Source organism: Desulfobacterales bacterium, assembly GCA_029211065.1.
Lineage (GTDB): Bacteria > Desulfobacterota > Desulfobacteria > Desulfobacterales > JARGFK01 > JARGFK01.
The window spans coordinates 1-57671 of the sequence record JARGFK010000011.1; the positions used below are offsets into that span (position 1 = coordinate 1).

Sequence of the window (57671 nt, forward strand, 5' to 3'; positions counted from 1 at the left end):
TCGCTGGGAGCAGTTCTGGTCGTTTTTTGTTAACCGTCATTTTCCCGAGTTTGGAACGTAATATCAGGCGTACACCCTTTTGACCCATGCTAGAAAAAAACATTTTATTACCATAATATCTCTTTGTTAAATTTCCAAAGGAACCATGAGAAACAATTCTGATAAAAGTGACCGGCGGGAACCCGCGGCCGGCACCCTGGGCACATTCGGCGGGGTATTTACCCCCAGCATCCTGACCATCCTGGGTATTATCCTTTTTTCGAGACTCGGCTATGTTGTGGGCAGCGGCGGCCTTGGCCGGACATTGGGCATCCTGCTGATTGCAAACGCCATATCGGTCCTTACCTCCCTTTCGCTCTCGGCTATTTCAACCAACATCCGCGTCAAGGTCGGCGGCGTCTACTACCTCATATCCAGAACCCTCGGCCTGGAATTCGGCGGCGCCATCGGCATTGTCATGTTTCTGGCCCAGTCGGTATCCATTGCGTTTTATTGCATCGGCTTCGGCGAGGTGCTGGCGGTAATCGTTGCCGCCGGAAACGTAAAGATTTTTTCCCAGATTGTGGCCTTATTGTCCCTGGCCGTCCTGTTTGCCCTTGCCTGGATGGGGGCGGACTTGGCCACCCGGTTTCAGTATGTGGTCATGGCTTTTCTCGGTGCGGCCCTGGTTTCCTTCTTTGTCGGTGGATTTGCCAACTGGAATGTTGAACTACTCGTTAAAAACTGGTCGACTCCTGAAAACGGCCTTCCGTTCTGGGCGCTTTTCAGCATCTACTTTCCGGCGGTAACCGGATTTACCCAGGGCTCCAGCATGTCCGGGGACCTGAAAGACCCCGGCAAAAGCCTTCCGCTGGGCACCTTGCTGGCCGTGGGCATATCCATTCTGGTCTATTTTTTGGTGCGGCGGTGCTCCTGGCCGGGTCCCTCCCGGGAAGTATCCTGGTCAGTGATTACGGGGCAATGAAACGGGTGTCCCTGGCGCGGTTTCTGATAGACGCCGGCGTCATTGCCGCAACCCTGTCGTCCGCCATGGCTTCATTTCTGGGAGCACCCCGCATTTTACAGTCCCTGGCCGCCGACCGTATTTTTCCCTTTCTTCTTCCTTTTGCCAAAGGGTCCGGTCCGGCCAATAATCCGCGCAGGGCGGTCCTGCTCTCTCTCGGCATCGCCCTGGCGACCACCGGGCTTGGCCGGCTCAACATCATCGCTCCGGTGGTGTCCATGTTTTTCCTGGTGTCCTACGGCCTTTTAAATTACGCCACCTATTATGAAGCCAAGGCCGCCAGCCCCTCATTCCGGCCCCGTTTCCGATGGTTCCACGCCCGCCTGAGCCTGCTCGGCGCCCTGGCCTGTCTATGCACGATGATGACCATCGATTTTACAGCAGGCATTGTCGCTGTGGCGGTGTTGTTTGCTATTTATCATTACTTAAAGCAGACTTCCGGGCCGGCCCGCTGGGCCGACAGCCAGCGATCCTATCATCTTCAGCAGGTTCGGGAGAATCTGTTGTTCGCGGCGGCGGAACCGGAACATCCCCGCAACTGGCGCCCCCAGGTGTTGCTATTCTCCGAAGATGCCAACCGCCGCAAACCGCTTCTCGATTTCGCTTCCTGGGTCCAGGGCCGCAGCGGTTTCACAACCGTGGTCCGCATCCTGGAGGGTGAGGGCATTCAGATGCTTCGACAAAAAGCAGAGGCCGAAACCGAACTGCAAAAAAGTATCCGGGAGCACGGCATATCGGCTTTTTCACTTGTGATGGCAGCCCCTGATTTGACTGTCGGAATCCATACGCTGGTTCAGGCCTTTGGCATCGGACCGCTGCGGGCCAATACCATTTTATTAAACTGGAAGGAACCGGTTCCGCTTGCCGGCCCTGACGCCAGCAAGGAGCCCTATGGCCGAAACCTGCGAACCGTTTTCCGGCTCGGTCGCAACATAGTGATTCTAGACGCGAAACCAAAAATATGGGAAGCGCTCGACTCCGTTCCCTCTGAAAAACGCCGGATCGATGTCTGGTGGTGTGAAGATGCCACCAGCGAACTGATGCTCCTGCTTGCCTATTTGATGACCCGCTGTGATGAATGGGCGGACGCATCCATTCGGGTTCTTGCCGCCTGCCCTGAACCGGAAGCGGAACAAGCGGTAGAGAATATACGCCAGCTGCTTGATGGCGCCCGTATTGAGGCGCAGCCCGAGGCGGTCACGGCGCCGAATACAGACATTGTTGCCGCCCGCTCAAAGGACGCCGCGCTGGTATTTCTTCCTTTTCGCCTGAAGGGGAGCCGACTCCTGGATCCATTCGGCGGTTCCCTGGAAGAACTCCTGCCCCGGCTGCCTTCGACGGTGCTGCTGCTGGCAGCTGAAGATATTGATCTGGATGCCGAACCGGAGGAAGGAAAGATCGCTGAGATCGCTGCGGTCATGGATGTGCTGGAAGCTGCCCGCAAAAAAGCCCGCAAAAAGGAAAAGGCAGCCGAGAAAGCACAGACAGAGGCGGAGCAGAAGGTCCAGGAAGTTCAGGCGGCGGCACAGTCTGAAACAGATTCAGAAAATCTTGCACGACTTAAACTTGAAGCCGAAGCAGCACAGAAAACAGCAGCACAGGCTTCCCAAAAAGCCGCCAAGGCAGCTGCAAAGGCCGATGACGCCGCCCAGGATGCAGAGGCGGCCGGTGTGCAGGTCCCGGAAGCCGACAAGTGATGAGGGGAAAGGGGGCCAGATGAGGCTATAAAGCTGGGAGGCTGGGAGGATTGAAAACCGAGACTCGATAAGTTTAAAGGGAAAGTACCAAACATCATTGCTTACAAGCATCCTGGCATTCAGGCAAAACGCAGAGCGTTTTTCAGCCTTGAACCCCTGAACCCTGTCCCGCCTTGGCGGGATTGAATCTTATAGTATCACCAGCGTTTTTTAATACGATTCTATATTTTCTCCAACAAGTACGACCGGCTCCCGATCCCGAGAGTCTCGGCGTAATCCAGCTGATGGGCCCAGTCCACCTGGGGATAGATCCCTTTGAACTTATCCTCACCGGCCGCCCGGTTTGTGTTAAGGCTTGATTCCGGCAGGGCCGCTTCCTGGTTCACCAGATCGACACTGGCCTGGTCGATGGCCACCGGGTCTTTGGATGCCAGAATGCCGATATCCCTGACCACCGACGCATCATTGTGGGCATAGCAGTCGCAGGCCGGGGATACATCCGTAATAAAATTTATAAACAGGGTTTTGTTTTCTTTTCCCTTCAGGACCCCCTCGGTATATTCCATCATATTTTCCAAAAAAACCGGAATGGCCTGGTTCCACTGAATCTGAATGGCGCTGCTGGGGCAGACCAGGATGCATTCGCCGCAGCCGATGCACTTTTCCACATCGATCAGGGCCTTTTCTTCAAACAGCGACAGTGCTTCCTGGGAGCAATGCTGGACACATTCGCCGCAGCCGATGCACTTTTTCTTTACGACTTTGGGGTTGAGGGTGGAATGCTGGGCCAGCTTCCCCCGGCGGGACGCGCACCCCATTCCCAGGTTTTTCAGGGTCCCGCCGAAACCGGAAAGTTCGTGCCCCTTGAAGTGGGCCACGGAAACCAGGCTATCCGCCTGAACGATCTCGGAAGCGATGTAAACCGTTTGAAACCGTTTCCGGTTGATGGATACGGCTGTTTCGCTTCTCCCCCTCAGCCCGTCGGCAATGATCAGCGGCGCATTCACCACTGCATAGGCAAATCCGTTGATGGTCGCGGTGGTTAAATGCGAAGGGGCATCGCTGCGGGTGCCGGCATAGAGCGTATTGGCGTCGGTTAAAAACGGGACGGCGCCCAAGGCCTTGATGCTTTCAACAATTTTTCGTAAAAAAACCGGCCGGATAAACGCAGTATTGCCCAGCTCGCCAAAGTGTAATTTGACTGCCGTAATATCCCGGCCGGCCACAGCTTGAGACAAACCGGCCGTTTCAATCAGCCGGCCTATCTTGGCAAGGAGGTTTTCCTTGAAGGTTGCTTTTAAATCGATCATATAAACGATGGGTTTCATCAAAACTCCTTAAAATATTTATCGGCCGTTTGGTTTATAGGAGCAGTTCTCAGGGGTCGGGGATCAGGGGTAATCATTATTTAGGGTCCTGGCCCCCCGACACCTGATCCCTGAAGGCTTGACGTTACTGTCTGCCCTCTCTAATGTCAAGTTGTTTGCCTTTTGGCGTTTATGAAAAATTGATCATTTGTCTTGACAGGCCAGCGACAATTGAAGTTACATATAAATTAAGGATCAGAGGCCGACTTTGGTCTAAGCCCGGAGGGTATGATTTCAACAAGTGCCATTGGGGAAATTCGTGCTTCGTATTTAAATTTTATAAGGCAGCGCCACTGAGCTCTGACCAAGCCTATAAAAAACAGGTTTTCTATGAAGGAATTAATTTGGAACTTGATATAAAGCTGAAACTGCTGGAACGGATGTATCAATTATACGACGATAGTCTCGCATCCTATGACCTGGCCTGCCGGAAATTTTGTTTGGACTGCTGTACCCGTAATGTCACAATCACTACCCTGGAGGGGTATCAGATTATCAGGCATTTATTATTTCATGACCAGCTGAAATTTTTAGAGAGACTGAAGGCAGATGTGTCGCTTCCGCGCTTTCAGCCCCGCACCACCACGAACCGGATTGCCCGGCTGTGCGCGGCGGGAGATGATATTCCGGCTGAAGAAACCGATTCCGACAGGGGCGCCTGTCCCTTGCTGGAAGACAGCCTGTGCCGCATTTATGCGGTCCGGCCGTTCGGGTGCCGCTGCCTGGTTTCTATAAAAAAATGCGCTGACACCGGCTGTGCCGAAGTGGATGACTTTCTGCTGAGCGTAAACACCGTGTTCCTGCAATATATTGAACATATCGATATGAAAGGCCGGTCCGGGAATCTTATCGATGTGCTGCTCTGGATGGAATCGGAAAAAAACCGTCAGATTTATGAAGGGGGCGCCCTGCCGGAAAGCGAAATGATCGGCAACCAGCCGATCCCATTTCTGTTTGTCCCGCCGAAACACCGGGACAGAATGAAACCGATCATAAACGCGCTGCAGTCGCTTTAAAAGATGATCCTAAATTTTGATGGTCTCGTAAAAAGTCGAAAATGCTTCTCAATCGTCATTCCCGCGAAAGCGGGAATCCAGTGATTTCAATATGCAAAATTTCCGGCAACTGGAATTTTACTGCTTGCCCTTGACGGTTAAAGACGATTTTCATATACTCTCATTGGTTTTTATTAGTTTTTGTAGATATCTAAACGGCCCACCTGCTGTGGCATTGTAAACCCAGACAGAACCTGGCCAAGAGGGATGTAATTACTGCTGAAGAACGCTGGGTTGGCGTCGATGATGTGGCCACCCACCTTGGGGTTGCCAAACACTCTGTGTATAGATGGATCGAACAGCGGGCGCTTCCATCTCACCGGGTGGGGCGGCTCTTTCGTTTCAAGTTATCCGAAATAGACGAGTGGGTGAATTCCGGCGGAGCCGGCTACAAAAAACCTGATTCCAGGGAAAATCACTAATGGCGAAACCACTCGCCGATAGAATCATAAAGAGAATCATCCAGTCAGCCAAGCTGTAGCACCGTCTTGTCATGCCGACGGCTCACGGCGACCCCGGCGGAAATGAGAAAGCGGTTCAATGACGAATAAACCAAAAAGTCCGGATACGAGTTTGGATGTCCATTACGATTCGGTCCTTGGGGACATCTCCAATGTCATTGATGCGGCCAGAAGGTCTGCAGCCCGTTCGATAAATTACATCATGACTGCGGCTTATTGGCTGGCCGGAAGGCGTATCGTGGAGTCCGAACAGGAAGGCGAGAAACGCGCCACGTACGGAGAGGAATTGCTCAAACGGTTGTCGGTCGATCTTGGCAAACGTTATGGACGTGGGTTCGGAGTTGATAATCTCCAGCGATTTCGCGCCTTCTACCTCGTTTACCCCCCAGAACGAATTTACGCGACACTGTCGCGTAAATTGCCTGATGAAGACCAGATCGGGAAATACGCAACGCCGTTGCGTATTTCTCAAACGAAATCAATGGACAAACCTGACGGTTCAATTCTCCAGACACCGTCTGCAGAATTGGCCCTTGTCGAGATTGCGCGCTGTTTCCATCTACCCTGGTCTGCCTATGTCCGCTTGCTTTCGGTGAAAAATGAAAATGCCAGGGGCTTCTACGAAACCGAAGCTTTGCGCGGCGGCTGGTCGGTGCGGCAACTCGACCGGCAGATTAATTCCCAGTTCTACGAACGGACAGCCCTTTCCCGCAACAAAACCGCCATGTTGAGCAAGGGGCAAAAGGCGCTGCCTGAAGATACTGTTCTTCCTGAAGAAGAAATCAAAGACCCTTTTATGCTGGAATTTCTTGGCCTCAAGGACGAATATTCCGAAACCGACCTGGAAGAGGCGCTTATCCGACATCTGGAGACCTTTCTCTTGGAGTTGGGCGGCGATTTCTGCTTTATCGGCAGACAGAAGCGCCTTCGCATCGGTGACGAATGGTATCGGGTGGACCTGCTCTTTTTCCATCGTCGCCTGCGATGCCTGGTGATCATCGACCTGAAGCTCGGCAAATTCACCCACTCCGATGCCGGTCAGATGCACCTTTATCTCAACTATGCGCGGGAACACTGGGTTCACAAGGATGAAAATCCACCCGTGGGGCTGATCCTTTGCGCCCGAAAAGATGAGGCCGTCGCCCGGTACGCCCTTGAAGGGCTCCCTAACAAGGTGATGGCCTCGGAGTATCGGACGGCACTGCCGGATGAAAAGGAACTGGCGGCCGAGATTGAACGGACACAGGCTTTGCTGCAGGATCGAAAAAGAACCGCTTTGACTTTGCGCCCGGCAATTAGGACAAAAAAAGGTAAAAAAACCACGCGGAGCTCAGCAGGCAGAAAAGGGGCTGCAAAGGGGCCAAAGGGATCATAAATAGCGCAACCGGCACAAGTCGTTCAGAAATCGGATGCAATCCGGGAGCAGGAAACGGATTTCAGGAATTCCTCCCTGGAGAGGAGAGCGGTTGTCATAAAAACATTCCGTTATCCCAACATTTTTTTCTACAACCGCTTATACCGCAATTCATTGTTTCGGAACTTTATTATGGAAAGCGGTATAACACTCCATACGTAAACCAATGCCGAAAAAGAAAACAAAACTGGATCGATTTGCCGATTTGACCTGGAATGATCTCGAGGAATGGGCCGGAAGCAAGATCGTCTCCCGGGGGAAGAATTATCAGCGTCAGGGCCATGTCAGTGATTTGGCCGTAACCGAAGACGACGGCCTGATCGCCTGGGTGGACGGTACGGAAAGGTATGCTACCAAGGTGGCCATGGATGACGACGGTCTGCCGGATTCGGTCTGCACCTGCCCTTATGAAGTGGATTGCAAGCACGGGGTGGCGGTGGTGGTCGATTATCTCAAGCGGATGGAAGACAATAAGCCCTTTCCCAAGGCAGGCCGGGACGATGCCCGCTTGAAGCTACTGAAAGATGAAGACTGGGATGATGAACCGATTGATGAGGAAATGGCGGTATCCGAGGACGTGCAAAAGGAGATCGACCCGTTTCTAAAAGGAAAAACAAAAACTCAACTCATTGAGCTATTTCACGAAATCGCGCGACAGCACCCTGAAATGGCGCAGGCGCTTGAAGACCACCGGCAATTGACATCAGGCCATACCAAAACACTGGTGACACGCCTTCGCCGTGAAATTCAAGAGATCGGCAATGAACCCGGCTGGCAGGATTACTGGCGGGGCGGCGGGTATACGCCGGACTATTCCGGAATTCGCAAGAAGCTTGAAACACTACTTGAAACCGGGCATGCCGACGAGGTGCTGAAGCTGGGGCGGGAACTGATGTCCACCGGTATCCGCCAGGTGGAGGAGAGCCATGACGAGGGTGAGACGGCGATGGAGGTTGCCGACTGTATGCCGGTGATCGTCAAAGCATTGGATCGGTCTTCACTTGATTCTGCCGATAAGCTGAACTGGGCTTTAGATGCCGAGCTAAAGGACCAGTACGAGGTGTGTGAGGCCTTTGTCGAATATCTCCACCGCCAGCACCCCAAATCCGCCTGGCAGGCCCTTGCGGACCGGCTGTTGTTGCGTTTGAAGGAGGTGAAACATTCTAAAGGCGCTGACGATTTCAGCCGCCGCTACGAACGTGACCGGCTCAGTGACTGGGCGATCTACGCCTTGGATCAGGCCGGCCGGAAGGACGAGATTATCCCCCTATGTGAGGCTGAGGCCAACAAGACGGGCAGCTATGACCGCTTGGTCAAGCTCCTGGTTTCGGCACGTCGCTATGAGGAGGCCGAATGCTGGATTCGGGAGGGAGTCCAAGCGACAAAAGACAAATGGCCTGGGATCGCCGCCGGACTGCGTAATGCACTTCGGGAAATTCGAACGCAACAGAAGAACTGGCCTGTGGTGGCGGCGATACAGGTCGAGGAATTCGTACGCCGTCCCTCGCGACAGGCTTTTACAAGCTGCCAAAAGGCCGCTGCCAAGGTCATGGCTTGGCCTGAGGTGCGCGAATTCCTATTGCAATACCTCGAAAAAGGCGAGCCGCCCTGGAAGCGGGAGGGCTGGTCCCTTCCGGATTCCGGCCTGGATGTGCCGGAAACTGAACGAAAAGACCGATTTCCAATGGTGAGCGATCTTATTGAAATGGCCATATTGGAAAAGAAACCCGAACGAGTATTATTTTGGTACGACCGGCTTCCAAAGAAACAATACGGGTGGTACGGCATTGACGACGATGAGGTTGCCACGGCCGTTCAAACCCATGCCCCGGATCGAGCGGTGGCCATCTGGAAGCGCAAGGCGGAAAAATTGATCGCCCAGGTCAAGCCAAAGGCATACCAGGAGGCGGGCCGATACTTGCGCAAGGCCGCCAAAATCATGGCCGAAGAAAGAAAACAAGCGGAGTGGAACCGATATCTGCAAAGCCTGAGGGAACACCATGCCCGCAAGATCCGACTGACTGCGGTCCTGGATAGCCTAGACGAAAAACCGATCATAAAAAAGAAGACACCGTCGAAATAACGATCTTTAACAGCAGGATCACACTGTTCACGTCGGATGACGAAAAGGTGCGACGCATCCACCAAATCCTCTGTAAATTTAACCAACCATGGGACGGTTGGTGGCGAAGATAAAGACGAATATGGAAAAGGCTGTTGTTGAAAAAGCCACAAGTCCGATTAAGACTTAAATTTTTAACAGCTCGGCGGCATTTTTCCCCAGAATACGCCGGGTTTCATCCGGCGAAAGTCCGGCTGCTTCCATTTCCTTGAAATATTTGGCAGGCTTGATCAACGGATAGTCGCTGCCGAACAAAATTTTTTCAGGGCCCACAATTTGAACGGCAATGCTGTAAACCTTGGGATCATATAGAAAGGGGGATGCAGCCGTATCAAAATAAATATTTTGCAGGCTTTCCTTGATTTCCTTTTTTACCAGATGGAAGAAAAACAGTCCCCCGCCCCAGTGGGCCAGAACGATCTTGTTTTCAGGAAACTTCCGTATCAGCCCATAGAGCTGCGGAAACGTCATGGGAACTTTGCCGGGATATTTATGACCGATGGGCTTATTGGTATGAATCAGAACCGGCACATCGGCCTGCCGGCAGATCTCCATAATGGGCGCCAAACGATTAATGGACCCCTCATCAAACCCAGACTGATAATATGCAAGCTCACCGACGCCGGAAAAACTTCCCGCCAGACAGCGCTGCGCTTCGGTTACAGCTTCCTCACTGAATGGATCCAGACAGCAAAAACCGATCAGACGCGTTGGAAATCTTTCTATTGATTCAGCGATATAGTCGTTATGATCGCTCAGGGTCTTGGGGTTTTTCCAGGGGAAACCAAAGACGACGGCCTTGTCGATTTCCTGTGCGTCCATCACCGCGATCAGCTCCTGCGCCCCAATCAATTTTGACTTCGGCAAACTGTAAAGCAATGAAAACGCCGTCTCGGCAGGAAAATACTTCTCCCTGTTCTCGCGGATCTTCCCGGGAAAAATATGCGTATGAAAATCGATGATCATGTCTCTATCCCGCCTGAAGATATACTTTTATGGTTAAAATACATTTCACATGAGTTCGTGGCAACAAAAAAATGCTGCCGCAGGGCCAATCATCAATTTTGCAGAAAAATCTGCAAGAATCCAACCGCACACTTTGCCTAACCCTTTGTAATTTTGCGATGTTATTTAGAAAGCACGGTTGACAACCCAAGCCCCTTCTGATATTTTTATTGCGGTAAAATCACGACCGGCGGATGTTGATGCCTGTGGGAGCGTCTGCTAAGTTCACACAATACATACGACAACTTTTGGGAGAATAATACCATGGCCATCTTAAACAATCTCAAGCGGCAATTACGGTCCGTCATCGAGTGGCGTGAACCCAGGCCCGATACGCTTTTTTACCAGTGGAGCGACAACGGCGATGAAATCAAAAACGTCTCCAAGCTGATTGTCAATCCTGGCCAGGGCTGTATTTTCGTTTACGAAGGCAAGATCCGTTCGGTCTTGGACAAACCCTGTCTGGTGGAACTTGAAACAGCCAACATCCCCTTCTGGACCACCATCAAAAAATTCATGCAGTCTTTTGAAAGCGAGCACAAGGTCGGCATCTATTATTTCCGCACCAGCAAGGTGCTCAATCAGAAATGGGGGACCCTGGCGCCCATCAAATATGAAGACCCGAAATTCGGATTCCCGGTGGCACTGAAGGCTTTCGGCAATTTCAGCTACCGCATTGTTGAGCCGCGGGACTTTTTCGTCAACGTGGTGGGCGGACACAATAACTTCACCACCACCGATTTTCGCAGCATCATGAGCGAACGCCTGGTGCATCCCATCACCGACCACATCGCCGAACTCCGTTTGTCCTTCACGGAGATAGACGCTCAGCGTGAAGAAATCGCCCAGGGCATGGCCGAAAAATTGACCGCTGACTTTGCCAAGCTCGGCTTTGAAATCACGGACTTCCGCATCGAAGGAACCAATTTTGACGAGGAGACCGTCAGACGCATCGGTCGGATTGCCGACCTGACCGCCGAAGCCCAGGCCATCAAAGCGGTGGGGGTTGATTACGCCGAACTGATGAAGCTGGAAGCCCTCAAGGAAGCGGCTAAAAACGAAGGCGGCGGCGCCGGCATGGGGGTGGGGCTCGGGGCCGGCCTCGGCATGGGACAGGCCATGGCCCAGTCCATGACCCAAAAGACCGCGGCCGCACCAGCATCGGACACCGGCAGCGATCCGGCGGCAAAACTGACCCAGCTAAAAAAAATGCACGAAGAGGGTCTGATCACCGACGAGGAATATACCGCCAAGAAAAAACAGATCCTTGATGCTTTTTAGGGGATGATGCCATGGCCAGCTGTTGCAGTTGTTCAGCCCCGCTTCCTGCCGACACCAGTCGCTGCGGTTATTGCGGTACACGCAATGACATGAATTTTGCTGCCATTAATCACTTTGCGGTTTCCCGGGAAGAGTCCGGACGGCAATGCCCCCATTGTCAGATTTTCCTCCAGTCCATCCGCCCGACGCCGGACAGCGCCTTTGTTCTCGAACGCTGCGAAATCTGCTTCGGGCTGTTTTTCGATCCGGGTGAGGTACAGGCATTTCTCGAGGCTTCGGTGACGAAGGCTTTCGAAGTCAATTTCAAGGAGATTGTCAACATCAACCGGGAGCGCGCCGACAAAGACCGGCAGGTCCGCTATATCAAATGCCCGGAATGCGGCAAATTCATGAACCGGGTCAATTTCGGCTACCGCAGCGGCGTGGTCATGGACCAGTGCAGGCAGCACGGCGTCTGGATGGACAACGGTGAGCTCATCCATCTGATGGAATGGAAAAACGCCGGCGGACAGTTGCTGGACGAGCGCCAAAAGACTCAGCGCTTAAAAGAAGAACAGCGCAAGGCCCGGACGGCTGCCGCCAAAAAAACCGGCGCCGGCGCCATCTCCTTTGACAACCGCATTGACGACGCCCCCGGCGACCTGGCCCAGGCAGCCTTTTCCCTCCTGTCAAAATTCTTCGGGTGATCCGACCCGAAAAACAGGCTCATCTGCTTCTATCATGCGACCGGGTATTATATGATTCACTATTTTAAGGCCTGAAACCTTGAACCTGAAACCTTGAACCATTTATATGTTTATCATCGCCGGCATCTCACCCAGAATAAAAACGCTTGACGGCACGCCCCGCATTTGTCCGTCCTGCGGACTGGCCCAGGCTTATCTCAAGAGGTCCGACAGCTATTTCAGCCTTTTTTTTATTCCACTTTTTCGCGTCAAAAAAGGGGAGTCGTTTATCCGTTGTGAACGTTGTGAAACCGTCGTGTCGGATAAGGCCGCCCCCTTTCGCACTTGGAAGGCCCAACGCACAAATCAATGCAAAAGCTGCGGAAAAACGATGGATAAAGGATTTGTCTACTGCCCCTACTGTGGGAAACCAGTTGCTTAAGAAACAGGACACCGTATCTAAAACGGTAAATACCAGGGCCACGAATGCTTAAAAACATCCACTCCCGGCAAGCTATTGAACCTGATACGGAACGCCATGTCGTCCTCGTCACCCCGGAAGTCCACTGGAATACCGGCAATGTCGGTCGGACCTGTCTGGGCGCCGGTGCGTTTCTGCACCTGGTAAAACCCCTGGGATTTTCCCTGGACAGCCGTGAAGTCAAGAGGGCCGGGCTGGATTACTGGTCAAAGGTAAAACTCTCGGTCTGGGATAATTTTGATGATTTTTTAGAAAAGATGTCGCCCCAAGAAGAGGAAATGGCCTTATTTACCAAAAACGGAACCCGGCTTTTCTGGTCGCTCTCTGCATCAAAACGATTGTTTCTTGTGTTTGGCCCGGAATCCAAAGGATTGTCCAGTAACATGCTTTCGCGCTACCCCCATTCAAGCTATCGCATTCCCGTCTCCCCGGAGATCAGGTCATTGAATCTGTCAACGGCGGTTGGGATTGCACTTTATGAAAGTTTGAGGTTTAATTCCGTATCTATTAACGAAGGAAACGGTTTTCGCTAAAAACAATTCGACCGAACATGCTTATCATTGCCAACCCGAAATAGACGGCAGAGAGGGCGGAATAAATGAAATCGGCTGTTGAAATCCATTCGGCAAACCAGCCACCCCCAAGAAGCTTAAATGGATCTTTGCGGGTAGTGGCCGGCATTGGCCGGCTTCACATCACGGCCATCGCGGCCATGGGCGTTTTTACCTTTGGCTGGCTGTTTACCGGAAGCTACCCCTGGTTCCTGACGGTTGTCTGTGCACTGGACTGGTTTATTGTCAACCTGACGAACCGCGTGGTGGACATCGCAGAAGACAGCGTCAACGACATCCGCCATACGGACTGCGTTTATCATCACCGCAAGCGCTTGCTGACTTTGAGCATGACGCTGATGGTCGGTTCGCTGGCGGTTGTACATATGATCAATCCGGCGATCACCCCGCTGAGGATTGCCGGCCACCTGTTGGGCGTCTTTTACAACTGGCCGCTGTTGCCGGGGACGCGCCGCTTGAAAGAGATCTACTTCTGGAAAAACACCGCCTCGGGCGCCGGTTTCTTAATTACGGTTTTCGGGTATCCCCTGGCGACCGCCTTCTGGATAAATGAGAAGCATTCCTTTCCGCCGGGAATCACCTGGACAACGGTCTTCCTGACCGCGGTATTCTTTTCCCTTTTTATTCAGAGCTACGAAATTCTTTATGATCTCCGAGATATAAAAGGAGATGCCCTCCGCGGCATCCGAACCTATCCGGTCGTCCATGGCGAACGGATCGCCGTCCTTATGATCGACACCCTGATTGTTGCGTCCGCCGTTGTTTTAACACTGGGCTATGTGCGGGGTGTTGTCCCCTGGCGCATTTTCATCATGATCGCCGCGCCCCTTCTCCAGATTGTCGTTTACAAATACGCCTTGCACCGGCAGGAGCTGATGGCAGGCTGTATCCGTCTTACATGGATGGGGGCAGCGCTTTTCTGTATTTATCATCTGTGGGTGCTGGCGGACCTGCCGGGAGCTGATTTTTAATGATGCTTCTGGAGCTGGCAGGAATCTTTTTCAGTATCTTTATTGTTTTTGGTTTTGCGGCCAAAGACCCTCGCCCCGTCCGCTTTTTGGCAAGGGCGGTCATTGTTTCCGCCTCAGCCTGGATGGCTGAAGAAAGCTGTATTCTGCTGTACCGTTTTTATGCTTATCACCCCAACTGGAATTTATGTTTAGATCAGGTCCCCCTGCTGATTGTTGTCACCTGGCCGATCATCATCTTCTCAGCCATGGAGTTGACGTCCCGCATTCGGATCGCGCACCCCGTAAAGGGCCTGTTTGCGGGCGCTGCCGTGGTTGCCAGCGATAGCTTATTTATCGAACCGATTTCCGTCAAGGCCGGACTTTGGCAATGGACGCTGCCGGGATTATTCAACGTGCCGCCCATCGGCATTCTGGGCTGGTTCTTTTTTGCGCTCCTGAGTATAGGCGTCTTGAACACCAAGCGCTTGAAGGGGCCCCGGACCATCCATGACACCCTGCTGCTTGTCATACCCGTATTGGGCACTCATTTTTTGCTGCTGCTCTCTTGGTGGGGGGCCTTTCGATGGATAAATTTTCAGTTGCCGATCCCGGCAATCGTCGGGGTCGGCTGGTGTGTTTCTTTTGTTATGATTGCCACCATTCTTAAAAAACAAACCGGCAGAGGAATAAGAAAAAGAACCCTGCTGCTGCGCATCCCGGCGGCCCTTTTCTTCTTTGGCTTGTTGGTGGTGAAAGCGACTGCCCCCCTCCCCCTGGCAGCTTATGCGATCGCTTTTGTGCCCCCTTATGTATTGCTCATGCTCCAACAGTATCGGCGCCATGCCACTTGACTATCAAAACCTTTTTCACTATATCCGGACAAAGACGGCACAACTCCCTTAAGCGAAAAAAATGAAGGGCCACCCGAAGCCATGAAAACCTCATCATCTTTGTTTAATAAAAGCGTCCCAGAATCCCGGCAACTGATAGATGTTGCCCTGGGCCGCGAGGCTGCCGACCTAGCCGTCGTCAATGCAAGTTTGCTGAACGTTTACACTGGAGAAGTTCTGAAAAACTACGCAGTCTGCGCCAAGGGAAGATGGATCGCCTATATGGGCGACAACCCCGGCAGCATCATTACTGCCGGCACTCATGTTATCGATGCCCAGGGCTGCCCGCTGATTCCCGGCCTTATCGACGGCCATGCCCACCTTGCCTGGATGTATACGGCCGCTGAATTTTTAAAACATGTCATCCCGGGGGGGACCACCACCATCGTTACTGAAACCATGGAAACGTTTCCCGTCGCCGGCCATGACGGTGTCATCGATTTTTTAAATTCCTGCAAAGAGCAGCCCGTTAAAATCTTTGCCACGGCGCCGGTAATGGTTTCCATCAGCCAACAGGCCCGGGGCATTTCCACGGACGCCTTACGTTCGCTTCTTGAAAGAGACGATATCCTAGGGCTGGGAGAATCTTACTGGCAGGCCGTACTCCAGGACCCGGACAGCATTCTGCCCATTTTTAGACAGGCGCAGCTTTTCAATAAAACCCTGGAGGGACACACCGCCGGAGCAACCGCCGGCAAATTGGTGGCCTCTGTTGCCGCCGGTATCTCCTCCTGTCATGAGCCCATCACCGCGGACGAAGTTTTAGACCGGCTGCGCCTGGGACTGAACGTCATGATCAGAGAGGGCAGCATTCGCAGAGACCTCCAATCCATTTCCCGGATAAAAGACAGCGGCATTAGCTTCAGGCGGCTTTCCTTCGTAACCGACGGGATTGAACCGAAAGATCTCCTTGAAAAAGGATACATGGAATTTGTCGTACAAAAGGCCATTGACTGCGGCTTTGACCCGGTTGCCGCCATCCGCATGGCCACACTAAACGTGGCGGAACATTTTTCAATAGACAGTCTTGTGGGCGGGATCGCCCCGGGCCGGTTTGCAGACATGCTTATCCTTCCCGACCTCAAGACCATTAAGCCCCGATATGTCATCAGCAACGGCCGGCTGGTCGCCCGGGACGGCCGTCTTCTGGTTACTCCCAGGATTCATCAGTTCAGCCAAAAGAGCCGGAAGAGCGTCGCCCTTCCCAGGGAACTGAAACCGTCGGATTTTTCCGTTCCGGCAAAAAGCGGTGAAACAAAAGCCGGCGTCAGAATGATTGAACTGATCACCGACCTGGTGACCCGAGAAAAACATGAAACGCTTGCCGCAGCCGGCGGCGAAATTCAGGCGGATCTTGATAGAGATATCATCAAAGTGGCTGCCATCGACCGGACCCATGTGCCCGGCAAAATGTTTACCGGCTTTATCAGGGGCTTTAACCTCAAATCCGGCGCCATTGCATCCAGCGGGGCCTGGGACACATCGGACATAGTGGTCGTGGGCACAAATAGTGCGGACATGGCAACGGCGGTAAACCGGATTATGGCCTTGCAGGGCGGCGCCGTTGTCTGCAGCCGCGGCGACATCCTGGCTGAAATTCCGCTGCCGATAATGGGTATCATTTCCGAGCTTCCCATGAGAGACCTGGCGGCGAAACTTGAAGGCTTGAACGCGGCAATTTCACAGTTGGGCGTTTCTTTAAAAAACCCCTTGTTGACGCTGATCACCCTTACCGGCGCCGCTATTCCCTATTTAAGGATCTGTGAAGAAGGCCTGGTGAATCTGAAAGACGGCCGGCCCCTTGGATTATTCATAGATTAATATTAAATACTTGAAGATTGCATACAAGACTAAGATGAATAAGAATTAAAAATGAAAATACTCAACTCAAAGTTGGATCTTCAGTTGTTTTACCATCAAGCAAGCGAAGCACGCCAAAAAGCGATATTATTAGATTATGATGGAACACTTGCGCCATTTCACGTCAATCCCGAAAAAGCCTTCCCTTACCCCGGTGTGCGTGAGATGCTGAAGAAAGTCATGCAAGCACCTGATGTTCGGACGGTTTTTATCAGCGGCAGGTGTATCAGGGATTTGGAAGCCCTTTTAGAGTTCGATGTCAAACCGGAGTTAAGGGGCTCTCATGGGTTGGAAAGATTGAAGTCGGACGGTTCCTATGAGGTTGCCTCAATGGATGAAATGGCCGTGCAAGGTCTGGTCATGGCCGATGAGTGGATCGAAACAACCGACTATCTAAATCGATGTGAAAAAAAACCGGGGTGTCTTGCCGTCCGTTGGCGAGGATTGAATGAACGAAAGATCAGCGAAATGAAAAGTCAGGTCATGGAAACATTCTCAAGAATCGCCGAAGATTGGAAATTGAGTTTAGAAGAATTTGATGGCGGCCTCGAACTCCGGGCGCCTGTTCGAAACAAGGGAGATGCCGTAAAAACAGTTCTTTACGAAATGGGGCCGGATGTTGTTGCTGCTTATTTGGGTGACGATGTGACGGATGAGGATGCATTCAAAGCCATTAAAGGAAGAGGATTGGCAGTTCTGGTTCGAAACGCATTACGGCCGACAGCAGCCGATATCTGGATCAAACCCCCCGAAGAGCTTTTAAACTTTCTTTCCAACTGGCTACCTCGGGGAGGGAAGTAAGGGCTTTCAGCTTAAGAGCCGACCCGATAGCGCCGCTGCCATCGGGAATTCAGAATCAATGCAAAGATTCACCATAAAAGAGGCCGGTATGTTTGACTTTATAAAAAACTACGAGACCTGGATGAGGGCGGGAATTGTTTTATTCGCGGCCGTTATCGTTGCCCTGGTGGCATCCTATTTACTTATCAAGGGTTTTGAACGTCTATCAGCTCGCAGCGGAACAACACTGGATAATATCTTCTTCAGGCATTGCCGGGGGCCTTTTCGGTGGCTTATCCTCGTCATCTCATTGAATTTTTTCATGCCGCTGGGTCAACTGACGGCCTCTGCGCATGCTTTTGTCAGTCAAGTCCTATACATTTTGTTGATTCTATCTTTCGCCTGGTTGGTTGTGAAGGTAACGGGTGTGATGGAAGAATTTATGCTCTCAAGATATCGAATGGATGTGTCCGACAATCTGAGGGCCAGGGCAATACAAACCCAGATCCGAATCATAAAAAGAATCATCCTGGTAGTCGTGGGTATATTGACATTCGCCGTAATTCTCATGACATTCAGCAAGATCCGCCAGATAGGAACCAGCATCCTGGCCTCAGCAGGCATTGTGGGGATTATCGTAGGCTTTGCCGCGCAGCGGTCCATCAGCACATTGCTTGCGGGTATTCAGATTGCCTTTACCCAGCCCATCCGAATCGATGATGTGGTCATTGTTGAAAATGAATGGGGCCGGATTGAAGAGATTACGCTGACCTATGTGGTGGTTCGAATTTGGGACCTCCGTCGATTGATTGTGCCCATCACGTACTTTATGGAAAAACCGTTTCAGAATTGGACTCGCACATCGGCCGATATTTTGGGACCCGTCTTTCTTTATGTTGATTACACCGTTCCGGTTCAAGCTGTCAGGGAAGAATTATATCGGATTTTAAAAGACTCACCCCTCTGGGATGGAAAAGTATGGGGCCTTCAGACCACAAACGCTTCGGAAAGAACCGTGGAATTACGGGCGCTCATGAGTGCGGCGGATGCGTCCAATGCCTGGAATCTGCGATGTGAAGTCAGGGAAAAACTTATTGAATTCATTCAGAAACAATATCCCCATGGTTTGCCCAGGGTTCGGGCCGAAGTTGAAAATCGCAAAGTCGTTTAAAACAGATAAAAAAACCACATTATTCATTTTCGCCCCTTCTCCACCTTAATAGCTTTTCAATGAAAGACCTCAGCGCCCTCGGATTCGGCAGTTGATAAGAAGCATCCGTGTTTCCGCTTCCCACCTTTACGCTGACAATTCGATCATCGGTCATCCGAAACATATTTTCATCCGTTTCGTCGTCGCCGGCGCACAAAACCGCATCAAAGTTATTTTGTGAGATAAAATATTCCATTACGATCCCTTTGTTTACCTTAGTCGAATTAACTTCCACGATTTTTTTACCGTGATGGATTTCAACCGGCAGATTAGATAGCATTTCGTAAAGTTCGCTCACCAGTTGATTGGCCTTTATGGTGCTCAGTTCCGGGTCTGTTCTGCGATAATGCCACACCACCGATGATGTCTTTTCCTCAACAAAACTTCCGGGTATGGTTTCGGCATAGAGTCTGAAAATATCCTTAATCTGGTTTTTCCACGATAAATCGGCGTTGGGATTGAACGTGATCCATTCAGATGAATTACTTGTCCTGTAATAGTAGCCGTGTTCGGCGATAAGATTTAAATGATACTTGGAAAACCACCGGTCCATGTCTTCTTTTTTCCGGCCGCTGATCAGATAAGTTTCAACGGTGGCAACTTCACTGATTTTACGGAGAAGCCCATCGAGTTCTTCATCTGGAACGGCGTCCGATGGCTTTGGTTTCAACTCGGACAATGTTCCGTCATAATCCAGAAAAATGGCGACCCTCTTTTGGGGGACGATCTTTTTCCGCACAGTAGACTCCAGGTCTTCGGCCACCGCCGAGGCCGCCTTATGGGGCAACGTTTCCGACGAAAGATCCCGGATGAAAGATTTTGCCCAAAGACGGGCGTTGTGCCGGGTTACCCGCTGTTTCATCAATTCCAATCGCACCCTTCGTTCTTCTTCCGGCAGATTGAATGCCTCCCGCAGGCTCTGAACCATGTCGCCAATATTATAAGGGTTGACGATGGATGCATGCGAAAGCTCCTGGGCGGCGCCTGCAAATTCACTCAGGATCAGCACCCCGTGTTTATCCTCCTGCTGGCAAAACAGATATTCCTTGGCCACCAGATTCATGCCGTCGATAAGTGGCGTGACCAGTGCCACATCGGCGATGGCATACAGGGCGCAAAGCTCACTAAAATCGATGGAACGATAGATGAAATGAACGGGAACGTTTTTGGTGGTCGAATATCTTCCATTAATTTTGGAGACTTTCTGCTCCACCTGCCGGCGCAGGTCGCGGTATTCCCGCACGCTTTCCCGGGAGGGGACGTTGATGAAAATAAAAACAATATCATCCCGCATCCCGTCGGCCTGTAAATAACGTTCGATGGCGTCCAGCCTGCGGGGAATTCCCTTTGTATAATCCATACGCTCTACGCTCAGAACAATCTTCTTCCCCGAATGGGCCTTTCTCAGATCGTTCAGGCTTTTGCGATAGGCGTCAGAGCTTAATTCGCGAGAAAACTTATCGGTATTGATGCCGATGGGATAAACCCCGATGATCGTATCATGGAAAGTTCCGGGGACTCTGTACATTTCCGATTCAATCCCCAGGATGCGAAGCACCGAACTGCGAAAATGCCGCAAATATCCGAAGGTGTGAAACCCGATCAAATCCGCACCCAGCATCCCCTCGGTCACTTCCGTTCGATTCGGGTGGCAACGGAATACCTCATAGGATGGAAACGGGGTGTGCAAAAAAAATCCGATCTTCAGAGAGGGCCTGCGCTTCCTGAGAATCGCCGGCAACAGCATGAGATGATAATCGTGAATCCACACGTTATCGCCCTCGCGGGCGATATCTAACACGGCGTCGGCAAAGATATGGTTAACCCGCCGATACTGCTCAAACCACCTTTCTTCATACCTGGCGTGGGTGGTCATATAATGCAGCAACGGCCACATGCTGGAGTTGGAAAATCCGGTGTAATAATCGGTCACTTCCTTTTTGGTCAGAAATACCGGGTAGTAGTTGAAACGCGCTTTCAACTCAGCGGCGATCTGTTTTTTATTTGCCGAGTTGCCTGTGACGTCTCCGGCCCAGCCTACCCATTTAAAATCATAGATCTGTTTGAGCCCGTCCATTGCGCCGACCAGCCCACCCGACGACTTTGTTAGGGTTTCACCGACGGTCACCGGCAATCGATTCGAGACATTGATAACGGTCTGCATAACTGGCACCTCCACAACTCATTCAACCTTCATTATTGATATGCATACACCAGACAGCCTGTTAATTCAACCCAGAGAGCCCGCCCCGAATTTTCCAGGATAAATGTCGCAGACTTTTCATCAGACGGCATTTGTGTTATGAGTATAGAGTAAAAGCATGAAAAAAAGGATGAATATGACATGAAATCAGTTGAACCCAGAAAACGCGTCGTTATTTCGGGGGTTTCCCCGGAAGTCGCCTCCGGTCGGTTTGCTGTGAAGCGGGTTGTGGGAGAAACGGTTCAGGTTCAGGCCGATATCTTCATCGACAGCCATGACGAAATTTCGGCGTTTCTTTTTTACCGGAGCCAAAAAGAAAGCCGGTGGTCATCGGTCCCCATGCGATTGATTTCCAACGACCGCTGGGCCGGCGCTTTTACCGTGGAAGAACTCGGGATCTACCATTATATTATCCAGGCTTGGGCGGATCGGTTCAAAACCTGGCAAAGGGACATTGGGAAAAAATTGGCCGCCGGCCAGGATGTTTCCATCGATTTTCTGATCGGAGCCGAGTTGCTCGAATCGGCGGGTTCGCGGGCTGTCGGCCCGGATGCCGAGCAGCTTTATCAATGGGCGGAAATGCTCAAATCAGACGCCGATTCCGATGAAAAGACACTTCTTATTAAAAGCCGAAAAATGACCCACTTGATGGCGAAATATCCGGACCGCCGGTTTGCAGAGATTAACGGGAAAAAGCTGGAAGTGATCGTCGAGCGGAAGCGTGCGCGTTTTAGCACCTGGTACGAGATGTTTCCCCGATCGTGCGGACCGCTTCAAGGGAACCACGGCACCTTCGATGATTGTATCGACCGGCTGCCTTATATCGCTGAAATGGGATTCGATGTTCTTTATTTCCCCCCGATTCACCCCATCGGCCGCACCAAACGCAAGGGTAAAAACAATGCGCCCGTAGCGGGACCGGATGATCTTGGAAGCCCCTGGGCCATCGGCGCCGAAGAAGGGGGCCATAAGACCATTCATCCGCAATTGGGAACACTGGATGACTTTCGGCGCCTGATCGCCAGGGCACTTGAATTGCGTATCGAAATTGCAATAGACATTGCATTTCAGTGTTCGCCGGACCATCCCTATGTCAGCGAACATCCTGAGTGGTTTCGGCTGAGACCCGACGGAGCAATCCAATATGCCGAAAATCCTCCGAAAAAATATGAAGACATCTATCCGTTTGATTTTGAGACCGAAAAATGGCAGGACCTTTTCCAGGAGCTGATCGGCGTGGTCCGATTCTGGGCCGATCAGGGAATTCGAATTTTTCGGGTGGACAACCCGCATACCAAACCTTTTTCGCTCTGGGAAGCGCTTATCCATGAGATCAAGCGCGATTATCCGGAGGTTGTTTTTCTGGCCGAAGCCTTTACCCGCCCCAAAATCATGTACCGGCTTGCCAGCGTGGGATTTACGCAATCTTATACATACTTTGCCTGGCGAAACACGAAAACCGAAATTACGCAGTACTTCACGGAATTGACCCAGACCGATATCAGGGAGATCTTTTGGCCGAACCTGTGGCCGAACACACCCGATATCCTTACGGAATACTTACAGACCGGGGGAAAGCCCGCTTTCGTGATCCGACTGATCCTGGCTGCCACTCTGGGCGCCAGTTACGGCATTTACGGACCGGCCTTCGAACGTTGCGAAAACAGACCGAAGGAGCCGGGAAGTGAAGAATACCTGGATTCCGAGAAATACCAGCTTCGACACTGGGATATCGATTCCCCCGATAGCCTCCGGGACGTCATCGCCCGGGTGAACCGAATCCGGCGCGATAATCCGGCGCTTCAGCACGATTGGCGCCTCCATTTTCATCCCATAAACAATGAACAGCTCATCTGCTACAGCAAACATACACAGGACGGTTCCAATATTGTTTTAACCGTCGTCAATCTCGACCCGCACCACACCCATTCCGGCTGGATCGAACTGTCACTTGAAAAATTGGGTCTGGACCCCGGCCTGCCATTTCAGGTCCATGACCTTTTGAGCGACGCGCGCTATCTGTGGCAGGGATCGCGAAATTTTGTCGAACTCAATCCGCAGGCAGCCCCGGCGCATATATTCCGCATTCGAAGGCGCATCCGCACGGAAAGGGATTTCGATTATTTTCTCTAAAAGAGACCCGATGGCGATTACAAGGAAAGACGATGCGATCCTGGAGGAAAACCCGCTCTGGTATAAGGACGCGATCATTTATCAGCTTCACGTAAAAACCTTTTGCGACAGCAATGGCGACGGCATCGGCGATTTTCAGGGGCTGACCCAAAAACTCGATTACCTTCAACGTCTGGGAATTACGGCCATCTGGCTCCTGCCGTTTTACCCTTCACCGCTCAAAGACGACGGCTACGACATTGCCCATTACACGGACATCCATCCATCATACGGCACACTTCGTGATTTTAAGGCTTTTTTGCGCCAAGCGCATCGCCGGGGCCTGCGGGTGATTACCGAACTGCCCGTCAACCACACATCGGATCAGCATCCCTGGTTTCAGCGCGCCAGAAAAGCCAAACCCGGAAGCCGCTGGCGTGATTTTTACGTATGGAGCGATACGCCGGATAAATACAGCCAAGCGCGCATCATCTTCCAGGATTTCGAATCTTCCAACTGGAACTGGGACTCTGTGGCAGGCGCCTATTTCTGGCATCGATTCTATTCCCACCAGCCCGATCTTAATTTTGACAATTCGAACGTTCGGAAGGCTGTTTTTCGCGCACTCGATTTCTGGCTGGAGATGGGGGTCGACGGCATGCGTTTGGATGCAGTGCCTTATCTGCATGAACGAGAGGGAACAAATTGCGAAAACCTTCCGGAGACTCACGGTTTTCTAAAGAAACTCAGGGCGCACATCGATGCCCGCCACCGAGACCGAATGCTGCTGGCGGAGGCCAATCAGTGGCCCGAAGATGCAGCGGCGTATTTTGGAAACGGTGATGAATGCCATATGAATTTCCATTTTCCCCTTATGCCGCGCCTGTTCATGGCGCTGAGAATGGAAGACCGGTTTCCCATAATCGACATTCTGGATCAGACCCCGGAGATCCCCGAATCTTGCCAGTGGGCGGTATTTTTACGAAATCACGATGAATTGACCCTCGAGATGGTGACCGATGAAGAACGGGACTATATGTATCGGATGTATGCCCGGGACCCCCAGATGCGGCTTAATCTCGGAATACGGCGCCGGCTCTCGCCGCTGTTGGGAAATCACCGGCGGCGGATCGAACTGATGAACGCGCTGCTGCTTTCCATGCCCGGATCACCCATCCTTTATTATGGGGATGAGATCGGGATGGGGGATAATGTTTTTCTGGGAGATCGCGACGGCGTTCGCACCCCCATGCAGTGGAGCCCGGATCGCAATGCCGGTTTTTCCCGGGCCAACCCCCAGCGGTTATACCTGCCGGTAATTATCGACCCGGAATACCATTATGAAGTTATCAACGTTGAGTCCCTGGAAGGCAATCAGCATTCGCTGCTGTGGTGGATGCGGCGCATGATTGGTTTGCGAAAACGCTACAAGGCCTTTAGCCGCGGAACACTTGAATTCCTTCAGCCGGATAACCCAAGTATTCTAGCCTTTGTCCGCCGCTACGAAGACGAACATCTCCTGGTGGTGGTCAATCTTTCCCGCTATGTTCAGTTTGTCAAGCTCGACCTTTCCGGGTATGCGGGAGCAGCCCTTATCGAACTGTTCGGACGAATGGCCTTTCCCGGGGTGGAAAAGACGCCTTACTTTCTCACCCTCGGCCCTCATTCTTTCTACTGGTTTCAATTGCAGCCGGCTGAAACGTTTCAGCCTGCCGAGTTGCACGCGACGGAACAAAAGACCCTGCCGCTTTTCAAACTATCCCGATCCATCGAGGAAGTCTTTACGGAAAAATACGCTTCCCGGCTCGAAGCGCTGCTGACGCAGTATCTGGGCAGCCAGAGGTGGTTCGGGGGCAAGGCCCGGCAGATCAAGACCGGCCGGCTGCGGGAGATCCTACCGCTAGAGGGAGACGGTTACAAGGCGTTTTTGATGTTTCTGGAAACAGCTTATATGGATGGCGGCACAGAAACCTACCAGCTTTCGATGTCGTATGCCGCCGGAAAGCGCGCACAAGAAATCCGAAGCCATAGCGCCTCTAGGGTTTTGGCCCGACTGCAGTTCAAGAACACCACCGAAGAGGGGATCCTCTATGACCCGCTGGCCGACAAATCCTTTGATAACCTGCTGCTGCAAATACTGGCCCGTGGCTACCGGAAAAAAGGGATTGCGGGAGAGCTCAAAGCCGCCATGGGCCCGACGTTCCGGAAGATCCTACAAACCGATTCGACCCCGCCCGAGCCTTCGATCATCGCCGCCGATCAGAGCAATTCTTCTATTGTCTATGGCAATCGTTTCATCTTAAAGTTGTTCCGGCAGGTTCAGGACGGTCTCAACCCGGATCTTGAGATTGGCCGGATGCTCACAAAAAACCGATTTCAACATGTCCCCCCGGTGGCGGGCGCCATCGAATATGCCAGCGGCAAAGACGAGCCCAAAACCCTGGCCATCCTTCAGGGGTACATTGGCAACCAAGGTGATGCGTGGCAGTACACCATCAATCTGCTCAATTCCTACTTCAAGCAGTTGATAGAAGAATCGCTCGCCAAAAAGCAAGCCTCCAATCCGAACGCATCGATAATCGATCTGTCTCAAGAATCCCCTCCCCGGGAGGCCGTCGACCGGATCGGGCTCTATTTGGAATCGGTGCGTCTGCTTGCCCGGCGAACCGCCGAATTACACCTCATCCTGACGTCTGACACATCGGACCCGGCCTTTGCACCGGAACCCTTTTCCAAGCTTTACCAGCGAAGCATTTATCAGTCCATGCGCGCAACGACCAAACGCAACCTGACGCTGCTTCGCAGGCGCCTTCCGGATCTGCCCGAAGAGATCAAGCCCTTGGCCATCCGCGTCTTGGAAGCGGAAAAGGCTATCATTGAACGTTTCCGGCGCTTGCTGGACCGGCAGATCGACGCCCGGCGGTCCCGCTGTCATGGCGACTACCATCTGGGTCAAGTGCTTTACACGGGCAAAGATTTTGTCATCATCGATTTTGAAGGCGAACCGGCCCGTCCCATATCCGAACGTCGCATTAAGCGCTCCCCCCTTCGGGATGTGGCCGGCATGCTCAGGTCATTTCACTACGCCGCCCATTTTGCGTTGATGGAGGTGGAAGAGCGCGGGCAGTCTCGACCGGGGGAGCGTCCATTTTTGGGCTCGTGGGCAAACTACTGGCATATGTGGGTAGGCGCCATGTTTCTTAAGGACTATCTGAACGTTTCTGCTCAAGGAAAGTTTCTGCCCAGCAACCATGAGGACCTTTGCGTCCTTCTGGATATTTACCTGCTGGAAAAAAGCATCTACGAACTGGGCTACGAACTCAACAATCGGCCCGACTGGGCGCAGATTCCCCTTCATGGCATCTGCCAACTGACGGGGGCGTTGCAAGCGTAGCCTTTCTGTAAAAAAAAGCGCGCCGGAGGAGGCGTTATGGATTTGAGTTTACTGACCGACGACGACATCTATCTGTTTAATGAAGGCCGGCACTTTCAGCTGTATAATAAAATGGGCGCCCATCTGATAAAAAGGGACGGAACACCTGGCGCCTATTTCGCGGTGTGGGCTCCCAATGCGAGGCAGGTCAGCGTGACCGGAGATTTCAACAACTGGGAAAACGACCGGCACTTGCTCCAACCCCGGGGGTCGTCCGGGATCTGGGAAGGGTTTATTGACGGGGTTTCTGACGGCGCATCCTACAAATTTCATATTCTCTCCAAATTAAATGATTATCGGGTGGACAAAGCCGATCCCTTTGCTTTTTACAGTGAAATTTCGCCTAAAACGGCATCCAGGGTCTGCAATCTCGAGTATGAATGGGGAGACGAAGATTGGATGGCCCGGCGTAAGCTGACAGATGCCGCTGCCTCGCCGATGGCCGTTTATGAGCTTCATCCGGGCTCGTGGATGCGGGTTCCGGAGGATCACAACCGATCGCTGACCTATCGCGAACTTGCCGACAAGTTGACCGAATACCTTCTTCAAACGGGATTTACCCATGTGGAGTTTCTGCCGGTGATGGAGCATCCCTTTTTCGGTTCGTGGGGATACCAGTGCCTCGGGTATTTCGCCCCCACCAGTCGCTACGGCCATCCACGGGACTTGATGTTCCTGATCGATCATCTGCACCAGCACGGCTTCGGGGTGATCCTAGACTGGGTTCCTTCGCATTTCCCTACGGACGAGCACGGGCTCGACTTTTTCGACGGCACCCACCTTTTCGAGCACGCCGATCCCCGAAAAGGGATCCATCCGGACTGGAATAGCTGCATCTTTAATTACGGCCGCAGCGAAATCCAGAGTTTTTTGATCAGCAGCGCCCTGTTCTGGCTGGATAAATACCACATCGACGGATTCCGAGTGGATGCCGTCGCCTCGATGCTCTACCTGGATTATTCCCGAAACCCGGGAGAGTGGATTCCCAACGAATACGGCGGCAAGGAGAACCTGGAGGCCATCTCTTTGTTGAAACGCTTCAACGACGAGGTGCATCGCAATTATCCCCAGACGCTAACCATTGCGGAAGAATCCACCGCCTGGCCCATGGTGTCGCGACCGACCTACCTGGGAGGCCTTGGCTTCGACATGAAGTGGGATATGGGGTGGATGCACGACACCCTGGCTTATTTATCCAAAGACCCGATCCATCGGACCTATCACCACGACCGGCTGACCTTCCGGATGCTTTATGCCTTCAAGGAAAACTATATCCTGCCGCTTTCCCATGACGAGGTCGTTCACGGCAAAGGATCGCTGCTGGGCAAGATGCCCGGGGATGAATGGCAAAAGTTTGCCAACCTGAGGCTCCTGTTCGGCTATATGTACGCCCAGCCCGGCAAAAAATTGCTCTTCATGGGGGGCGAATTCGGCCAGTTGAGCGAATGGGCGCATGACAAGAGCCTGGACTGGCATTTGCTCGATCTCCCCCTTCATAAGGGGCTCCGCAATTGGGTGAAGGACCTCAACAGTCTCTATCGGGATCAGCCTGCCCTTCATGCGCAGGATTTTACCCCCGAAGGGTTTCGCTGGATCGACTGCAACGATTCTCTGCAGAGCACCCTCAGCCTGATACGAAAAGGGGACAAGGATTCAGATGTCCTCATTATCGCCTGCAATTTCACCCCGATCCCGAGGCATAACTTCCGGGTGGGAGCGCCGCACGGCGGGACCTGGATCGAACTGCTAAACAGTGATAGCCGGCATTATGGCGGCAGCGGTCAGGGAAGCCTCGGGGCGGTTGAAGCCGCACCCGTTCGGCATCACGACCTGCCATATTCTTTGAATCTCACCTTGCCTCCCCTATCGGTTGTATTTTTCAAAAGATCGGAGCCGGCCAAATGACGCGGCCGCCTCTGGGAGCAATCTGTCTGGGTGAAGGGCGCACCAGCTTCCTGGTGTGGGCCCCGAAAGCCAAACGCGTTTCACTTCACAGCCTGTCCCCAAATGAGTGGATGGTGCGGTTTGAAAAATTTCCTCGCGGCTATCACGGCGTAATCGTTGAAAACCTTCACCCCGGAACGCGCTACCTGTTTCGCCTCGACGACCGCCTGGAACGGCCGGATCCCGCGTCCCGATTTCAACCAAAAGGCATTCACGGCCCCTCCGAAGTCCTTGATCCGCATTTTCCATGGAAGGACCACTGCTGGACCGGTATCTGTTTTACGAAATTCACGTTGGCGCTTACACCTCCGAAGGCACCTTTGACGCGATCATGCCGCATCTTGCGGATTTAAAAGAATTGGGGATAACCGCCGTCGAACTGGCATTGTCTCCTTATGCTTTGATTGTACTTACACGAAGAAAGAACAGCGACTGATGGAACGTTTTGTCTGCATTCATGCTCATTTTTACCAGCCCCCCCGGGAAAACGCATGGCTTGAGGCGGTTGAACTCCAGGACTCGGCCTACCCCTACCACGACTGGAATGAACGCATCACCGCAGAGTGCTATGGGCCCAATGCGACTTCGCGGATACTGGATGAACAGGGCCGGATTATCGATATCGTAAACAATTATTCCGCTATCAGCTTCAACTTCGGCCCAACGCTGCTCTGTTGGCTGGAACGGCACGCCCCGGAAGTTTACAGCGCGATCCTGGAAGCCGATCGGGAAAGCGGCCGGCGGTTTTCCGGGCACGGTTCCGCATTGGCACAGGCTTACAATCACATGATCCTTCCACTGGCAAACCCTCGCGACAAGATAACCCAGGTCTTGTGGGGGATCAAAGATTTCGAATACCGGTTCCGGCGAAAACCGGAAGGGATGTGGCTTCCGGAAACAGCAGTCGACCTGGCCACCCTGGAAGTCCTGGCCGACTGCGGCATCCTTTTTACCATCCTGGCTCCCAGACAAGCCAAACGGGTTAAAGCGATGGATAAAAACCGATGGCGAGATATCAGCGGCGCTCGGATCGACCCCACCCGGGCGTATCTGATCCGGCTTCCTTCCGGAAAGACGATCAACCTCTTCTTCTATGACGGTCCGGTATCACGCGCAGTCGCTTTTGAAGGTCTTTTATACAAAGGGGAGACCTTTGCCAACCGACTGCTGGATGCCTTCCCCAACGATCGCAGCGATCCCGCCCTGCTGCATATTGCCACCGATGGGGAAAGCTACGGGCATCATCACCCGAACGGCGACATGGCGCTGGCCTATGCGCTGCATTATATCGAAAGCCAGGGGTTGGCCCGGATCACCAACTACGTCGAGTTTCTTGAAAAACACCCCCCAACCCACGAAGTTGAAATTTTTGAAAACAGCTCCTGGAGCTGCATCCACGGCATCGAACGCTGGCGCTCCGATTGCGGATGCAATTCCGGCCGGCACCCCAAAGGGCGACAGGCTTGGCGCACCCCTTTGCGTGAGGCCCTTGACTGGCTCCGGGACGCGCTGGCGCCGGCGTATGAAAAGGAGACCCAAGGATTGGTAAAGGATCCCTGGGCCGCCCGCAATAACTACATTCGGGTCATTCTGGCTCGATCCCAGGACGCCGTTGGGGCCTTTTTTGAAAAAAATCAATCCAAACCCCTTTCCGATTCAGACCGAACCCGGGTGATCGAACTGATGGAGCTCCAGCGCAATGCCATGCTCATGTATACCAGTTGCGGGTGGTTCTTCGATGATATTTCGGGAATCGAAACGGTCCAGATTATCCAGTATGCCGGCCGGGTGCTCCAGATTGCCAAACAAATCTTTGGTGAATCCATGGAGCCTCATTTTCTGGAACTTTTAAATATGGCCGAAAGCAATCTCGCCGCTTATGGAAATGGAAGGCAGTTATACGAAAAATTCGTTGTTCCCGCGATAGTGGATTTGAAAACCGTTGCCGCCCATTATGCGCTGAGCTCCCTTTTTGAAGAGTATCCGGGGGAGACATCGATCTATTGTTATACCGTCAAGCAGGAAGCGCATCGAGCCAGCCGGGTGGGTAAGGCCAAGCTCGCCGTCGGTCAGGTAGCGGTCATCTCGCAAATCACACTGCAATCATCCCGCTTCGGTTACGGGGTCATGCACTGGAGAGACCATAACCTGAGCGGTTGCTTGATGGAAGACCTCCCAAGTGAACACGATGACCGGTTTGCCGATGAAATATTTGACGCCTTCGACAAAGCCTCTTTCCCGGAGACGCTTTCGCTGCTCGAAAAGTCGCTGGGCACCTCCCTTTACTCGATTCGGAGTCTGTTTTGTGACGAACAGCGCCGAATTATGCACTTGATACTTAAATCCACCCTGATGGATGTCGAACAAAATTATCGTCAGATTAATGAAGCCAACGCTCCGCTGCTAAGGTTTTTGACGGATAATAATATCCCGCCGCCGCAAGCCCTGCTGGCCGCCGCCCGGTATGTGATGAACATGGATTTGATCCGCGCCTTTAAACAGGAAGATCCCGATGGGTCCGCCATCCAGAATCTTCTTGAAAGCGCCCGGCGTCAGGGGATCTCCCTGGATTCCGCCACCCTGGAAATAACGATCCGAAGGCGGCTGGAGTCCTTGATGGACCGGCTTCTGGCTGCCCCTGCGGACATTCGCCTGCTGGGGGAAATCGAAGCTTTATTTCGCCTTTTGGAGGCATTGCCGTTTGAAATAAATTTAAGAAAAATTCAAAATATCTATTACGCCATTATGAAATCGTACTATCCCGACTGCCTGGAAAAAGCATCGCAAGAAAATAAGGAGATCCAGCAGTGGATTGGTATCTTCAAATCCCTTGGAGATATTTTAAAGGTTTCAGTTTCATAGAAAAGCAAAGGAGCCATGCGTGAACATCCGCTCAAGCGGCGTCCTGCTGCCGGTCTTTTCCTTGCCGTCGCGATTTGGTATCGGTGATCTCGGCCCCGGTTCCCACAAGATGGTCGATTTGTTGCACGACGCCGGCCAGCGTTACTGGCAGGTGCTTCCCATCAACCCTACCGTTTCGGCCGGTTTTCATTCGCCTTACCAAAGCCCGTCGGCATTTGCTTTCAATCCGCTGCTGATCAGCCCGGAGGGTCTCTACGAAGACGGGCATCTATCCCGCCAAGACCTGCAAACGGCGCCCGTTTTTTCTGAAAAACAGATTGACTACGAAGCGGTCTCCCGGTTTAAGAAGCAGCTTTTTTTAAAAGCTTTTGAGCGGTTCGGGAAAAGAGGCGGCGATCCGGGATTTATTGAATTCTGTGAAAAAAACGATCCATGGCTGCAAGATTTTTCCTGCTACATGGCATTTAAGACCCATTTTAAGGAAAAGACGTGGCGTGATTGGCCGGCTCCGATTCGAATGCGCCAAAAAGGTGCAACCCGGTCGCTCGCTAACCACTTGTTGGAAGAAATAGACTTCATTAAATTTTTGCAGTATATTTTTTGGGTGCAATGGCAGCGGCTAAAGGCCTATTGCAAAGGAACAGGGGTTCATATCCTGGGGGACATCCCCATCTATGTCCCTTATGACAGCGCCGATGTCTGGGCGAACCCGAAATTGTTCAAACTTGATCGACAGCTGCGCCCCGAGGCTGTCTCAGGTGTACCCCCCGACTATTTCAGCAAGACCGGGCAGCTCTGGGGACACCCGGTCTACAGATGGACAGTTCATCAAAAAACCCGGTACGCGTGGTGGGGTTTTCGAATTTCCCATAATTTGGGTTTATTTGACGCGATTCGGATCGATCATTTCAGGGGGCTGGTAGCCTGCTGGGAAGTTCCTTCCGGAAAACGCACCGCCAAAAACGGAAAATGGGTCAACGTGCCTGCGGTCGATTTTTTTAACGAGATGATGCGGCGTTTTACGGCTTTTCCGGTCATTGCGGAAGACCTCGGCTACATCACGGCCGATGTGCGGGAAATCATGCGCCGCTATGATTTCCCGGGAATGAGGCTGCTCGTTTTCGGATTCGGCGGCGACTTGTCAATCAACCCCAATGCACCGCACAATATTGGTAGGGACTGTGTGATCTACACCGGAACCCATGACACCAATACCATCAGGGGATGGTATGAAGGGGACGCCGTCCAAAGTGAAAAAGAGCAGTTGCATGCCTACCTGGGCCGGAGGCTTTCCGCCGACGATCTGCCGCAGGAAATGATCCGGCTTGCCATGATTTCGCCGGCGTTCCTGTGCATTATTCCCATGCAGGACCTTCTCTCCCTGGGAAAGGATGCCCGCATCAACATTCCTGGCCGGTCAGAAGGCAACTGGCTGTGGCGAATGACGCCGGCACAATTTTCAGCGGTCCCGCGCAAACAGCTCCGGCAAATGACCAGGCTGTATGCCAGGGCCTGATACAGGGACCTCTTTATCTCCACAGGCAGGCCAGGGCGGGCTGGAAAAGATGTTAAAAAGCATCCGGAAGAAAATCTTTGCGGCAAGAAGACCCGTCATCCATCGCCTGCCAATGTTATCGCCGTGTCGACAAGTGACAGATGGCTGTATCCCTGGGGATAATTGCCCAACAGCCGCTTGGTCTTGAAATCGATATCCTCGCTCAACAGCCCAAGGTGGTTTCGATAGCCCAGCATTTTTTCAAACAGGGCCTCGGCCTCTTTTCTTTTTCCGATTTTCCACAGGCCCCTTATCAGCCAGAAGCTGCAGGCCGTAAACGACGATTTCGGAACGCCGAAATCGTCGTGATTCCTGTAACGGTACATCAGCCCCTCCTTTTCGAGCCGTTTCCTTGTCAACATGACCGTGCTTACATACTTCGAGTCGTCGGAAGATATGAATCCGTAATGCTCCAGCAGGAGGTTGGCGGCGTCCAGGTCTTTTTCGCCGTAAGCCTGGGTAAATGCCCCCAATTCAGCGTTCCATCCCTTTTCGAGAATATCCTTCAGGATGGTTTCCCGCATCTTCGACCATACCCGCACATAGCTCGGCATCCCGAAATATTGCGCGATCCGGGCGGCCCGATCCATGCTCACCCAGCAGAGCACCTTGGAAAAGGTGAAATGCTTGTTTGACCCCCGAAATTCCCATATGCCGCGGTCCTTTCGGGTCCAATTCTGTTCCACATGCCGGGCCAGGGTGCGAACGACGGTCCACAGATCCTCCCGGTTCTCGACCGCCTCGCGCTTGAAAATCGTCAGGTATTGATAAATCACGTCCAACACGACGCCAAAGATGTCATTTTGTTTTTGGCTGTAAGCCGCGTTTCCGATGCGGACCGGTCTTGAATTTTCATAACCGGCCAACCAATCCAACTTTTTTTCCGTCAGCTTTTTCTGCCCGTTGATGCCGTAAACAATCTGTATCTTCTCATTCTTAAATGGAATGACATCGATCACATAGTCCAGAAAACGCTTGGCGACCCGGTAGTGGCCCAGTTTTACCATCACGCTTACGGCCATGCCCGCATCCCGAAGCCAGCAGTATCGGTAGTCCCAGTTTCTTTCGGCGCCCGGGTCCTCCGGCAAGGACGTGGTGACCGCCGCAAGCATGGCGCCGGTCTTTTGATAGGTCAACAATTTCAGTACCAGGGCGCTTCGACCGATTTCATCATTAAAGCGTGAAAACCGCCGGGTCTTGGAGGACCAGATCAGCCAGTAGATCCGGGTCCTTTCGTACTCCAAAACAATGGCGTCGATGTTCAGCGGGGTGAGCTTCTGATTGTAGCTGAGCAGAAAAAAGCAATCCCGGTCGATGGCAATCGGTTCACCGGCCGCCACCCGGGAAAGCTCAAGATCGGAGTATAGATAGATGGACTCGTAAGGCCCCTTGACGGTTCCGGTTTTAATGTATTCTTTTCGCACCTCGGTCTTTACGTCATGTTGCGCGTATACCGGCCGCGGATTATAAATGACACGGATTTTCGGCTTGCCGGAAATGTGCCTGACATATCGGATGAGATCCGGGGGGCAGTAGTATAGCCCGGATTCGATCTTGTAGCGCGGCATAAAATCGATCAGCTCGAATCGATCTTCTCCATTGGAAAAGGCGGTCTTCAGAACGTTGGTTTTCGAGACATATCGTTGTTGGATGCCGTACTTGCCGGAGACCTCGATGGAAAACTCCCCCCCTTGCTGCGAATCCAGAATTTTGGCGAAAACAGCGGGGGAATCGAATGTGGGCAGACAACACCATTCAATCGCTCCCCGTTCCGATACCAGTGCGGCGCTCGTGCAGTTGCCGATCACGCCGTAATTCAAATTTTTCATGTGCACCCTCCTTCAAACCATAAGTCGGTATTTAGAAAAAGCCCCACCGGAAATTCTTTCAATAGATCTGAAATATAATGTCTTCCGCGCTCAGCTGGATGCGGTAGGTCGAAATAGGTAACGCTGAAACCACGTGATCCATGCCTATTTCCTTTTTTTCTATACTTGCTTAACGGATGATTTTGCCTGATTGACCAGCTTCTGGTAATAATTCAAGGTCTTTTTTGCAACAGCCGTCCAACTAAAGACTTCCTGAATTCTCTTTCGCGAGCATTTTCCCATTTTATCGAGCTCAGCGGGATCTCCGAGCATTTGGTCTATCTGGCGTGCCAGTGCGCGGGCGAACCGATCGGGGTCTCGAGGCTCTGGATCCTGCGGGCTCTTCGGCTCGAAGGAAACCAGGCGGCCTGTTTGTCCGTCTACCACCACTTCGCGTATGCCCCCGACAGCCGATGCAACCACCGGCGTGCCACAGGACATGGCTTCCAAGTTAATGATTCCGAAAGGCTCATAAATAGACGGGCAGACAAAAAGCTGCGCGTGGCTGTATAAAACGATCAAATCCTCCCGCGGGACTGTTTCCTCAACCCAGATGATCTTTTTTCGGAATTGTTTCTGAATTTTTCTAACCATACCCGAAACCTCCTGCCTGAACTCCGGCGTGTCCGGGGCGCTGGCACACACGACCGCCTGAACATCCGTTTCGAGGTGGGAAATCGCCGCAAGGAAATGGTGAATCCCCTTTTGCCGGGTCAGACGAGAAACCATCATAATATAGGGCTTTTCGGGATTGATCCCATAAGATGCCACAACCGATGGATTTTCCCTGGATCGATAGTGATCGGCGTCGATCCCATTGAAAATAACCTCCATCCTTTGTTCGGGAATTCCATAGACGCGTTGGATATCGTCATTCATGGACCGGGAAACCGCAATAACGCCGTCCGCATTCTGAAACGCGGTCTTTTCGATCCATGAACTGGCGAAGTAAGCCCGCCCCAATTGCTCCTTCTTCCATGGGCGCAGGGGTTCCAATGAATGGGCGGTCAACACCAGGGGAACACCCAGCATCTGTTTGAGGAGACACCCGGCCAGATGCGTGTACCATGTATGGCAGTGGATAAGGTCCGCCTCTTCGAGCGCACCGGCCATCAGTGCATCTCGTATGAGCGTATCGATAAGGGAGGGATAGTCGGTTCCCTTAATGTTACAGGTCGAAGGAAGTTGAACTCCCGTTATGTTTAAATTCGATGCCTGTTTGTATTGATCGCCAAAGCACATCACCTTGATCTCGTTCACCCCGTCATCGATCTTCGCGAGATTTCCGGTTAGATAATCTACGTGTACGCCTGCACCGCCGTAAATATAAGGCGGAAACTCTTTCGTCAAAACGGCTATTTTCAAAACAACGCCACCTTTTCTTTTAAAGAATAATCTGATGCCGATTGCCTGTCCATGACTGCTGTAGGGGCTTTATCATAAAATGGAAAGCGCCCTCACCTGGCTTGAAGTAATAATTTCTTATAGTCAATTTCAGTACCAAATGAAAGCATCATTTGAACATAAGAGGAATATCCGGCCCGGGGCAGGCTGAACGACGGGTCGATCTTTCCTTTAAAGCCGTCGAGTCTTGGGAATTTTTGAACTGAAATTCGACAATCACACCAAAAATGTTTATAGATAGTTTATTGGCATCGAATGCTTTTTTCTGCACCGATCCCGCCTTTTTCAGATTGACGTAAAAGAAAAATGTTTTTTTACGGCGCATAACCCCTTAGGTTTTAGCCGTCGAAAGGAGAAAAAATGCGAAAATACATTATTATTTTTATTCTTTTCCTGGCAGCTGTTGCGATGGGCTGCGCACCCAAAATAAAACTTTATCCGGACGCGACGGACCCCTTGAAAGAATTTACCGTTTCCGGAACGGGCAAAGAAAAAGTGCTGATAATTCCCATAACCGGCATCCTGTCGGACAAATCCAGGGGAACTATTATCGACAAGCCCTCCATCGTCCAGGAAGTTGTATCCCAGCTTCAACTGGCGGAAAAAAATAAAGAGATAAAGGCGGTCGTTCTTAAAATCAATTCACCCGGAGGCTCTGTTACCGCCAGTGACATTCTCTATCACGAAATCGCGGCCTTTAAAAAGCGCAGCGGCGTTAAGGTGGTTGCCGCCATGATGGATGTGGCCGCATCCGGCGGATATTACATTGCCCTGCCGGCCGACCATATCCTGGCGCACCCCACCACCCTGACCGGCTCTGTGGGGGTTATCCTGCTGATGCCCAAGGTCACCGAACTCATGGACAAAATCGGCGTGGGCGTCGACATTCATAAGTTTGGAGAAAACAAGGACATGGCCTCACCCTTTCGTCCGGCGACCGCCGAAGAAAACAAACTGCTGCAGAACATAACCGATGACTTCGGCCGCCGGTTTATCACGCTGGTGAAAACCCATCGCAAGCCGACAAGCGAACATCTGGAACTAACGGCCAGCGCCCGGGTGTTCACGGCCCAAGAAGCAAAGGAAATCGGCCTGATTGACGCAGTGGGCTATTTAAGCGATGCGTTTGCGACCGCAAAAAAACTTTCAGGGGTGCCGGACGACGCCCGGGTGGTGGTCTATCGCCGCAGCGAATATGCCAATGACAACATCTATAATACCGCCGTGAGCCGGAACGGCGACTTGAATGTTTCTTTGGTTAATCTGAATCTGCCCCCGGCGCTGTCTTCCATGGACCCCGGTTTTTATTATCTCTGGCTGCCGGGAACCGGCTCGTTTTAGAAGATATCGACACCTATTGCCGCTCAATTATCATTCTCGTTACGTCTGTTGGCAATGCGTGTTCACTATGATATTTACAGAATAATTTCAAATTTAATAGTTTGCCTATTCTGCATATATCTGAATTTAAGGAACTGATAATTTTGACATCAAAAGCGTCTCTAACTGCGGATGTCATCTTGCAAGCTGAATCGTATGATGGAATCCGAGCGGGAATTGCAGGTTTAAAAGATGTTTTAGAAGGCCCTTCATATCAAGCGCCAGAAGGCCCGCGCAGCGCAACCCAGATGGACGATGTTTTGATTAATAATTGGCCGGTGCAGGCCCAAACCGTGTTGATACTGGGGTTGAATCATCCGGAAAAGGACCCGCGTTTGGACTATTGGGAACGCGGCGATACCTGGGGAAACAGGCGTCTTCGGGAAATATCGGAGTTGCTGAAAAGGTGGCTGCGAGAAAAATATGACCTGGCCGCTCACCCGCTGCCCTATCATATTGAAAAGGGAGGACTGTTTCTCAAAGACGCCGCTGTTTTATCCGGCATGGGTATCATCGGTCGAAGCAATCTGTTATTGCATCCCGAGTGGGGACCTAGAATCAGGCTGCGTTCGATTCTGCTGGAGGGGGATTTCCAGCCGACAGAAGCACTTGAAGGATTTACCCCATGTGAAACCTGCGAGGTTTTTTGCCATAAAGCCTGCCCAATGAAGGCCTTTCCCAACGGGAAATATAGCCGGTTGATCTGCCTTAAGCAGATAGATGCCGACGTGGAAAATAAAGTTCCCGCTGGAGAAATCGGCAAAAATGGTAAACGCAATTTGGTGATTACATATTGCCGTGCCTGTGAATTGTCTTGCCCGGTAGGGGCTTAAAAACTTCGCCGAATCCACCCTAACCGGGATGAATTTTTTAAAAGGATCAAGGGACGGCAATCGCTGAGTTTAAAGTCACTGGATTTTCTTTAAAACAGCCTTTTTACGTACAGCGCCACCGTATCACAACCCACATGGCCATTTCCCAACGACACAATCCGACAACGCTCCCAAAGTTTTTTCAGCACCGCTATCTTGAAGAGTGTTGGATCTATACTTGATGCTTTTGTTTAGATCTAAATATGGTAATACTCGGCAGGCATGGCATGTTTTCAATTACCATGTTTTCCTGATAATATTTTGGGGTGCTTGAGTCTATCCCGTTTACGAATATAGCAAATTGGGGGAAATATACGTGCCGGTTCTTGATCACTTCATCAGGGAAAAACAACGTTTTCTTAATCACTGCACCCAATGCGGGCTCTGTGCCGAAGGCTGCCCGATTTTACCCTATACGGATATCAGCGAGATTCCCTCTTGGGATATTCAGAAAGGGGTGTTTGATTTTATGGACAGCGGAACTCCCAATCAACAGGCTTACACCAAGGCTTTTGCCTGCATGGAATGTTTTAAATGCACGTCCGGCATGTGCCCCGAGGACCTAAACCCCTTGCTGGTCAACGAACTCATCAAGGAAGACTATATCTCCAAAGGACTGATAAATACGGCTTTCGGTGACGCCAAACCATCCGCCGGTAACCATCGGGTACTGGCAAGCGTCCAGGTATCCGGACCGGAATACAACCGAATTACCCTATCCCCTAATAAGCAAACGGTACCCTACGTTTTTTTCCCCGGATGCAACGTATACTCTCAACCGGAAAAAATTCTTAATGCTTTGGATATTATGGACGCTATCGGCGATGAATACGCCTTTCTGCCGGGTATTGAGTTTTGCTGCGGCGACAACCATTTGTTTTTGGGTGATATCAGGGCGGGATGCAACAGGGCTGAAGAACTGGTAGCGGCTATCGCACGCTTCGATCCAGATGCCATCGTGCTCTGGTGCCCTACCTGCCTTTGTCGTTTTGATAAATACATCAAGCCTTCCATGGATGTCCCGTTTGAGATTCTGTCGTTTCCGCAGTACTTGGCTGAAAACATGAACAAACTGCCACTCACCCGGGCTGCGGCCGGAACGGTCACACTCCATGAAGCTTGCAAGTCGGCCCACACGGGAGTTGACCGCAATGGACCCCGTGAGGTATTGCGGCAATTGCCCGGGGTGGCGCCCAGGGAAATGAAGCATCATGGCATGGAAACAATTTGCTGCGGCAGTGGTGCCGACCGCTGGTTCCCGCAAAGCAGCGCCCGGCTTCGTAAAGACCGCCTTCAGGAAGCTGCCCAAACCGGAGCGGAGCGACTGGTTACGGTTTGTCACTATTGCAGCCAGGCTTTTGCGGCTGAAGAACCGCATTACGATTTCAGCATCACCAATTACGTCAATCTGGTAGCCGAGGCCATTGGCATCCGGCGTGACGATACGTTCAAGAAATATACGCTTTGGGGAAACCTGGATCGGATTTTAAAGGATGCGAATGAACGTATCGCAAAATCGCCTTTTGAAAGAGAACGCATCATTGAAGTGTTGCAAACCGTCTTTGTGGGATTGTAATCCTGTAATCAAATCATGAAATCGTTTTTTTTCGTAAAAAAGAATTTCAAACTGAACGGTTGAATATTATGATCTCTACCTTGATATCTTTCAGTGCGCTATATATCTCAGTGTTTACACTTCTTTTGGGGACTGGTTTTCTTGGGTTTTTTCTAAGTTTGCGCATGACGCTTCAGGGCTTTTCGGCGTTGTTAACCGGATGGATTATGGCTGCCTATTTTTTAGGAATGGTCCTGGGTTCTTTTTTCTGCCAGCGACTGATTCAAGGGGTAGGGCATATCCGTTCGTTTGCGGCATTTGCCGCTATCGCCACAACAACTGTCTTGCTTCATGGACTCTATGCCGATCCATGGTTCTGGTGGCTTTTGAGGTTATTGACCGGTATCACGACAATGGGGCTTTACATGGTCATCGAAAGCTGGCTGAATGAGTGTACGGAGCCTCAATTTCGAGGGCGTGTTTTTGCAATGTATATGTTGACGCTTTGTCTGGGAGTGGCTCTCGGACAGTTATTTCCAATTGTGAGCGATGTCCATAGTCAAGCGCCGTTTTTTGTTGTCGGTATCTTTTTCTCCATCTGTCTGGTGCCGATAGCCGTTACACGGACGATCTCTCCAAAAATTCCTGACGTAACAAGATTTAACCTCTTTGTGCTGCTGAAAAAAGCGCCGCTGGGCATGCTGGGATGTCTGAGCGCCGGCTTGATTAACGGTGCTTTTTACGCGATGGGACCGGTCTTTGGCAATCAAATCGGATTAACGGTTTCCCGAACGGCCGGGTTTATGGCAGTGACTATATTCGGCAGCCTTCTGTTCCAATGGCCGATAGGCATCATTTCAGATCGGTTTAATCGGGCGGTTGTTTTGTCTTTATTAAGCGTGCTTGCCGCACTCGGCGGTATGGGCATCATTATGCTGCCTGAAATACATTACGCCTTATTCCTTTTTCTTATGGTGCTTTACGGGGGGCTCATTTTTACGATCTATCCCGTCTCCGTAGCCAGAACGCATGATTTATTTGAGACAACGGATATTGTTCCGGTCAGTTCAGCCCTGCTGCTGAGTTACGGTATCGGCGCCAGCCTGGGACCCATTATCGCTTCCGGCATGATGACCCTGCTGAATAGCCCTTACGGATTGTTTGTGTTTTTTTCATTAACTGCCGGATTGTTTGCATTGTTCAGTTTTTATTTGGTCCACATGGAGAAGATTAAAGTCCTTCCCGTAAGTGCACAGGTCAAGTTTGCTCCCATGAAAAATTCATCTCCGGTCGCGTCGCAACTGGATCCTCGAACGGCAGTCGACAGGACCGATGGGGCCTTTTAATGTTTTTATTTGTCTATACTCATGAAGCGTTTACTTTTTATCGGTATTTTTCGGATGAAAGACACATCCGGGTCGGTTCTGGAAAAATCCAACAGTAGTGAATTGAAAATCGTGAAGCTTTCAGTCGAGCGGTTTTAAAATGGATTCATCGTCTAGATGCAGCCGCCGCTTGCCGACCGGCAATGCGGCCGAACACGATGCATTCGGGAAGGGCGCAACTGCCCAGGCGGCTGGCACCGTGTATACCCCCGCAAACCTCGCCGGCGGCAAAAAGGCCCGCAATGGGGCGGCCATCGAGGTCGAGGACCTGCGCATTTGAATTGATCTGCAGACCGCCGGGGGTGTAATGGACCTTGGGCCACAGCCGGATGGCATAAAAGGGGGGCGTGACAATCAATTGGGCCCCTTGGCCCAGAGGTTTGCCGAATTCGTCCTGCTTTCCTTCGGCAACCATTCGATTGTAACGCTCCATCGTTGCTTTCAGCTGCCGGACCGGCATTTGATAGGCCGATGCGAGGTCAAGCATATTCTCAAACCCTTTCACAACCCCCCGCTTCAGGGCGCGTGCCAGGCTATCGGATGCCCGTGCGGCTCCGCTGGCATCCACGATCCCCACACAGACATGACCGGCCTTGAACATGGCGTCGCACCGCCGCCTGCGATCCGCCCACTCATTGACGATCCGACCGCCGGTGGCCGGGTCGATCAGGATACCGGCCGGATACACGCTGTAGGATGCAAAACTGGCCCCGCGTCCATAGCCGGTTTCGTCGGCACACCCCCAAGGCCCCAGTTGTATCCAGGACAGATGGACCGCTGCGGCGTTTATTTTTAAGGCTGCAATTAATCCTTCCGCCGTGGCGCCCCGATGGTTGGTGGTACCGATGGATTCATCCAAAGCGGGATTCTGGCGGGTGCGGAAAGAAACGTCATTGCCGAAGCCGCCTGTGGCCAAAATAACGGCGCGTCTGGCGCGGATATGTTTAACAATGCCACTGTCTTTCGCGCCGAACCTGCCGCCGGATCGAATCCGTACGCCGGAGACCGCACCGCCTTTGTCGGTGATCAGGCGGACCAGCCGGCAGCGGGTGCGTATGTCGACACCCAATGCGTCCAACCGGGCCCGTTGCGCTCTGATGATATCCGCGCCGGAGTGGCTGCGCGTCGTGAGGCAGCGGGCAACCGAGTGACCCCCGAAACGGTCCAGGCGATCCTGATACCTGACCCCCAGATCGTTGATTGTCCAGTTTACGGCTTCTCCGGCCTTTTCGGCCACGATGCGGGCAAGGTGGGGATTATTGAGCCCCATGCCGGCAGCGAGCATGTCCTGATAAAGCAGTTCCGCTGAGTCCTTGATGCCTTGTTGTTTCTGCAAAGGGTTTCCCGGCGCGGCCAAACCGCCGTCGCTGATCCGGGTGTTGCCGCCGGTCACCTTCATCTGCTCGAGCACCAGGACGCTTGCCCCAGCTCGGCCGGCTTCGATGGCGGCAGACAGGCCGGCAGCACCGCTGCCGATGATGATTATATCCGTTGTTTCATCCCAGGCTGGCATACTGTCCAATCCTTAACGAAACGAAAATCTAATCCGGTTCTACTTGCGGGTGGCCATGGCGTAGGTGATCCGATCGATAACGATGGCCATGAATACGATGCACAGGCCGGCTTCAAATCCGCGGCCGATTTCGATCCGGTTAATAGCCAGCAGGACTTCGAAGCCGAGCCCCTTGGCGCCGATCATCGAGGCAATAACAACCATGGCCAGGGCCATCATGGTGGTTTGATTCACACCGACCATGATGGTCGGTCGCGCCAGAGGGAGCTGTACTTTAAACAGTATCTGCCAGTAACTGGATCCAAAAGCATGGGCGGCCTCCACCACGCTGGGCGACACTTCCCGGATACCGACATTGGTCAGTCGAATGACCGGCGGAACGGCGTAAACTATGGTGGCAAACAAGGCGGGCACCTTGCCCAGGCCGAAGAGCATCAGTGCCGGAATCAGGTAAACGAAACTCGGCATGGTTTGCATGCCGTCCAGCAGTGGCTTGATAGCTGATTCAAATGTATCGCTGGACGCCATGACAATGCCCAAGGGAATCCCTATGGCCAGAGAAATGATCACGGACGAAGTGACCAGCGCCAGTGTGCGCATGGATAATTCCCAATAGCCCAGGGTACCCATGAAAAACAGCATCGCGGCCATAATTAAACCGGACCACCATCTTCCCATCAGGCGCCATGCCAACAGGCCGGTGCCGATCACCAGGACCGGCCACGGCAACCATATAAAGAATTTTTCCACCACCAGCATGAACTGTAAAATGGCCGTGCCGAGGGCATCGAAAAAGCCGCCAAAATTATTGAGGAGCCAGTCCATGGCCCTTTCAGTCCATACATCCAGAGGGATATTTATGTTATCGGGAAACTCCATGTAATTTGTCCCTTAATGTTGAGAATGGTCCGCCGACGTCGAACAGGTCGGGCAATTCGACCCAGCCGGCTGTTATCCACCATCTCTATTTCATGGCGGCCTTTACCTTTGCGGCCGTCTCGGCAGAAACCCATTGCGTCCACAGGCTCTCATAGGTTTTTAGAAACCACATGGCACCGTCCGCGGGTTTGCCCTTGCTATCTTGCATGTATGCCAGAAATTTGTTGTTGATATCGAGCGTCGTTTCATATTTTTTTAAAAATGCCGCCACATCCGGTGCCCATTCTGGAAGTTTCTTGTGAACAATAATATCGCATTTGACCGCCGGGTATGCGCATTTTGCAGTGGATTTGAAGGTCGCATCATCAAAGGGCGGCTCTTCCAGTTGGGTCATGTCCAGTTTTCCCAGGACCCATGTCGGGGCCCAATAATAGCCGATCCAGGGTTTGCCGCGCTTGTAGGCAGCCTCCATGCTGGCGGCCAGGGCGGCCCCGGAACCGGGTTCCATGATGTTGTAATACTTGTCGACACCGTAGGCCTTGAACTTTTTGTCATTGATGATTTTACAGGACCAGCCGGGGATGCAGCTGTAAAAGCGGCCCTTTTGGGGATCTTCCGGGTCCTTGAACAGTTCCCAGTATTTGGGCATGTCAAACACCGATTTCAAGCCGGGAGCCGTTGCCTTGATTCCCCGTTTGGGATCTCCCTTGACCATGTAGGTGGGCACATACCAACCCTGAACACTGTTGGGAAAGTTAGCCCCTAATTGAATAAAGCCTTCTTTCGTGTTCGGGTCCCTGCCCTTGGCCAGCCCCTCATTGTAAAGTTCCTGCCAGTTTTCCGTCCAGGTCTCCATATTGACATTAGGGGCTTCGCTGCCTTTTGCCGCAATCAGCGCTGTGTTGAGCATGATTGTTTCACCGGCGGTATATCTAACCTCATATCCCAATCCGTGCTCAATTATAAAGCCCGCGATACGATTATGGACCTGGGCGCTGTCCCATCCAAAATCGGCAAAAACAATGGCCTGTTTTGCTGCCGCCACTGTCGTACTGCCAATCAGCACCGTCGCAAACACAAGTCCTGCCAGCAGGACCCATCGGCGTAAGCTTCGAGTTCTCAAACCTTTCATTTTAACCTCCTTTTTAATATTTTATAACAGACCGATGACCATCAAGCAGTCTCGCCGTTTTGCTTTGCGCTTCCCGATGTGCATTCCGCCAGCGCCGCCAACAGGAATCCTTTGATGATAACGCCCTGTAAGTTATTGGTTTCGTCAACGACTGCAATGGGGTAGATATTGTCTGTCAAAAGCGGAAACAGGTCAATGGCCGGTGTGTCCGGAGACACCCGCTGAATATCCCGGATCAGAATGCGATCCAGTGTTTTATCGCCGCGCCGGATGGCTTCAGCAGCATCCGTGGCGGTAACAATACCGGCCAGTTGGCGGTCTTTACGAACAAAAATTTTGGATATGCCGGCTTTTTTCATTTTTCGCATGGCTGAATGAGGGCCGTCTGTCCCATAATAGGCAATGGCCTCGGATTTTTTTATGATTTTTTCGGCAGTGATGATCTTGCTCATGTCCACGTCTTCGACAAACTTGGCCACATATTCGTTGGCCGGATTGGTCAAAATCTGCTCAGCGGTTCCAGTCTGCACGATTCCCCCGTCTTTCATCAGTACGATTCGGTCGCCAATTTTTATGGCTTCGTCTAAGTCATGACTGATAAAAACGATTGTCTTCCGCATTTTATCCTGCAGCTTGATGAGCTCGTCCTGCATTTCTCGGCGGATCAGTGGGTCCAGAGCACTAAAGGCTTCATCCATCAACATGATGTCGGCATCCAAGGCCAATGCCCGCGCGAGTCCGACACGTTGCTGCATGCCGCCGCTGAGTTGGTCCGGAAATGCGTCTTCCCATCCCTTGAGCCCCACCTGTTCCAAGGCTTTCATGGCAGAATCTTTTCTTTTGGCTGATTCGACTTTCTGGATTTCGAGGCCGTATTCTACGTTGCGAAGCACAGTCCGATGAGGGAAAAGAGCAAAGTTCTGAAAGACCATACCGAAGTGTTTCTGACGAAACTCGCGCAGCTCTTTTTCGGACAGACCGATAACGTCCTGCCCATCGACAGTGACCTTGCCGGCGGTGGGTTCGATCAACCGATTGATGCATCGCACCAGCGTTGATTTGCCGCTGCCCGAAAGCCCCATGACAACGAGGATCTCTCCTTCGCTGACGTCAAAAGACACATCGACCAAACCCACTCCGTGGCGGGTTTTTTCCATGATTTCTTGTTTGCTGAGCCCCTGCTCGACCAGACGCATTGCCTTTTCAGGATGGGAACCGAAGATTTTGAATAGATTTTGTATGACGATTTTTTTCATTGCCTCAACGCTGCGATTTGGTGAATGAATTATGGGTTGAAGACTGCGCCGGCTCGATGGGACCTGTCGTCAGCATCGGTGCCGCCAAAATTTGTTTGGCACCCATCATGTCCACCAGCCGATTCAAGGAGCTGAGAATCATATGCTGCTCCCAGCTTTGCATTTCACTGAACTGCTGGATAAACGATTCTTGCATCAGCGGCGGTGCGGTTTCCAGCAGAAAATCTCCGGACGAAGTGGTTTCGATCAGCGTACGGCGCCGGTCGCGAGCACTTTGTCTTCTGGAGATCAAACCCTTTTTTTCCAGTCGATCTATAATACCGGTTACCGTCGCCTGGCTGAGGCTAATGGCCCGTGAAAGATCGCTGGCCGTTATTTCACTGGATTGTGAGATTTCTTTCAGAATGATCAACTGGGGACCGGTAAGACCAAACTGTTTGACCAGACTTTTGGAGTGCAGGTCGATTGACTGGATAATACGCCGTATGGCGATCAAGACATGATCGCACACAGACGTGGTTTGGGAATTATTTGTCATGAGAATACACCCGATATTTTTAAGCCGCCAATTGATGCGCTAAAAAGCTTTTTGGTCAAATAAATATTTACACCAAAATTTTTATAACTCAAAGTAAGTATTTGAAAATCTGATGAATTTAATATTATATAATTACTTGTATTTACAAATTAATTTGTAAATATCGATATCACAGTTAAAAATAATTATCAACGCCTTAACCCAATTAATTCTCAAAAAACATATTGTGTTCTTAATAATTACGGATTGTTGTTTTGTTAGATTATGGCAAATACGGTTCGTATGGCGGTCAACTCTGAGCGGATATGGCAGTTTGACATTCACGCTCATATAACCTATTATTTTATAAGCGATTGCACAGCCTTCAACCCAAAAAACCTCATAATTAAAGGATTGGTACGGTGTATTCTTCAAAATCTTTTAATCTGAAAAACCGGTCTCGACCGCAATAGGTTTAAGATATTTCATGGTACTCGTCATAGGAGAAATACTTTTTGATATCTTTCCGGAATACCGCCGTCTGGGCGGCGCTCCGTTTAATTTTGCTTATCATTTGAAAAATCTGGGAATGGATACGCGTTTTATTTCACGTGTCGGCCGGGATGAACCAGGCCAAAAAATTATAGATTTTATCGATAAACACGGATTCAATGGGGATGATATTCAAGTGGATCCCGATCATGAAACCGGCACTGTACATGTCAAGTTAAATCCAGACGGAACTCCTGAATTTAATATTCGGCCCAACGCGGCCTACGATTACATTCAATGTGACGAATCCGTCAAAAAGCTGCTGGAGCATCCGCCGGCGTTAATTTATTTCGGCACTCTGATGCAGCGGACTGGAAATGGGTTTCAAACAATTCAGCAGATGCTGTCTCAAAAAAAAACCGCCACCCGAACGTTATATGACATCAATTTAAGGCCGGGCTGCTATAGCGAGAAAATCATCGCTGCCTCTTTGGAAAGGACGGACATCCTCAAACTTAATCATGAGGAGCTATCGTTTTTAAGCTGGATGCTGAGAGAAAAAACAGGCACCCGGAACCTCATCGACAGGCTGTTTCGGGAGTTTGCAATAGAATCCATCGTGTTGACGGCCGGCGAGAACGGCAGTGAATGGTTTACGGATAAGAAACATCGCCGCATTAAACCAACCGGACCCATAGATATTGTCGATACGGTTGGCGCAGGCGATGCCTATGCCGCCATCGTTGCCCTGGGTTATCTGCAGAAATGGCCGGTTGAAAAAATCTTGTCACTGGCCAATTGTTTTGCCGCCCATATTTGCTCAATCAAAGGGGCACTCCCTGACGGCAAAGATGTCTACAATCGTATTTTAAAAAAGAGAGGCGATTTGGATGAAAGCTGAAGGAATTTATATCCAAATGTTTAGCATCCACGGCTTGGTGCGTTCTGAAAACATGGAACTTGGCCGGGATGCCGACACCGGCGGGCAGGTGAAATACGTAATCGAGCTCGGCAATGTTCTCAGCCAGGCGAAAGGAATCCGGCGTGTTGATCTTTTTACCCGTCTGATATCTGATAAAGCCGTATCCGACGATTATGCCAAACCGATCGAATCCGTGAATGAAAAATTTCGAATCGTCCGTATCCAGTGCGGCGGACGTAAATACATCCGCAAAGAGCTGCTGTGGCCCCACCTGGAAGAATTTATCGATAAAACCATTAAATTTATCAAGCGTGAAGGTGACATCTCCCATGTGGTGCATGGTCACTATGCCGACGGCGGATATGTAGCCATGCAGCTATCGCGTATATTCGGCATTCCTTTTGTTTTTACCGGCCATTCGCTGGGAAGAATCAAGAAGCAAAAGCTGATGAACGAAGGGCTCGGTGAAGAAGAAGTCAAAAAAAATATCGCATCGATCACCGTATTCAAGTGGAAGAGGAAATCCTAAAATGTGCCGACCTGATTGTGACCAGTACGAACCAGGAGATTCAGGATCAATACGGTATGTATCCGCATGATGACCTGCCCGAATTTCGCGCAATTCCGCCGGGCATTGATGTTGACAAGTTTTACCCTTTCTATCACGATATGTTGCCCGAAGCCGAGCGCCCGGAATCGGCCATGTATGCCAAAGCGTCGCTGATGCAGGAACTCAACCGTTTTTTTCTGCACCCGGACAAGCCTTTGATTTTAGCGCTATGCCGGCCCGACAAGCGCAAAAATATTGACGGGCTTATTCGGGCCTATGGCGAAAATTCAAACTTACAGGCCATGGCCAATCTGGCGATTTTTGCCGGCATACGCAAAGATATCCGCCTGATGGAAGAAAATGAGCGAGACGTGCTGACCCAGATGCTGCTGTTGATGGACAAATACAACCTGTACGGGAAAATGGCTATCCCCAAACAGCACGATTTTGAACACGAAGTCCCGGAGATCTATCGTATCGCCGCTGAGAAAAAAGGTGTTTTTGTAAACTCGGCCCTAACGGAACCATTTGGTATCACCCTGCTGGAGGCTTCCGCTTCCGGGCTGCCGGTTGTCGCCACCAATGATGGCGGCCCCAGAGATATCATTCATAACTGCCGCAGCGGAATCCTGGTGGATCCAACCCAATCCGAAGAAATTGCCTGTGCCGTTAGCGGGATCATCGCCCACAACCACCAGTGGGACAAATTTTCAAAAAATGGTGTCATGAATACCCGTAAACACTATACTTGGCAAAGTCATGCCCGAAAGTATATCGCTGAAATCAAGCGTCTGCTGGAAAAGTCAGATGCCGCCGATTTGGCTGCGGCAGTTCCATCCAATTCTATCGGCAACAGATTGATAAAGATAAATTATTTTGTTGTCTGTGATATCGACAACACCCTGATCGGCGGCAGGAATGAAGACCTGTTGGAGCTGATTCATCTATTGACCGACTGTAAAGTGTTTGTCGGTTTCGGCGTCGCTACCGGTCGCACGGTGGATTCCGCCGTTACCGTTTTACAGGGGCATGGGATCCCTTCCCCGGATATCATCATATCGTCGGTGGGAAGCGAAATTTACTACGGCCCGGACAGGCACTACAGTCAAGGGTGGAAGACCCATATTTCCAGCCGTTGGAATCGCGATAAAATCGTCACACTGTTAGAACAATTTGATTTTTTAGAATACCAGTTGGAAGCAACCCAGCGGAAATTTAAAATCAGCTATGATATGGCGCCCGACAAGGATCATTTGGCAATGATACACGCTCGGCTGCTCAAACATAAATGCCGCTACAATCTGGTCTATTCCCATCAGAAACATCTGGACATTCTCCCCTTTCGGGCATCCAAAGGAAAGGCACTTCGCTATTTGAGTTACAAATGGGGAATTCCGCTCTCCAACTTTCTGGTCTGCGGCGATTCCGGCAACGACGAGGAGATGCTGCGCGGCGAGCCCCGGGCCGTTGTGGTTGGCAATTACAGCCCCGAACTGGAAAAATTGAAAGGACAAAAACATATCTTTTTTGCCAAAGCGCCCTATGCCGGTGGTATTCTTGAAGCCATTGACCATTATCAGTTCATTCAAACCGCAAAGGCCGATGCATCATCATGACACTGCAAAATAAAATTCAGCTCATCACCTATCCGGACAGTCTGGGGCATAATCTGCCTGAACTTCATTATGTCCTGCGAAAATATCTCCGCAAAGCAGTCGGAGGGGTACACCTTTTACCTTTCTATCCGTCTTCGGCGGACCGGGGATTCGCACCGTTGACTTATGACGAGGTTGATCCCGCTTTCGGAAGTTGGGAAGATGTCGATAAAATCGGTCGCGATTTTGACATGGTCATTGATTTCATGGTCAATCATATTTCCCGTCAATCCTTGTTCTTTCAGGACTATATCGAAAACGGCGCTGTGTCCCCGTATGCCGACATGTTTTTAAGCTTCAGAAAAATCAGTCCCAACGGCGAAATCAGCGATGCCGATCTGGCCAAAGTATATACCCGCAAGCCCCGCCATCCCTATACGGTGATAGAACGTTCCGACGGCTCCAAAGAAAAAATTTGGTGTACCTTTGACTATGAACAAATTGATCTGGATTACACTTCTGCCGTCACCCGGGAAGTCATGCGCAAGTTCCTGATTCGGTTGGCCCGCAGCAGCGCCAAATTAATCCGATTAGACGCCATTGCTTACACCACCTTCAAAGTTGGAACCAACTGTTTTTTCTAGAACCGCAAATCTGGGAATTACTGGATTGGTTAAGCGATCTGACGAGAACGTTTGATACCGACGTATTGCCCGAGGTGCACGAGCATTACAGCTATCAGTTCAAGTTGGCGGAAAAAGGGTACTGGTCCTATGATTTTGCGCTGCCCCTGCTGGTTCTCAATGCTCTCTATCATCATACCAACAAAAAACTCGTCGAGTGGCTGCGGATCTGCCCTCACAAACAGATAACGGCTCTTGATACCCACGATGGTATCGGTGTCGTCGATGTTCGGGATCTTCTGGCCCCTGAAGATATCGACCGCACCATTGAAGGGCTCTATCAAAAAGGCTCCAATGTCAAACGGATATATTCCGGACCGGAATATCAAAATTTGGACATCTATCAGGTCAACTGTACTTACTACTCAGCCCTGGAATCAAATGACGATTCCTATTTGACGGCGCGTACCATCCAGTTTTTTGCGCCGGGTATTCCGCAGGTTTACTATGTCGGCTTGCTGGCGGGAGAAAATGACATTGAGATGGTTGAGAAAACGCAATCGGGCAGAAATATCAACCGACATAACTATGATCTTGATGAAATTCAGACGGCCACGGAAAAACCGGCGGTCAAGCGGTTATTAAAATTAATGGAATTCCGCAACACCTTTCCGGCCTTCAACGGAGAATTCAGGATCCACGATTCAGATGAAAGTGAACTTGTGCTCTCCTGGACGATGGAGGGTTATCAAGCGACGGCTATAATCGATTTGGCCAACTATCAAACCAGAATTCAGTACCATGATGCGGCGGCCGGTCACAGTGATGAATTTAGGGTTTGATCAATCATCTCCTGTAGGGGCATCCATTGGATTTAAGCAACGGTTTCATTGTCGTCAGCCCTCTCGTTTAGTTTACACTATTGTTGCAGGATTTGGGAATGTTGTGTCTTTATAAAATATTGTCGTTAAGATATTTTCAGGTCACTCCCGGCAAATCCAAATTCCGACAAAATCGAAAGCGCAACCCTAACCGCCTCATTCGGGTTTAAATAGGTTTCAACAAAAAGGTCTGTTCCGGCAATGCCTGCCGGAAAGCGCAGTTCGTTTGAATTGGCATTGAAATAATATTTTTTACCCACCGAATGCCATTGAAGGCTGTCGATATCCTGATGATGCTCCGTCCTTAAAACTTCGCACAATTTAACCAGCAGTTCCTCCCAGGATTTGACTTTGCATATCTTCCCTTTCAACGAAAAAGAGGTGATGGATTGCCCGTCATAAGATTTTTGCACCTCTTTTTCAGGTATAAACACAGCCTTTTCCATTCTGGACGCTGCCTTTTCTTCCGGCTGCGGCGCCGGCGCTTCGGTCTTTTGCGGCTGCTTTAAATATTCGCTTAAAAAATTGACGATCGCATTCTTTTCCGCCGGAACGCCACTCATTTTTTCAGCGGTTTCACCTATCAGTTTGATCAGCATGTCATGGGGTTCAGACAATATCTTGGACCAGGCCTCCGGGATTGCTTTCCGGGCGGCCTGCTGTAGTATATTTTTTAGTATATCCGCCGCTCTTTTTAGGGCAGCCCCTTTTGAAACCTCATCCCTTTTCAAAAAGGCCGTCAACTGCTCTTCAATATCATTGGTCTTTTGCTTTGAAAAATCCAATACGACAAACCGGTTTTGAAGCGCATTGCCCTTATTGGATGAAAGATAAAACCACCAGATGACGCCATTGGTCAAAATTGCAAGTTCAACCCCTTTTTTGGAAGCATATTCAAAAACCTTTTCCTGGTGTTTATCCAGGGTTTCCTTGGGTTTAACGACTTTTATGAGTACCTTGCGGGTGTTTTTTATGCTTAAGGCATAGTCTGCCTGCTGCGATTCATTCCCAAGATTGGGATTTACTTCATCAACATTGAAAATATCCCAGCCCAGCAAAAACAACACTCTTAATACGATCGCCTGTTTGGTCGCGGCTTCATCAAAGGAATTGACCTGTTTGTTTGATTTGATGCCGTCAACAAATTCAACCAGTTGTCGTTCCATTTCTTAATTCCTTTATAGCGTTAAAAGGGTGCCCTTTGACTTTTATCGATTGTTTCATGTATTTTATACTGATCTTGCGGATAAATCAAAATTTTTTAATTTAAAAGACAGACCCGGCCGCAAACCTCCTTTTCAGAATGTTCCCGGGTGGAATTTTCAACCTCAAGAGGCGACGTGTAGTATGACCAGTAAAAATTTCAAAGAACAATGTACAGACCTGACTCAGGAGCTTAAAATAAACATCCCCTGTCGGCTGGCCGAGCGAATTGAGGCGTTTTCTTCGAAAAACGGGTCAACCATTTCAGCGGTGGTCATCGAAGCTTTGGATATTTTCCTGAGGAAGCAGAATCAAGACTAAAAGTTCTCAGGGATCGGGATCAGATATTTTCCTTTGATTCAGTTTGATGGGCTGAAAAAGGGGCGCTGGCAGGCTGTTGAAAAACAAGAATCAGGTCGCCAGGCGAGGCGCGCGACGATTCGACACGCGCAGTCCCGCCAAAGCGGGATGAGCATTAGCGAGAGTCGCCCAACGCCGAATGGCGACCGCAGCCGCAGCTTTGCAACGGCCTGCTATGAAAGGAACGGCTCCAGCATATAGATCAGGTCGCTTTCACGCGTGGGATATGGGCTCATGATGCATTGACGGTATAGTTCATCAGCAGGAATGCCGTTGACCATCGCCAGCTTGAGGGTATGGACCAGGCCGCCGGTATTATCTGAAAGAAAATGGGCGCCCAGTATCCGATTTTCCTCTCCGACGAGAATCTTATAGGCTGCATGTTTTAAGCCGATTCGTTTATAAGTGGGCCATCCCAGGTTTTTTTCAAAGCTCCTGCGGTAATCGTTTCCTTCCTGTTTTAAAGCCGCTTCTGTTTTTCCCACCATGCCGTACTGGGGGTAGGTAAAGAGAACCGCAGGTACGGCCCCATAATCGATACGGGCGCTTTTGGAAAGGCCATGTTCAGCTAAAATGTTTTTTGCCGCCACATGGGCCTCGTAATCCGCCACCCGGGCCAGCTGAATCGTTGCAGCACAATCACCGACGGCGTAAACGCGCGGATTGGAAGTTTTCATCCCCTTATCAACTGTGACTCCTTTTTTGGAATACTGAATCTTACCCGCCTCAAGGTCAAGGAACTCCACATTCGGAATTCTTCCCGCACCGTGAACAACAAGGTCGGCCTTAAAGATACGCCGCGGATCGGTCCGGATGATGGTTTCACCGGCCTTTTTTTGAATGGATGTAATCTGGATGCCGGTATGGACCCGGATGCCTTCTTCCCGTGAGGCCGCCATTAGCAAATCAACCATTTCCGGGTCAAAGGGACCCAGCGGCCGGTCAGTGACTTCCAGAATATCGATACGAACGTTCGACAAACCCAGCCGGGCTGCGAAATGGGCAAATTCAAAAGCGACAAATCCACCCCCGACGAAAACGATCCGTCTGGGCAGTTTTTTTAATCCAAGAAAATCATCACTGGTCGCAAGGTATTCGTTTCCTTCAATGGGCAATTCCATCGGCCGGGCGCCGGTGGCCAGAATGATATGGCCGGCTTTTAAGGATTTTCCGTCCACCGCCAGCGTACCGGTATCAATAAATCTGGCATTCCCCTTAACGTAAGCAATGCCGGCCGACTCAAGACCTTTCACGGTTCCCGAGGGGATGCGGGAAGTAAAACCGCTTTTTTGTTTTTGAATGGTCGTCCAGACCCCCCTGGCAGCCTTGGCAACGCCTTTCCCGGTTAAATGTTTTGACCTGGCAACGGTTTCCGTAACCTCATAAAACCATTTTTTGGGTTGGCAGCCGGCCAAGGCACAGGTTCCTCCCGGCCGATCACTTTTTTCAACCACAGCCACCTTCAGCCCCTTTTCCTGCAGGTCATATGCGGCGGTTTGTCCGGCGGTTCCCGAACCGACGATCAAAGCATCAAATTCACGCATGTTCACCCCTTTTCCCATCAAGTTTCATGCCTGGTTCAGCCTTCGAGTAGTATATAGCCAACCTGGGCCACAGCGACCAGCCGGTTGGCCGCATCAAAAAGATCAACCGCAACCGGGCATAAGGTACGGCCTATTTTCTATACCACAAAACAGTCTGATTTGAAATTCCGGAGTTGCCGGCGGTCAATAACTTCCTAAAATTTTCAAAAAATCGGTCCTTTCAATCAACCGGTTTAAAATCGGTTTAAATGTTTCCGCCTCCACATCCGCTTCCACATCGGCATAAAACATATACTCCCATGGCTTGCCGTGAATGGGCCGCGATTCCAGTTTTACCAGGTTGATGTTGTTTTCCGCAAAAATCTTCATTACCTCAAACAGCGATCCCGGATGGTGATCGGTGGAAAAAATAAGCGCTGATTTCCCACAGTCCCCTTTTTTAAGGGCCTGGGTCCCGACGATTACAAAGCGGGTATAGTTGCGGGGGTCGGTTTCAATCCCTTCCTCAACGACCGTCATTCCGTATATCTCGGCGGCCTCTTTACTGCCGATGGCGGCATCGCCGGGGGTGTGCACTTTGCTGATCGTCTTAACCGCGCTGGCGGTATCTTTGACCGGCACCAGCTCCCATCTGCCGTGGGATTCCAGAAACCGGCCACACTGTTGAAACGCCTGAGCCGGCGACAAAACCCGTTTAATGTCTCTAAGTTGGGTCCCCGGATGCGCGATGAGATGGTGAATAATGCGCAGGGTTAATTCCCCGATGATTCTCAAATCATATTCGAGTAGAAGGTCATAGTTGGCATGAATGCTTCCGGACAGGGAGTTTTCCAGGGGCACCACTCCGAAATTGACTTCATTGGTTTTGACAGCCTCAAAAATGGACCGAAAGGTCGGTTTGGATACGGCGGCAACCTTTGAGCCGAAATACTGGTTGCAGGCCCTGTGGCTGTAGGTCCCGGGTTCGCCCAGAAAAGCGGCCGAAGGTTTGCTTTTTCCGATATTTTGCTGCAAAAGACTGACGACCGTCGCCTTTTCCAGATAGCCGAAATCCAGCTGCTTGCCCACCACCGGCGCAATCACATAGATATCGCGCATCAGTTGTCCAAACTGTTTCGGATAAAGACTCTGGGCGCCGTCGGAAAGGGCCTTGTCCGGTTCATTGTGCACCTCGATAATCAGGGCGTCCGCGCCTGCGGCAACTGCCGCCCGGGCCATGGGGCTGACCTTTTCGCGGATGCCGGTGGCATGGCTCGGATCGATCATGACCGGCAGATGGGTCAACGCCTTTAAAACCGGAATGGCGGATAGATCCAGGGTGTTGCGGGTATAGGGTTCAAACGTGCGGATGCCTCTTTCGCATAGAATCACCTGGCCATTCCCCTCGGAAAGAATATATTCGGCCGACATCAGCCACTCTTCAATGGTTGACGACAACCCGCGCTTTAAGATAACCGGCTTGTTCATCTGCCCCACACATTTTAAAAGCTCGAAATTCTGCATGTTGCGCGCACCGATTTGCACGATGTCAACATATTTTAGCATGAGTTCCCCCTGGGCGGGGGAAGTCATTTCACTGGCCACCCGCAGACCGGTCGCATCCCGCACCTCCGCCAGAATTTTCAGCCCTTCTTCGCCCATGCCCTGAAAAGAATAGGGGGAAGATCTGGGTTTAAAAGCGCCGCCCCGGAATAGGACCGCGCCATATTTTTTGACCTCATGGGCAATCGCCAGGGCCTGCTCTCTGTTTTCGATGGCGCAGGGCCCGGCCGCCACGGCAATCCGTTCCCCGCCGATGGTCACATCGCCGACCTGTACATGGGTGTCTTCGGGATGCATCTGGCGGCTGACCAGTTTAAACGCGGTTGAAATGGGAATGACTTTTTCAATCCCCGGCAGTTTTTCAAAAATTTGAACGTCCTTGTTTTTACCTCCTACCGCCCCGATAACATTCTGGCCGGCGCCGGCAATTTCCCGAACGATGCATCCTTGCCCGGAAAGCGTTGAGTGAATGATACTTTTTTCTTTTTCCGTAATTTCCTTTTTTAACACCAGCAGCATTTTAATTCCTCCTAATGAAATTGACTCACAAGCGCGTTATGGTCTATGACCCCATGGGCAAATAAAAAACCCCGGGAGAATTCTCCCGGGGCTGAAAAAAACCCCGGGCAGACCGTTGCTGGGTCCACCCGGGGAGTTTGTGCTATTATTTAAAGGCTAAACAACCGGATGGACGCTTCTAAAGCTAAAAAAGAAGCGTCTGAAAATAAAAAAAGTATGTCCGGTGGGGTTGTTTAACATGGTATCTAACCTCTTGTTGAGGCGATTTATAATGGGCCTTTCAGCTTTTGTCAAGGACTGTTTTAATTCAATTTCCACCGCACCAGAGATTACCGCAAAAGAATATTACTCCGCTCGCAGCAATCCATGATACGCATAAATATCACTGACTGTCTTGGATGATAAAAACTGCAAAAAATCGCCCCCCCACCTGCCGCCGTCGCCAACGATGCCGGCGTGCGTCAGGCTGATAATATTTTCTGGGGCCGGTTGAGGATCCAACGTCGTACCGCCCAGAGGAATCATCTCAAACAGCGCCGGGAAAATCCGGATATACCGTAATGCCAGATGATAATAAACGATCGCAACATCGGCGCGATCATCAGCCAGGGCCTGGGGTACCTCCCGGTGATGAATCCGTTCGCCGTAAACGATCCCTGTTCCGGCCGCATCAGTCAAAAATGACAACTCAATCCCTTCTCCGGCAGCCATTCCTTTTAAGGTATCCACATATCCCCTGTAGCTCACCGTTTCAGTT

At 51.3% G+C, this 57671-nt stretch carries 45 protein-coding genes and 1 pseudogene (1 of these 46 running past the window's edge); 31 read left to right on the forward strand and 15 right to left on the reverse strand.

Annotated elements, in window-relative coordinates:
* The first annotated feature begins 145 nt into the window (after window positions 1-145).
* Both P1P89_04020 and P1P89_04025 read left to right on the forward strand, forming a co-directional pair.
* Complete coding sequence (locus P1P89_04020; protein ID MDF1590661.1) at window positions 146-964, forward strand: hypothetical protein; 819 nt, start codon at window positions 146-148, stop codon at window positions 962-964.
* Window positions 961-2700 (forward strand): hypothetical protein, encoded by a 1740-nt coding sequence (locus tag P1P89_04025; GenBank protein MDF1590662.1) that lies wholly within the window; start codon window positions 961-963, stop codon window positions 2698-2700. Before P1P89_04020 ends, P1P89_04025 begins: the two co-directional genes overlap by 4 nt.
* A gap of 221 nt (window positions 2701-2921) precedes the next feature.
* Here P1P89_04025 and P1P89_04030 read toward each other — a convergent pair whose 3' ends face one another.
* The gene (locus P1P89_04030) at window positions 2922-4028 is read right to left on the reverse strand and encodes a DUF362 domain-containing protein (GenBank protein ID MDF1590663.1); all 1107 of its coding nucleotides are present in this window, start codon (window positions 4026-4028) and stop codon (window positions 2922-2924) included.
* Between the two features lie 383 nt (window positions 4029-4411).
* Between P1P89_04030 and P1P89_04035 the strand changes: the two genes are divergently transcribed.
* The 4 genes from P1P89_04035 (at window position 4412) to P1P89_04050 (ending at window position 9080) form a co-directional block, all read left to right on the forward strand.
* Entirely contained in the window at window positions 4412-5083 is a 672-nt protein-coding gene (locus P1P89_04035; protein MDF1590664.1) for a YkgJ family cysteine cluster protein, read from the forward strand.
* A 251-nt stretch (window positions 5084-5334) separates the two neighbouring features.
* Window positions 5335-5544: a helix-turn-helix domain-containing protein gene (locus P1P89_04040; GenBank protein ID MDF1590665.1), complete on the forward strand. Its 210-nt coding sequence runs from the start codon at window positions 5335-5337 to the stop codon at window positions 5542-5544.
* A gap of 118 nt (window positions 5545-5662) precedes the next feature.
* Entirely contained in the window at window positions 5663-6958 is a 1296-nt protein-coding gene (locus tag P1P89_04045) for a PDDEXK nuclease domain-containing protein (protein MDF1590666.1), read from the forward strand.
* A 205-nt stretch (window positions 6959-7163) separates the two neighbouring features.
* Window positions 7164-9080, forward strand: a complete 1917-nt coding sequence (locus tag P1P89_04050; GenBank protein ID MDF1590667.1) for a hypothetical protein — start codon at window positions 7164-7166, stop codon at window positions 9078-9080.
* A 165-nt stretch (window positions 9081-9245) separates the two neighbouring features.
* Here P1P89_04050 and P1P89_04055 read toward each other — a convergent pair whose 3' ends face one another.
* Window positions 9246-10085, reverse strand: a complete 840-nt coding sequence (locus P1P89_04055) for an amidohydrolase family protein (GenBank protein ID MDF1590668.1) — start codon at window positions 10083-10085, stop codon at window positions 9246-9248.
* Window positions 10086-10388: 303 nt separating this feature from the next.
* Here P1P89_04055 and P1P89_04060 point away from each other — a divergent pair, with 303 nt between their 5' ends.
* From P1P89_04060 to P1P89_04100, 9 genes are all read left to right on the forward strand, one after another.
* The gene (locus tag P1P89_04060; protein MDF1590669.1) at window positions 10389-11405 is read left to right on the forward strand and encodes an SPFH domain-containing protein; all 1017 of its coding nucleotides are present in this window, start codon (window positions 10389-10391) and stop codon (window positions 11403-11405) included.
* 11 nt (window positions 11406-11416) lie between these two features.
* Window positions 11417-12091, forward strand: a complete 675-nt coding sequence (locus P1P89_04065) for a zf-TFIIB domain-containing protein (GenBank protein MDF1590670.1) — start codon at window positions 11417-11419, stop codon at window positions 12089-12091.
* A 106-nt stretch (window positions 12092-12197) separates the two neighbouring features.
* Window positions 12198-12512, forward strand: coding sequence for a zinc ribbon domain-containing protein (locus P1P89_04070; protein MDF1590671.1), 315 nt, complete (start codon window positions 12198-12200; stop codon window positions 12510-12512).
* A gap of 44 nt (window positions 12513-12556) precedes the next feature.
* Entirely contained in the window at window positions 12557-13084 is a 528-nt protein-coding gene (locus tag P1P89_04075; GenBank protein MDF1590672.1) for a tRNA (cytidine(34)-2'-O)-methyltransferase, read from the forward strand.
* Window positions 13085-13149: 65 nt separating this feature from the next.
* Window positions 13150-14094, forward strand: a complete 945-nt coding sequence (locus P1P89_04080) for a UbiA family prenyltransferase (GenBank protein MDF1590673.1) — start codon at window positions 13150-13152, stop codon at window positions 14092-14094.
* Complete coding sequence (locus P1P89_04085) at window positions 14094-14924, forward strand: carotenoid biosynthesis protein (GenBank protein MDF1590674.1); 831 nt, start codon at window positions 14094-14096, stop codon at window positions 14922-14924. Before P1P89_04080 ends, P1P89_04085 begins: the two co-directional genes overlap by 1 nt.
* Window positions 14925-15005: 81 nt before the next feature.
* Window positions 15006-16784 (forward strand): adenine deaminase C-terminal domain-containing protein, encoded by a 1779-nt coding sequence (locus tag P1P89_04090; GenBank protein MDF1590675.1) that lies wholly within the window; start codon window positions 15006-15008, stop codon window positions 16782-16784.
* A gap of 51 nt (window positions 16785-16835) precedes the next feature.
* Complete coding sequence (gene otsB / locus P1P89_04095) at window positions 16836-17624, forward strand: trehalose-phosphatase (GenBank protein MDF1590676.1); 789 nt, start codon at window positions 16836-16838, stop codon at window positions 17622-17624.
* Between the two features lie 88 nt (window positions 17625-17712).
* Window positions 17713-18774, forward strand: coding sequence for a mechanosensitive ion channel (locus tag P1P89_04100; protein ID MDF1590677.1), 1062 nt, complete (start codon window positions 17713-17715; stop codon window positions 18772-18774).
* 19 nt (window positions 18775-18793) lie between these two features.
* Here P1P89_04100 and P1P89_04105 read toward each other — a convergent pair whose 3' ends face one another.
* Window positions 18794-20977, reverse strand: coding sequence for a bifunctional alpha,alpha-trehalose-phosphate synthase (UDP-forming)/trehalose-phosphatase (locus P1P89_04105; protein MDF1590678.1), 2184 nt, complete (start codon window positions 20975-20977; stop codon window positions 18794-18796).
* Between the two features lie 180 nt (window positions 20978-21157).
* On the opposite strand from P1P89_04105, the gene P1P89_04110 reads away from it, so the two are divergent.
* The 6 genes and pseudogenes from P1P89_04110 (at window position 21158) to malQ (ending at window position 32883) form a co-directional block, all read left to right on the forward strand.
* Window positions 21158-23149, forward strand: a complete 1992-nt coding sequence (locus tag P1P89_04110; GenBank protein MDF1590679.1) for an alpha-1,4-glucan--maltose-1-phosphate maltosyltransferase — start codon at window positions 21158-21160, stop codon at window positions 23147-23149.
* A 10-nt stretch (window positions 23150-23159) separates the two neighbouring features.
* A complete protein-coding gene (gene treS, locus P1P89_04115) occupies window positions 23160-26522 on the forward strand; it encodes a maltose alpha-D-glucosyltransferase (protein MDF1590680.1) in 3363 nt (1120 codons plus the stop codon).
* A 36-nt stretch (window positions 26523-26558) separates the two neighbouring features.
* Window positions 26559-28466 (forward strand): 1,4-alpha-glucan branching protein GlgB, encoded by a 1908-nt coding sequence (gene glgB, locus P1P89_04120; GenBank protein MDF1590681.1) that lies wholly within the window; start codon window positions 26559-26561, stop codon window positions 28464-28466.
* Window positions 28463-28858, forward strand: coding sequence for a hypothetical protein (locus P1P89_04125; GenBank protein MDF1590682.1), 396 nt, complete (start codon window positions 28463-28465; stop codon window positions 28856-28858). Before glgB ends, P1P89_04125 begins: the two co-directional genes overlap by 4 nt.
* Window positions 28859-28940: 82 nt before the next feature.
* Window positions 28941-31367 (forward strand): DUF3536 domain-containing protein, encoded by a 2427-nt coding sequence (locus tag P1P89_04130; protein MDF1590683.1) that lies wholly within the window; start codon window positions 28941-28943, stop codon window positions 31365-31367.
* 13 nt (window positions 31368-31380) lie between these two features.
* A pseudogene (malQ, locus tag P1P89_04135) lies at window positions 31381-32883 on the forward strand (4-alpha-glucanotransferase).
* Window positions 32884-32978: 95 nt separating this feature from the next.
* On the opposite strand, the gene P1P89_04140 reads toward malQ, so the two are convergent.
* The 3 genes from P1P89_04140 to P1P89_04150 form a co-directional block, all read right to left on the reverse strand.
* The gene (locus P1P89_04140; protein ID MDF1590684.1) at window positions 32979-34751 is read right to left on the reverse strand and encodes a glycoside hydrolase family 15 protein; all 1773 of its coding nucleotides are present in this window, start codon (window positions 34749-34751) and stop codon (window positions 32979-32981) included.
* Window positions 34752-34910: 159 nt separating this feature from the next.
* The gene (gene glgA, locus P1P89_04145; protein MDF1590685.1) at window positions 34911-36155 is read right to left on the reverse strand and encodes a glycogen synthase; all 1245 of its coding nucleotides are present in this window, start codon (window positions 36153-36155) and stop codon (window positions 34911-34913) included.
* A gap of 148 nt (window positions 36156-36303) precedes the next feature.
* A complete protein-coding gene (locus P1P89_04150; GenBank protein MDF1590686.1) occupies window positions 36304-36519 on the reverse strand; it encodes a hypothetical protein in 216 nt (71 codons plus the stop codon).
* Between the two features lie 35 nt (window positions 36520-36554).
* On the opposite strand from P1P89_04150, the gene sppA reads away from it, so the two are divergent.
* The 4 genes from sppA to P1P89_04170 all read left to right on the forward strand — a co-directional run bounded on the left by sppA (window position 36555) and on the right by P1P89_04170 (window position 41347).
* Window positions 36555-37535, forward strand: a complete 981-nt coding sequence (gene sppA / locus P1P89_04155) for a signal peptide peptidase SppA (GenBank protein ID MDF1590687.1) — start codon at window positions 36555-36557, stop codon at window positions 37533-37535.
* A gap of 287 nt (window positions 37536-37822) precedes the next feature.
* Window positions 37823-38407: a hypothetical protein gene (locus P1P89_04160; protein ID MDF1590688.1), complete on the forward strand. Its 585-nt coding sequence runs from the start codon at window positions 37823-37825 to the stop codon at window positions 38405-38407.
* Between the two features lie 355 nt (window positions 38408-38762).
* Window positions 38763-40022, forward strand: coding sequence for a (Fe-S)-binding protein (locus tag P1P89_04165; protein MDF1590689.1), 1260 nt, complete (start codon window positions 38763-38765; stop codon window positions 40020-40022).
* A 68-nt stretch (window positions 40023-40090) separates the two neighbouring features.
* Window positions 40091-41347 (forward strand): MFS transporter, encoded by a 1257-nt coding sequence (locus P1P89_04170; GenBank protein MDF1590690.1) that lies wholly within the window; start codon window positions 40091-40093, stop codon window positions 41345-41347.
* Between the two features lie 145 nt (window positions 41348-41492).
* Here the strand turns inward: P1P89_04170 and P1P89_04175 are convergent, their stop codons facing one another.
* The 5 genes from P1P89_04175 to P1P89_04195 form a co-directional block, all read right to left on the reverse strand.
* A complete protein-coding gene (locus P1P89_04175; protein ID MDF1590691.1) occupies window positions 41493-42899 on the reverse strand; it encodes a flavocytochrome c in 1407 nt (468 codons plus the stop codon).
* A gap of 39 nt (window positions 42900-42938) precedes the next feature.
* The gene (locus tag P1P89_04180) at window positions 42939-43778 is read right to left on the reverse strand and encodes a proline/glycine betaine ABC transporter permease (protein ID MDF1590692.1); all 840 of its coding nucleotides are present in this window, start codon (window positions 43776-43778) and stop codon (window positions 42939-42941) included.
* 85 nt (window positions 43779-43863) lie between these two features.
* Window positions 43864-44910, reverse strand: coding sequence for an ABC transporter substrate-binding protein (locus P1P89_04185; protein MDF1590693.1), 1047 nt, complete (start codon window positions 44908-44910; stop codon window positions 43864-43866).
* Window positions 44911-44951: 41 nt separating this feature from the next.
* Window positions 44952-46166 carry a glycine betaine/L-proline ABC transporter ATP-binding protein gene (locus P1P89_04190; protein ID MDF1590694.1) on the reverse strand — a complete coding sequence of 405 codons (1215 nt, stop codon included), beginning with the start codon at window positions 46164-46166 and terminating at the stop codon, window positions 44952-44954.
* 4 nt (window positions 46167-46170) lie between these two features.
* A complete protein-coding gene (locus tag P1P89_04195) occupies window positions 46171-46704 on the reverse strand; it encodes a MarR family transcriptional regulator (protein ID MDF1590695.1) in 534 nt (177 codons plus the stop codon).
* Between the two features lie 466 nt (window positions 46705-47170).
* Between P1P89_04195 and P1P89_04200 the strand changes: the two genes are divergently transcribed.
* The 5 genes from P1P89_04200 to gtfA are packed head-to-tail and all read left to right on the forward strand — an operon-like array spanning window position 47171 to window position 51707.
* Complete coding sequence (locus P1P89_04200) at window positions 47171-48076, forward strand: carbohydrate kinase (GenBank protein ID MDF1590696.1); 906 nt, start codon at window positions 47171-47173, stop codon at window positions 48074-48076.
* Window positions 48066-48626 carry a glycosyltransferase gene (locus tag P1P89_04205; protein MDF1590697.1) on the forward strand — a complete coding sequence of 187 codons (561 nt, stop codon included), beginning with the start codon at window positions 48066-48068 and terminating at the stop codon, window positions 48624-48626. Before P1P89_04200 ends, P1P89_04205 begins: the two co-directional genes overlap by 11 nt.
* A gap of 56 nt (window positions 48627-48682) precedes the next feature.
* Window positions 48683-50263 (forward strand): HAD-IIB family hydrolase, encoded by a 1581-nt coding sequence (locus P1P89_04210; GenBank protein MDF1590698.1) that lies wholly within the window; start codon window positions 48683-48685, stop codon window positions 50261-50263.
* Window positions 50260-50886 carry an alpha-amylase family glycosyl hydrolase gene (locus P1P89_04215; protein MDF1590699.1) on the forward strand — a complete coding sequence of 209 codons (627 nt, stop codon included), beginning with the start codon at window positions 50260-50262 and terminating at the stop codon, window positions 50884-50886. Before P1P89_04210 ends, P1P89_04215 begins: the two co-directional genes overlap by 4 nt.
* A 38-nt stretch (window positions 50887-50924) precedes the next feature.
* A complete protein-coding gene (gene gtfA / locus P1P89_04220) occupies window positions 50925-51707 on the forward strand; it encodes a sucrose phosphorylase (protein ID MDF1590700.1) in 783 nt (260 codons plus the stop codon).
* Between the two features lie 125 nt (window positions 51708-51832).
* Here gtfA and P1P89_04225 read toward each other — a convergent pair whose 3' ends face one another.
* A complete protein-coding gene (locus P1P89_04225) occupies window positions 51833-52912 on the reverse strand; it encodes a hypothetical protein (GenBank protein MDF1590701.1) in 1080 nt (359 codons plus the stop codon).
* Window positions 52913-53093: 181 nt separating this feature from the next.
* On the opposite strand from P1P89_04225, the gene P1P89_04230 reads away from it, so the two are divergent.
* Window positions 53094-53270 (forward strand): hypothetical protein, encoded by a 177-nt coding sequence (locus tag P1P89_04230; protein MDF1590702.1) that lies wholly within the window; start codon window positions 53094-53096, stop codon window positions 53268-53270.
* A 212-nt stretch (window positions 53271-53482) separates the two neighbouring features.
* On the opposite strand, the gene P1P89_04235 is transcribed toward P1P89_04230, so the two are convergent.
* From P1P89_04235 to P1P89_04245, 3 genes are all read right to left on the reverse strand, one after another.
* Window positions 53483-54853 (reverse strand): NAD(P)/FAD-dependent oxidoreductase, encoded by a 1371-nt coding sequence (locus P1P89_04235; protein MDF1590703.1) that lies wholly within the window; start codon window positions 54851-54853, stop codon window positions 53483-53485.
* 183 nt (window positions 54854-55036) lie between these two features.
* On the reverse strand, window positions 55037-56914 hold the full coding sequence (aroF, locus tag P1P89_04240) for a 3-deoxy-7-phosphoheptulonate synthase (protein ID MDF1590704.1): 1878 nt from the start codon (window positions 56912-56914) through the stop codon (window positions 55037-55039).
* A gap of 345 nt (window positions 56915-57259) precedes the next feature.
* Window positions 57260-57671 carry the end of a substrate-binding domain-containing protein gene (locus P1P89_04245; GenBank protein MDF1590705.1) on the reverse strand. Its footprint extends 515 nt past the window's final position, so the window shows 412 of its 927 coding nt (coding positions 516-927); its start codon lies off the right edge, out of view; its stop codon occupies window positions 57260-57262.

Coding starts and splice junctions, on each gene's coding strand:
- P1P89_04080 (MDF1590673.1), top strand. CDS start 13,150: ATGAAATCGGCTGTTGAAATCCATTCGGCAAACCAGCCACCCCCAAGA.
- glgB (MDF1590681.1), top strand. CDS start 26,559: ATGGATTTGAGTTTACTGACCGACGACGACATCTATCTGTTTAATGAA.
- P1P89_04130 (MDF1590683.1), top strand. CDS start 28,941: ATGGAACGTTTTGTCTGCATTCATGCTCATTTTTACCAGCCCCCCCGG.
- P1P89_04125 (MDF1590682.1), top strand. CDS start 28,463: ATGACGCGGCCGCCTCTGGGAGCAATCTGTCTGGGTGAAGGGCGCACC.
- P1P89_04060 (MDF1590669.1), top strand. CDS start 10,389: ATGGCCATCTTAAACAATCTCAAGCGGCAATTACGGTCCGTCATCGAG.
- P1P89_04170 (MDF1590690.1), top strand. CDS start 40,091: ATGATCTCTACCTTGATATCTTTCAGTGCGCTATATATCTCAGTGTTT.
- P1P89_04055 (MDF1590668.1), bottom strand. CDS start 10,085: ATGATCATCGATTTTCATACGCATATTTTTCCCGGGAAGATCCGCGAG.
- P1P89_04030 (MDF1590663.1), bottom strand. CDS start 4,028: ATGAAACCCATCGTTTATATGATCGATTTAAAAGCAACCTTCAAGGAA.
- P1P89_04190 (MDF1590694.1), bottom strand. CDS start 46,166: ATGAAAAAAATCGTCATACAAAATCTATTCAAAATCTTCGGTTCCCAT.
- P1P89_04180 (MDF1590692.1), bottom strand. CDS start 43,778: ATGGAGTTTCCCGATAACATAAATATCCCTCTGGATGTATGGACTGAA.
- P1P89_04160 (MDF1590688.1), top strand. CDS start 37,823: ATGGACGATGTTTTGATTAATAATTGGCCGGTGCAGGCCCAAACCGTG.
- otsB (MDF1590676.1), top strand. CDS start 16,836: ATGAAAATACTCAACTCAAAGTTGGATCTTCAGTTGTTTTACCATCAA.
- P1P89_04215 (MDF1590699.1), top strand. CDS start 50,260: ATGACACTGCAAAATAAAATTCAGCTCATCACCTATCCGGACAGTCTG.
- P1P89_04205 (MDF1590697.1), top strand. CDS start 48,066: ATGAAAGCTGAAGGAATTTATATCCAAATGTTTAGCATCCACGGCTTG.
- P1P89_04235 (MDF1590703.1), bottom strand. CDS start 54,853: ATGCGTGAATTTGATGCTTTGATCGTCGGTTCGGGAACCGCCGGACAA.
- P1P89_04050 (MDF1590667.1), top strand. CDS start 7,164: ATGCCGAAAAAGAAAACAAAACTGGATCGATTTGCCGATTTGACCTGG.
- P1P89_04195 (MDF1590695.1), bottom strand. CDS start 46,704: ATGACAAATAATTCCCAAACCACGTCTGTGTGCGATCATGTCTTGATC.
- P1P89_04020 (MDF1590661.1), top strand. CDS start 146: ATGAGAAACAATTCTGATAAAAGTGACCGGCGGGAACCCGCGGCCGGC.
- P1P89_04085 (MDF1590674.1), top strand. CDS start 14,094: ATGATGCTTCTGGAGCTGGCAGGAATCTTTTTCAGTATCTTTATTGTT.
- P1P89_04090 (MDF1590675.1), top strand. CDS start 15,006: ATGAAAACCTCATCATCTTTGTTTAATAAAAGCGTCCCAGAATCCCGG.
- P1P89_04200 (MDF1590696.1), top strand. CDS start 47,171: ATGGTACTCGTCATAGGAGAAATACTTTTTGATATCTTTCCGGAATAC.
- P1P89_04065 (MDF1590670.1), top strand. CDS start 11,417: ATGGCCAGCTGTTGCAGTTGTTCAGCCCCGCTTCCTGCCGACACCAGT.
- P1P89_04230 (MDF1590702.1), top strand. CDS start 53,094: ATGACCAGTAAAAATTTCAAAGAACAATGTACAGACCTGACTCAGGAG.
- P1P89_04210 (MDF1590698.1), top strand. CDS start 48,683: ATGTATCCGCATGATGACCTGCCCGAATTTCGCGCAATTCCGCCGGGC.
- P1P89_04045 (MDF1590666.1), top strand. CDS start 5,663: ATGACGAATAAACCAAAAAGTCCGGATACGAGTTTGGATGTCCATTAC.
- P1P89_04110 (MDF1590679.1), top strand. CDS start 21,158: ATGAAATCAGTTGAACCCAGAAAACGCGTCGTTATTTCGGGGGTTTCC.
- P1P89_04225 (MDF1590701.1), bottom strand. CDS start 52,912: ATGGAACGACAACTGGTTGAATTTGTTGACGGCATCAAATCAAACAAA.
- P1P89_04150 (MDF1590686.1), bottom strand. CDS start 36,519: ATGCGCCGTAAAAAAACATTTTTCTTTTACGTCAATCTGAAAAAGGCG.
- P1P89_04075 (MDF1590672.1), top strand. CDS start 12,557: ATGCTTAAAAACATCCACTCCCGGCAAGCTATTGAACCTGATACGGAA.
- treS (MDF1590680.1), top strand. CDS start 23,160: ATGGCGATTACAAGGAAAGACGATGCGATCCTGGAGGAAAACCCGCTC.
- P1P89_04100 (MDF1590677.1), top strand. CDS start 17,713: ATGTTTGACTTTATAAAAAACTACGAGACCTGGATGAGGGCGGGAATT.
- aroF (MDF1590704.1), bottom strand. CDS start 56,914: ATGCTGCTGGTGTTAAAAAAGGAAATTACGGAAAAAGAAAAAAGTATC.
- P1P89_04025 (MDF1590662.1), top strand. CDS start 961: ATGAAACGGGTGTCCCTGGCGCGGTTTCTGATAGACGCCGGCGTCATT.
- sppA (MDF1590687.1), top strand. CDS start 36,555: ATGCGAAAATACATTATTATTTTTATTCTTTTCCTGGCAGCTGTTGCG.
- P1P89_04070 (MDF1590671.1), top strand. CDS start 12,198: ATGTTTATCATCGCCGGCATCTCACCCAGAATAAAAACGCTTGACGGC.
- P1P89_04175 (MDF1590691.1), bottom strand. CDS start 42,899: ATGCCAGCCTGGGATGAAACAACGGATATAATCATCATCGGCAGCGGT.
- P1P89_04140 (MDF1590684.1), bottom strand. CDS start 34,751: ATGAAAAATTTGAATTACGGCGTGATCGGCAACTGCACGAGCGCCGCA.
- P1P89_04105 (MDF1590678.1), bottom strand. CDS start 20,977: ATGCAGACCGTTATCAATGTCTCGAATCGATTGCCGGTGACCGTCGGT.
- P1P89_04185 (MDF1590693.1), bottom strand. CDS start 44,910: ATGAAAGGTTTGAGAACTCGAAGCTTACGCCGATGGGTCCTGCTGGCA.